Here is a 57,671-nt window from a genome sequence, read left to right on the forward strand (position 1 = left end):
TGTGATCTTTCCATCTCCCAAAAGCTTTCCTGCATTTTTTTCCGCTACCTTAAGGGCTTCCCTGGAAATATCCACGGCAGTCACACGGTCTAATACGCCAAGCTTTGCCAGGCTGATGGCAATGCAGCCGCTTCCCGTACACATATCCAGTACTTCCGGTTTCTTTCCCTTATAATCTTTTAAGACCAGTTCCACCAGAGTTTCCGTATCCTGTCTTGGAATCAGCACATGTTCATTTACCAAAAACTCAAGGCCCATGAACTCCCGGCTTCCTGTAATCTGATGGAGAGGGATCCTTTTTGAACGTTTCTCTATCATGGACCGGTATTCTGAAACGGCCTCCAGAGAAAAGTCCTCATCCGGAAGCCTCCTGTTCCTGTCCATAAGAAAATGTACCATATCTGTATGAAACGCCTCAAAAAGTAAGTATCTGGAATCAAGAGCGGCCTCTTCCACACCTGCCTTTGACAGCTCCAACTCCCCTTCTTCCAATAAAAGCTGTAGCGTCAGATTCATGCTTTCTTCTCCGGAAAATTCTTGTTAAGAAATGCCCTCCAGTCAAACACAGCTTCAACAGAAGCAATGCCCACCTGGATCATATCATCGTCCGGCTCCTTGGTGGTCAGCCCCTGCATCCACATGCCCGGACGGCTTAATAAATCCACCAGCTTTGAATCACTGCGCCCTGCCAGGCGCAAAAATTCATAGGATACTCCGGCGATCACCGGAATCAGTACAATCCTGCTGAGAACCCGAAGGGGCAGAGTTTCCACTCTCACCACTATGAAGAACAGAATGCTGATGATCATAACGATCAGCAGAAAGCTGGTTCCGCAGCGTTTATGTTCCTTGGAACTGCTTCTGACATTATCCACAGTAAGCGGGAGGCCGTGCTCCAGGCAGTTGATGCACTTATGTTCTGCTCCATGATACATAAAAGTCCGCCGGATATCCTCCATGCGCGAAACCAGACCAATGTAGGCAATAAAGATTCCGATCCGGATCACCCCTTCCAGAATGGCCATAACTGTCTGGGATTTAATATAATTTTTAAATATGTTGGCGAGAAACATGGGTAATACCATGAAAATCAGAATGGCCATGACCACGGAAAATACCATGATCATGCTCATCAATGCCTTTTCCATCTTTTCTCCAAATAGCCGTTCCAGCAGTTTTTCAAATCCGGAAGGCTCCATGTTCTCCTCATCGTCCTCAAAAAAGCTGGCCGAAAAGGTCAAAGCCCTCATACCTAACACCATGGAATCAACAAAGCTGAATATTCCTCTGATAAAAGGCAGAGAAAAAAGCTTCACCTTTTCTCCCATGCTAACATAAGTATCTTTTTTCACTTCAATGGTTCCGTCCGGCTTGCGGACTGCTGTGGCATACTCATCCCCGTTTTTCATCATAACGCCTTCAATCACGGCCTGTCCGCCGATTCCTGAATACTTCATACGCCAAACCACCTCTCTGTTTAAAATGGAAGCTTTACACTTGTTCAAATCCCAAAAAAGGCTGAGCTAAAGTGTTTCCACCAAACTCAACCTTCTCTTTGCCCCTGATATAATAAGGAAGTTCCATGCGTCCAATGAGCACATAGAACGGCTGATTTCCTGAATTCATGAAGGAAGTCCGATTCACCTGGCGGCTCATCGAACGAATAATTTACAAATTCAGGCTGCACAACCCTTGCCTTCAATAAGTAAATTATGCTTCAGCCTTAACGCCATATTTACGATTGAATTTATCAATACGTCCACGAGCGGAAGCAGCTTTCTGCTGACCGGTGTAGAATGAATGGCATTTAGAACAAACCTCTACGTGGATATCTTCCTTTGTAGAACCAGTTACGAATTCATTACCACAGTTGCAAACAACTTTTGCCTGATAGTAATTTGGATGGATTCCCTCTTTCATGATTTTCACCTCACATACTTTGATTTCTATTAAATCGCAGTCCGTAAACCGACTTTGTCTAATAAACAGCTTACATAGTATAACATAGAAATTTTTTTAATGCAAGTATTTATTTCTATAAAAAACCCGTATTCTCTAGAAAAAGCGCATTTTTTTGGAGGTTTCCACGAATTCCCTGTTGTTTCTTGTCCTTGAGAATAAGTCCAGTATTTTCTCCACCGCATCTTCCGGTTTCAGGGTATTGGTAGCCTTCCGGACGATGTCAACCGCTTCTGCTTCTTCCCTGATAAGCAGCAGGTCATCCCTTCTGGTACCGGATTTAAGAATGTCAATGGCAGGGAAAATTCTCTTCTCAGACAGCTTCCGGTCAAGAACCAGTTCCATGTTGCCGGTACCCTTAAATTCCTCATAAATAACGTCATCCATACGGCTGCCCGTATCCACAAGAGCGGTGGCAAGAACGGTTAAGCTGCCTCCCTCTCTCATATTTCTGGCGGCACCAAAGAAACGCTTGGGCATATGAAGGGCGGCCGGATCTAAACCGCCGGATAAGGTACGGCCGCTGGGAGCCACCGTTAAGTTATAGGCTCTTGCCAGACGGGTAATGCTGTCTAACAGGATCACCACATCCCGGCCATGCTCAACAAGGCGCTTGGCCCTTTCGATCACCATTTCCGATACTCTCTTATGGCGGTCCGGCAGCTCATCAAAGGTGGAGTAGAGCACTTCCACATTATTACCGGTAATGGATTCCTTAATATCTGTAACCTCCTCAGGACGCTCATCGATCAATAGAATCATGAGATGGATCTCCGGGTGGTTTACGGTTATGGCCTTTGCCACCTCCTTAAGCAGGGTGGTTTTTCCTGCCTTTGGCGGAGAAACGATCATACCTCTCTGCCCCTTACCAATGGGAGCTAAAAGATCCAGGACACGCATGGCAGTGTTATTTTTCCCTCCATGTGTCTCCATATGAAGTCTTTCATCCGGGAATATTGGAATCATATTTTCAAAGTTAGGACGGCGTTCCGCCGCACTGGTGGGGTAGCCGTTGATGTTCTTTACATATAGGAGGGCGGCAAACTTTTCCGCAGCCGTCTTCACTCTGCGGCTTCCGTGAATGATGTCTCCTGTTTTCATGTTAAACCGGCGGATCTGGGAAGGAGCTACATAGACGTCATTTTCACCTGGAAGATAGTTTTCACAGCGGATAAAGCCAAAGCCATCAGGCATGACCTCCAGAATTCCATGAGCCTCAATACCGCTGTCTAACTCCTGCAGTTCAGGACTTGGCTGAAAATCACCTCTAGGCTCCTCCGTAATTGATTCCGGCCTTGCCTCATTTCTGGCAGAAGACTCTGGGCTGCTTCCCTGTGAAGGACGGTAGCCTGAGGACCTTTGCTGTCCTTCCGGACGATAGGAACGGACAACGGTCTTCCTTTGGTTTCCGCCCGTTGACTGCATCTGCTGATCCATATTCATCTGTCCCTGCTGGCTTACCGTATCCGGCTGAGGCTGGGCCTGAGGGGCCGGCTGGGGCGTAACAGGCTTAGAAACCTCTTTTTTTACTGCCTCCGCCTTTTCTGCTGAAACATTCTCCGGCGAAGCAGGAACCTCCTCTCCCTTTTCGCAAAGTAAATCTATAATTTCAGCTTTTCGCATGGAGCTGCATCCCTTGATTCCCTGGGCTTTGGCAAGCTCTTTTAATTCCGCTAACGGCAATGTTTGTAATTTTTCACGCATATTATTCTCCTTCATGATTCCTTATAACAGTTGTTTCGTAATCTTGGGAATGCTTCACGATAGAATATCGCAACAGATGGCCGGAAATGTTATTCCGGCCCAAATCATGTTAAATCAGGTCGTACGATACGCCTATTATATACCTTAATATTAAAAAAGAAAAGTTATTTTTTCAGTTCTCTCAAGTGCTCTTTGATTTTAAGCTCATAGCCATTTTCCGTGGGTTGGTAGAATGTCATGCCTTCCATCCCATCCGGCAGATACTGCTGTTTCACATAATTTCCCGGATAATCATGGGCATAAAGATAGCCCTGCCCATGGCCCAGCTTCGCCGCTCCCTTATAATGGGAATCCTGTAAATGAACCGGTACAGGCATGGTTTTCTGGTTCCGCACCGTATCCAGTGCCTCAAATACCGCCATACAGGCAGCATTGCTCTTAGGTGCCGAAGCCACATAGGTGACTGCTTCCGACAGAATGATCTGGGCTTCCGGAAGCCCGATCCTCTCTGCTGCCTGGGCTGCGGCCACTGCCACAACAAGAGCCTGGGGATCCGCATTTCCAACATCCTCTGCAGCACAGATCATGATCCTTCTGGCAATGAACTTCATATCCTCTCCAGCATATAACATCCTTGCCAGATAGTAAACAGCCGCATCCGGATCCGATCCCCGCATGCTCTTTATAAAAGCCGATATGGTATCGTAATGATTATCCCCTGTCTTATCATAGCGCACCACCCGCTTTTGGATGCATTCTTCAGCCACCTGGAGACTGATATGGATTTTTCCATCTGACGGATCCCGGTCCGTGGTCATGATTCCCAGCTCTACCGCATTTAAAGCGGCCCTGGCATCTCCATTGGAAACATCCGCCAGAAATTCTTCCGCATCGTCGTCAATCACTGCGTTATAGGAGCCCATTCCCTTCTCTCTGTCATATACCGCCCGGTGGATCAGTTTCCTGATATCCTCCTTTTCCAGGGACTTTAACTCAAATACCCTGGACCTGGAAAGAAGTGCGCCATTTACCTCAAAATAAGGATTTTCTGTGGTGGCTCCAATGAGAGTCAGGGTCCCATCCTCCACAAATGGAAGAAGATAATCCTGCTGCCCTTTGTTAAAACGATGAATCTCATCCACGAACAAAATGGTCTTTTTGCCATACATTCCCAGGGAATCCTTAGCTTCCTTTACGATCTCTTCCATATCCTTTTTTCCGGCTACCGTGGCGTTGATCTGCTTAAAATCCCCGCTGGTGGTATTGGCAATCACCCTTGCCAGGGTGGTTTTTCCGGTTCCCGGAGGGCCGTAGAAAATCACAGACCCCAGCTTGTCAGCCTTAATGGCCCGGTAGAGCAGTTTATCCCTGCCAATGATATGCTGCTGCCCCACTACCTCGTCAAGTGTTGACGGCCGAAGCCTTGATGCAAGGGGGGACTCATTTTTCATGGTATTTTCCCTCATATAATCAAACAAATCCATTCTTATTCTCCCGTATCCTGAAATCCCCTTAAGAAGGATTTCTTGCAGCTTATCCTGTAAGAAGCCTTCCGGCTGTAACAAGAGTATAGCCTTGCTTTGATAAAGTGTCAATGATATCCCGTCTTCTCCTGCTCTCTTAAGGGAACGTTTTATAATTCTTCCGGATATTTCATATTCCAGTCATTCCGTATTCTTGTCATCATGTTCATGACATCTGCCGTATATTCCAGCCGCATTACGTCAGGTTCTCCGGAAACTGCTTTCTCCATATCCAGAATTTCATACAAAAGGGCATCATCGGTGTTTCCTGCTTCAATCACCTCCCGGCGGTTATCCTCCGTATAAGTGATCACCGCCTTATCAGCTCTGGGATATTCATAAACTTCTATATAGCCTTTGTCAAAAGCCACTGTCCCCCGCTTGGGCTGCTTTGCGTGCAGGGACAGGGAAATGGCAGCCATTTCCTGCTGATTGTTCATTAGCAGGATTCCCGCCTGTTCATCCACACCGCTGGGGGCAAGCTTTACCTGTGACAGGATCTGGTCCGGTGCCTCTGTCATAAACCATCTTGCAAAGGAAAGGGCGTATACCCCGATATCCAGCAGTGACCCGCCAGCAAGACTTGGACTAAAAAACCTGTTTTCCATATTATAATCTTTATAGCTTCCAAAATTCATCTGAATAAAGCGCAAAGGCCCCAGTTGACCGCCATGCACAATTTCCTGCAATTTCTTATATAACGGCATATGATAAATGGTCATTGCCTCAGCAAGCACCAGGTTGTTTTTCTCCGCAAGACTGACTGCCTCAGTAAGCTCATCAGAATTTAGCGTAATTGACTTTTCGCACAGCACGTGCTTCCCATTCTTTAATGCCTCTTTTAAATAAGTAATATGGGTATTATGGGGTGTGGAAATATAAATAATATCCACATCGTCATCATGAAACATATCAAAGACATTATGGTAAACTTTCTCTACCCCGTATGTTTCTGCAAATTTAACCGCATTTTCATAAGTTCTGTTTCCAACCCCATACAAAGTTTTCCCCTGCTTCTTCATGTTTTCTGCCAGCTGCCTGGCAATTTCTCCACAGCCTAATGTTGCCCACCGATACTCTTTCATACTTATGCCTCCTCAATGATCATGATATCATCATGATCCCGTTATTGCTGCATTACAATTTCTTCTATATAATGCTTATTATGGACAGTACCTGTTCCTTTGTCAAGTATTGCAGCCAGAGTCTTATGATCCGGAACACTATATTAGTATTTTATATACAAAAATCCCTATTTGCTTCGGAATGAAAACCGTCTGACAAATAGGGACTTATAGGACACTTAACATTGTATTACTTTCATAGCCATACTTTTTATAATGTATCTGCCTTTACTTTCAATATAATTTTCTTCACCGCCTCAGGATCCCCCATTTGGCAGCCTGGCCGGTGGACGTCTTCAGGGAAAAATATGGCATAACAGCCGTCTGTCATGGGAAGCATAAGCTCGTTTACATCTTCCCGCTCTTTGTAAAAAAGCAAATCATTTTCTTCAAGCTGATCCTCAAGCACTTCTCCATTCCTGTCGTCGGGATAAAATCCTATTAATTCATGGCCGTGCACCATATACTGAACATCAATATATTTTCTGTGCACTTCCGGCTTCTTTTCCTCTTTGGGTCCGGTAGTAATTTCATTAATCTGCAGAATTAAATTGTCCCCATCCAAAGGATACTTTCCGTGATGCATGTCCGTTACATCCGTTTCTTTTAAGATCGCCATAGCTTTACGGATCTTTTCCGTATAAGCATTTTCAGTCTTTATTGAATCAATATGTCCGTAAATCATAAATGTTCCCCTTTCTTCGCAATCGATTGCGAAACTCCTAATTAGGATATCAGGTTTTTTCCCGGGAATCAATCATATTAATTGCTAAATTCTTTTATATCCTTTTGTGGGTTTTTAACATAAGTATTCTAACGGCTCATGAAATAAGTTTTTCTTTCGTAATGGATTGCTTAAAGGCGGGAATTTGTACCGCAGGTAAAGCCTGAGGCTTGCTGTACCTCTGTAAAGAGATCGCTGTTTTTTAATCTGCTTGAGGATTTCTATGAGTTTTTCAGGTGCTCTCTCTTTGAATAATATCAGTAGATAATTTCATCTCAGGTAGCATGGTCTTCCCTTCAAACGCTTCCAGCAAAATCCGGGAGGCGTTCTGGCAGACTTCTACCAGTTTGTTGTCTAAGGTCGTCAGTTTTGGTGTGCAGAGTTTTCCGTACAGGGAGTTGTCCACTCCTATTACTGCGATCTGGTCCGGGACAGTAATACCTGTTTCATAACACATCTGCAATCCTCCCACAGCTAATAAATCTATGGAATATATAATCCCGTTTACCTCCGGATACTTCATAATGATTTCTTTTGTTACCTGTCTTCCTCTTTCAATGGTATGTTCCGGAGCCGTATCATCGTCTGTTGTATAATAAATAAACTCTTTACCGCCTACAAGACCATGTTTCCTAAGGCCCTTCTTAAATCCCTGCATTTTGCCATTATTCGAAGGAGTTATGGAGTCCACGGCAAAAACCAGATTGCGGCGGCCTTTATTCACAAGCAGATCCACACATTCCTCCACTCCCCGCTCTTCATCCACCAGGATCCCCCATACATTGGGCAGGTTTAAGGAACCATTTACCAGCACAATGGGGACATCTGACAAATGCTCCTTTATGCTTTTCTCTACCTCAAGTGTTCCAAACATGGATCCGATCAGGATAGCTCCATCTACTCTTCTCTGTTCCAGGATTTTAATATATTCTGCTTTTCTTACCGGAGTCATTCCAGTGCTGAGAGTAATGCAGGTATATCCCTTTTTGGTCATCTCCTGCTCTATGATATAGGCAGATTCCGTATGATGAGAGATGCGGATGTCCTCAATCAGAATTCCCACAATTTTTGAGGATTGGGTCACAAGACCACGGGCTGCTTCATTGGGAGAATAATTATACTCTTTTAGAAGTTCTCTTATCCGTTCTTTTGTCGTCTCACCGACTCCCGGTCTGTCATTGATTACACGGGAAACCGTGCTGGCAGAAACTCCTGCTTTTTTTGCAATATCATAAATTGTCATGGACTCACCTCTTTTTAGTGGAATAGGTTTGTATTTATACTAGCATTACAATTGGTAATATTCAATAATAGATTCTTATGAAATGCTGGATCTGTGTTGCCTGAACTTTGGTTGTCATTATAAGGTAGTAAGACAGTACTGAAACAGTCTGGCCTTTTTGGGGGAGTCTTATTTTCATTGTCTGTGTTTTTCTGCATTCCGTTTCTTGTTTGTTCCTTTTTTTATTATGATCAGTAAGATTAGCATGATAAGTAAGATTGTAAGGATTGCTAAAGTAACGGAATTTGTCAGCAGCCATTTTAAGAAATTCCAGAATCCAATTTTGCCCTGCCGTTTATAGATAGCAGTTGCCTGCTTTCGGTAAATGGGCTGGCCTGTTTGATTTTCTGCATCTGCTTCAATATAGGTTCCGTGGAAAACATTGGCATCTATGGGCGGGAAGGTGACCTCCCCTCCATAAGTTCCCCTGATATCTTTCACCAGTTTCCGGCCGTAAGCAGTTGCTCTCCGGATCACCTCCCCCTCTTTTCCCACAGGACCCCCAGCCCACTCGATCCTGGTAATTTTGTAGTATTGGGGCGGCAAATTTAAATAATCCAGAAACTGATTCCCATGGTCTATTAATGGAGAATGATTAGATATTTCCGTCTGGCCCAGCATGTATGAATCCGCATCATATCCGGTCACTGTAATGGGAAATGTAAAATTATAGTCCCAGTAAGTACTTTCCTCCTTATAATCAACCGCAGGAAGTTTTACCTTTAATTCCTGCTTTAAATCTTCATTTATTACCTTGACCTCCCCATCTTCCGGAAGAGAGTCTATGTATTCCACTCCTTTGTATAATATGGAAGCTTCTGAATATTTCGTGGCTTCTTCCGTGATTACTTTTGTGATCTCACTGGTTTTCAATATATATTTTTTTCCGTTTTTCTCTATTGCTTCTTCTGGCGCATATTCCTCAATACTTCCGACAAAGGGGGCGGAATCATATGTTACAGTATCACACGGGGCAATTTCTTCTACTTTATCTATTTGAACAGATTTCAACCGGTAGATATTTCCGTCTTTTTCATAGACATCTTTAAACTGTGATCTTCCGTCTTCCTCTTTTATGGCTGTCCTATACTCCTTTTTTATTTCGATGAACGTTTCTTCCGCATGTACAATCCCAGCGCACCCCAAAATGAGGGGTGCGGCAAGAAACATAGCAATAAAACCTTTCTTATGCTTATTTTTCATTCTTCTTATCTCTTTTTCTCCTTACATAAATGATGCCGGACACAATAACGGACATCCCTATAACTAAAAGCAATCCTCCGCGCAGGCCTATATCGCCTGTTTTAGGCAGTCTGCTCAGCCAGCCCCAGTATCCTTTTCCCCTATGATTAATGCTTCCAAAGCTGTTTAGGCTTGATTGATATGTTGCTGTGATGAAGCCCTTTTTCCTGACCTGTTCCGGACTGTTATACATCACAAATTCTCCTGTTGCTGCGCCGGCATCCGTTACATGAATAGTCAGGTAAGTATCAGTCTTTCTATATCCTTCCGGAGCTTTTATTTCATGTACGGTATATTTGCCGACGTGCAGCGGCTGGAATGATAATCGGCCGCTTTCATCTGTTATTCCGGTAAATACCGGCATTCCAGCTTCATTTCTGATCTCCAGGTCTGCTCCGGCTAATCTTTTCCCGGTTACAGCATCTGCTTTTTGGATCAGCACTTCCGGCGATGGGTGATTTACAACCGATATTGTACTGTTTTCCGATATCTCACCGTTTTTAATGGTAAAGGAATAGATATGATCTGTTGCAAGATAGCCGGGAGCTGCTTTTGTTTCCTTGTAGGTATAGGTTCCGTTTGCCGGGATATCAAATTTTGCATATCCATTCTCGGCTGTATCTACGGTCAGGTATAAACTTCCGTCAGGCCGGTAAATGGAAAATTCCACTCCCTTAATGCCTTGGCCTGTTGCTGCCTCCACCTTATAGAGATACATTTTATCTGAACCGGGACTTTGCTTCTTTGAATCTGTCATAGTAACTTCCAATAGCTCTGCCGCTTCTGGCATTGTAAATGCTACATCGGCCGAAAGGTAATATCCTGATGGTGCTTTCACTTCATGAAGATAATAAGTTTTTCCTGCTGTCAATCTTCCGGTGATATCTATAGCCCTATCTGTTGTTTCAAAGTCTGGGATGACTACATTTTTCTGCTGGTCCAACACCTGTAAAATAGCTCCTTTTAAGAATTGGCCGTATGGATCTACTTTTTTAAGACGAACCGCAGTGACTTCATTTTTCATCTCAATCATGTCAATTGTTCCGTTTTGGCTGACAGTAAATGGAACTTCCTTCGCATAAGCATACCCATCTGCGGGGAGGATTTCGTGGAGCCAATAGCGCTCTCCTGCTTTTAATTTTGCAATAAGTTCATGGGGTTGTTCACCGGATACCCACTCTTCCAGAATGTTTCCCTCCTTATCTTTTATGCTCATATGATTTCCTGGAAGCTCCTCATTGCCAGTTATAGCCTTTTTTGACAGAATCACATGGGTCGGATTGTCTATCATAATTACTGTATCCCTATCACCATTTAAGCTGACAGTAAAGGGAATATCTTCTGCATAGGCATATCCATCTGCTGGGCTGACTTCATGAAGCCAATAATTTTTCCCGGCTTCCAGCTGGCCTTTTAATTCTTCAAACTGCTGGCCAGTAGTAAAGATAAGGTCATCACCGGGATTTAATCCATTGCCAGCCCTAAGTGCCTTGGTTGGAGTCTTATCCTCATTTAAAATTTGAAGGGTGCTTCCTGGTAATTGGCTGACGGCGTTTGATGGGTTTTCTGTTAAAAGAGAGCCGTTGACTTTTTTAATCAGAATCTCTGTTTTCTTATCTTCCATAATTACTGTGATTGATGTTGGTTCTTTCGGAACGGTGAAGGTTACCTTTTCGCTGTAGGCATATCCGGCCGGCGGCTCTTCCTCTATCAGCTCATAGGTGGTTCCCGCTGTCAGGAATCCTTTTATAAGGACTGGTTTTCCTTCTGTCGTAAAGGAAGTAATGATGATACCAGTTTCCTTTTCCCGGATAGAGAAACGTCCTCCGGTTAGGAGTTCTCCGGTTTCAACATCTATCTTTTTAATTTCCACCTCTGTCTTTTTATCCTGCATGACAATGGTTGCCGGTATACCGCTTTCCTCCGCAGTAAAGAGGATCTCCTTTTCGTAAGCGTAACCTTCTGGGGAAAGTTCTTCCTTAATAGTGTACTTTTTACCTTGGGTAAGAAGTTCTGCCGGAATGACAGTCTTCTCTCCTTTCTCTTTTGTAAATTCATAAATCACTTTTCCGGTTTCTTCATCTGCAAGGCTGTACTGGCCTCCGTCAAGTTCCTCTCCGGCTTCAATATCCACCTTGGAGAAATATAAATGTACCGGACGGTCCTCCATGTCTACGTTATCAACCATTCCGGAAGCATTTAGCTGGAAGCGGTAAATTCCGCTGGTAAGGCTGCTTCCGTCACTGTACGTTGTAGTTTCAGTAAGTTGATAGTTTCCGCCTGCCGTTAGGATCTCCCGGATCGTTTTATTGTTGCGGTTGTTTTTAAATACTGCACTCTGTATGGTCTTTGAGATCTCTCCTGTTATGGTTCCTCCTTCTGTTTGCCCGGTAGGGCTTAATATTCTGTCATAACCATCTTTTGGCTCCTGTGCGATTTCATATCTGGTTCCGTAGGGCAGCCCGGCAAAGGTAAGGTACCCGTCGCCGGTTATGGTGATAGTTCCTTCTCCTTTGATCCGTCCTTCCGCCGAACCACTGTATGCCTGGTATCCGGTTAGGGTTTTACCCGCAGAGTCCATAAGTCTTACATGGAAAGTAAACTCGTCTGCCTGATCCTTACCAGTTCCAGTCAGTTTATTTATGATGGCAATGGAACCATCCGGGACAATAGGATTTGTAAGGGTAGTGCGCTTCGTAACTGCATCTGCCCATGTTTCAAAATACACATTTGCCTGCGTTCCCGTTTCACCGCTGACCACGGCCACCAGGTCTACCGTACCGCTCTCATGAGCGGCGATATCACTAAGGTTCCAGGTGACAATTCCATTTTGCTCGGCGCCGTAATCTGTTGATCTTAAATAATCAAGCCCATCATTAACAACCGCTTTGATGCGGATATCTGCCGGCTGGTTGTAAGGATTAGTATAGGTAACCGTGTATTTTATGACGTTTCCGTTTTTCACTGCACTGTGATCCGATCCTATGCTGCTTGTTACTTGCGCTATAGGAATTTCCCTGGTTATTGGATTCTTAATGGTGTAATCGTAGTTATCCTCATTAACGGCCCAGCCAGCAAGGACATTTCCTTCTGCATCGGCCAGTTCCTGCCTGGTTTTCAGGTATGTCCTGGAGGGAATGGTGTAGGATCCGTTTTTGTCAAAATATATCCGTTTCGTTTCCTTAAAGGACTTTTCTGTCCTGCCATCGGAATATCTGGTGTATTCGGTAATTTCATATAAATGGCCGTTTATGATACCGTCTTCCACTGTTATAATCTGGCCGCTTCCTGTCCCAATAAAGGGAGGAAGCTCGGTTTCTGCGTCTAAATCTTTTAATACTGTATATACCTTTACAGGAACCCTTCCGGTAACAGTCAGGACTTCTATGGAACCGTTGTCACAGGCCAGCTTTAAGACACTAAAATCATTTGATACATTTTTAATTCCCGTTCCCGCCTTATTTATGGCAAAGATCACCGGCTTTGAAATAGTATATCCGGTTGGAGCTTCCAGCTCTTCCATGATGTAGACCCGGTTCGCTGACAGCTTCTTTGTCAGGGTATAGCCGTCCGGACCGGATACGAAAGTCTCAATGGTATCTCCAACCTTTTGGTATTCTCCATCAATGACCACCGCCTCATACACAGCTATCTCAGCACCTTCCACCGCCATCCCGTTTTCAAAGTTTGTCTTTTTAAATTGTATTTTTGTTGGTTGGTTCTCAATTTCACAGGTGTAAAGTATTTCTTTTCCGATCCCTTTCTCGTCAAACTGGAACTTCTTCATTCCTTCGAAGATCTGGTAAAAATCCGGTGGGGAAATTTCTTCAATGGCATAAGTGAAAGGTTTTATAGTTCCGTCTGTCTGCACCATGCCTACTGGAAGTCCGGTTATTTCTGCCTTTCCGTCTGTGCCAGTTGTCATGTACCAGACAGTTCCGGTATCCTTGTTCGTTACCTTAAACCGAGCGTTTTCCAGTCCCTCTCCAGTATCGGAAGCTTTCTTTTGGATTTCCAGCTTTCCTACGGTTGGAGTATTGATCACCCGGTAAACAGGTATTTTTTCTGCTCCTACGGTGATTTTTACCGGCGCGGCTTTCTGCATATAGGCCGGAGGAATAAGCTCGGCTACATAATAAGTTCCATAAGGGGTTTTATCAATGCGGTGAGGCTTTAAATCCCCTACAGAAAATCCTTCCGGGATATCCCCGTTAAATCTATCATTTTCCGTATACCTTCCATCCGATCCGGATAGCCAGGTTTCTATATGATGAGCTTCATCTTCCACAAAGTTCCCGGCTTCATCGGCCCGGTAAAGGGCCAGTTCTGCGCCCTTTGCGGCATACTCATTTGTTCCGTCCGTTACCACTTTAAGGACATTGATGTACTTTTCCTCGTTTTCCAGACTGAATCTCTGCACACTTCCGGTTTCTTCAAGGACGATTGCTTTGGGATCGGCTGTTTCAAAACCCTCCGGTGTCTTTTCTTCCACCAGGACGTAATTTCCTACCTTCTTCCCGTCTTTCTCTGCATTAAAAGGAAGATAATCAATCCGGTGCATTCCCTCTAAGGTGTCATAACTTTTTACCCCGTTTTCCTCTTTGTAGTTGAACTGATATTCAAAATTCAGGGGGAGTTTCCCGTCATGATCAAGGGAACCGCTTTTTACGTTCCGGTAAATGGTGATCCGAATTGTTTTTCCGGCATCGGTGATCCATGTCTGGATGGCTCCTTCTGCTTTTCCGGTCTGAAGGCTTTCGCTGCGCTCCGCCGTCCGCTCCCCTTCTTTCGTGTACCAGGTGAGGGAAGTGAGGCCTTCTCCTTTCTCCCGATAGGCTGCCTCAAAGTCCGTAATAAAGCTGGACTGATTTTCTGACAGATCAAGAAGGGCCTTTATGCGGTCCATAAAGCCAGTACTTTTTTCAAACTTTTCGGTATACTCAGTCAAATCCTCGGTCAGCCATTCTGTTATCTTCTTCTCCTTATCAAAGACCGGCTTTCCGTCAGCGATTATAATAGTTCCATTGCCGTCTGACTTTGCTTCAAAAAGGGCCAAGGTAGCTGCATGGCTGTTTGGAAGCTGCATCTTTTTCCCTGTACTGCCTACATAATATTTGTAAACTTCCAGCTTGGTATGATCGTTCTTTAAGTTTATGGTCTGTACTTCTCCGGTGGCTTTCACTGTAAGTTCCATGGAACTGCGGGCATAGCCGCCGGCTGCTTCTACTTCCTCCAAGATATAATCTCCGGCAGGGATTCCCTCAAAGTATTTCGGGGTTCCATCTGTGATCCAGTCAGCTACGATCCGCACCGGCGTATTGTCAGCGGTATTTTCTACCGTCCATTCTGCCGGCTTATTTTCGACCTTTACAAAATAGTAGCCTTTCGGATAGGTTACGCTGTCCGTGGTATAGACCCGCTTTGCTTTGTAAAGTTCCAAATGCGCCCCGGTAACCTGACCGTAACTGTAGGCCCCCTTCGGCTCCGTGATCGTAATATCTTGCTGAGAGCCTGACCCTTGGTCATAATCGCTGAGTACATCAATCCGGTACTGATCCGGTGCATCGGTCTTTACAATCTCCACCTTGATCTTTTCATCTTCCAGACCGGCCTTTTGGACTTCTCTGGTTTCCGTAACGGTAACGCCTTCCGGAAAACCTTTGGTGTAGCCGTCTGGAACCTTTACCTCTTCCAGGATGTAGGTTCCAGGGATCACCCGCTTTAACATATCAGCCTGGCCTACGGTCATCTCTACCTTAAATGGATTGTTGGGATACTTCTCTCCGGTAATCCAGGTGTTTTCCATGATCCAGGCTTCGCCCTGGCGGTGATATAGCTTCTTATCGTCTGTGGTATCCTCTTCCTTCCCAATGTCTTCTATGCCGGTCTTATTATTTATCTTATAAGTAGCATTGTTGTAGGATGGAAGAAGGTCATCATATCTGTAGCGCACATAATCCCCGTCAATGTCATAGACAGGATCGCCTTTTTTATAGGTTTTATCTGATCTCTGGTAATACTCCGGTAGACCATGGCCATTCAGGACCGGGTTCAAGCTTTTATTAAAATCATTACCGTTATAAGTCCCTGTGACATATTCCTGATCCGTATCGGCATTGATGGAAGCAATTCTCCAGGTTTTGATTTTTTCTCTGGCAATGACTGCTCCGGTTTTGGTTTTGGATACCTTTACCGGCCATACAAGAAGCTTTTGACCTTCCTTGGCAGGGTCTGCCCCGCTATTTCGGGCATAGGCCATTCCGGTAGTGGGATTTGCATATGCATCCCGGTTTCCATTGCTGTCAAGGTGATAAAGGATGGTTCCAGGGCTTAAAGTGAAGCATTTGTCCGCTGCGGAATATTTCACCGTTGTTAGATCCCCTCCGGTCAGCTCAAAGACAGGCTGCCCAGCCTTCAGCACGTAGATGGATTCCTGGTTTTTTATCTTTACCCGGTTTCCGTTCCGGTCATAGCCGTAAAGCTTCCCATTTGCCCCGGTTTCCGTTACTTTCAAATCTCCAAGGGAATAGAAAAGAATATCCGTATCCCCTCGTTCTACAGTCCCATAAGTCCAGGTTCCTTCCCCTGGCTCTCCGTTTAAGCTTCCTTCTTCATCCTCTTCCCGGATAAATTCAATAGTGGTTCCAGCGTGTCCTTTTAATACCTGAATGGATTGAACGTTGTTATTCCGGTCCCTTACGACCTCCACACCATCATATCCATAATCTCCGCTGTCCCCGTTTTCCTTGACCTCTATGGCATCATATAGGGCCATCTGTGCCCCTGCAACATAGCGGTTGTTATCATCGGCGGTATCTAAGGGCCTGGATATCAGGCCGTAACCGGCAAACATGCCATCTACATAAACTGGCTCAACATCTTCTCCGGCGGCCTTTCTGGATTCTAAGTACTCCAGAGTACCTTTGTACCAGGCATAGCCTGAATAGGTTCCGTTCTTGTAGCCAAACTCCAGGTTTTCTGTTCCGTACTTCTGTTTTAATTCCAGTTCTGTTCCTTCTAACCTGGTATTAGTCTTGTAAGTGACTGTCTGAGTAGAATCCTTGATTTTGGATACTTCCAGGCGGACCGGAGTATTCCCTACGTAAATTCTTGCAGTGTTAGTGATACCCGGCGTCCCTTCTCCTGTCTTATCCTCATAAATAGCCGCTGCTACTCGGTTATCTCGGTTTTCATCCAGGTAATAAGTGGTGCGGTCGGAATAAATTTCTATGGCTACCGGCTTTGTTCTTACATAACCGGCTGGGGGCTTCACCTCACAAAGAACATAGGTCCCGGCTCCAAGGGGCTGGGGTGTCGTAAGATAGCCGACATTCTGATCCTGATATGATACGCCTGCCGGATCATCCTCCTGGGCCTGAAGGCCGTCCCGGATGGTTGTAAAGGCTTCAAACTGCCCTGTCCTTCTTCCTTCCTGATCGGTTAAGATCACCTGTTCCGATTCCTTACAAATAGGTGTCCCCGCCGGAACAGTTCCCTTCCAGGCGTTTCCTTCCAGGGCAATATCCCTGGCTCCCATAGCTTCTAAAAATTCCTTTGAACCTTCGATCCGGGTATCTGTATCAAAAAACTTCACCAGGCCATCCGTATTCTCCCCATCCTCCCTGGACGCTGCATAGAGAGTAAACAAAGCTCCATCGTGGAGGAGGTTTTCCCCTGTTTCTGAATCCAGCTTTTCAATTCTCAACCGGCTGGTATAAAAGGTGTTTTGGTACTTCCGGTACGCATAGCCTTTATAGCTTGCTGTTCCGTCCCCATTTTGTATGGTATCCGTTGTTTCATCGGCTGGCTCTGTGACCGCCCATGGCACCAGCATAGACGCAAACTTTCCATCATAGGCCGTCTGCATCCCCTCCATGGCCGTCACATGATCCCGGTATACCTCTCCAGCTCCGGACGGGAAGGAAACATTATCATAAATCTGCTTATCTTCGGAAATTGAACCGTAACGGTAGACTTTCTCTACTCCATTTGTTTCATAGGTGGAACCATTGGCCGTTCTTTTTCCAGTATTTACATCATCGGCAAAGTAATGGCTACTTGGATTTCCACCGGCTTCCACTGGATCAACCAGGGTGTTGTAATAGTCCTTTACCGGGTCGTTCTCTCCCTGGGTAATGGCGAAATGCCTATGGCCGGTAGGATCACCGGCAGCTGCACCTGATAGTTTGTCAAGGTCTAAGCCATAGGGATAAATTTCATAATCACCTAACAGGCTGTGCGCCCGGATCACATACTTTCTTAAGTCCTCCCCATTCTCTCCCGGCCATTCTTCATTAAACCGGATCTGATACTTAGCGGAAAGGGCTTGGACGGTATCGGATGCCTTGTACTGATAATAAATGCTTAAGGCTTCCGGGGTCTTATCGGCTCCGTCCTTACCTCCTTCATAAACTGCCGGAAGCTCAATTTCCTTTGGAGCATCAGTCTTGTAATGCTTGTTGTAAAGATCTCCTAAATCCTTACTAAAGGGCTGTTGCTCCACGGCAATATAGGTTCCGTAAGGAAGATATTCTGATACTCCGTAAGTGTAACCGGCCTCCGGAGCTTCCTGATCGGCGCTTAATGTAGTCCTATCTTGGTCCTTACCACCGTCTGTCTCACTGTCCCAAGCAATGGAATAGATCTGATCAAAGTCATAGGAAAAGAACGGTTTCAAATAGTTCTCTGCTTTCTTAATGGCTTCTGAAAGAGCCTTATCATATATCTCATCCTGATATTTTTCATTTCCTGAACCGCTTTGCTTCTCCCCGGCCTGGTTATTACTAACCAGTTTTGCCACTTCCGTATCCAGATACCAGGTAATTGCAAATTGGCGGACGTTATCGGAACGGAGGGCATTTTCAGCGGCAGTATTCGATGTATTAATACTGTTTCTCATGTCTAAATTGTTATGGATTGCCGGATACTGCTTTTCTGCTCCGCCAGTTCCAAACAGGAGCTGCTTAATAAAAGCAAAGGGCTTAAAGGATGAGCTGCCGTTCTCTGTACGATCCCATTTATCGTCATTAGCCACTTTGATGGCTTCAAAGAACTTTTCATAATTGTAACGGTTCACCTCCCGGTCATTTCCGGACTCATCCTTGACCTTCTGAATGGTTTTCTCCAGAATAGCAGTATAGCCTGGGTTCTGATCTGTATTGATGTAATCGTTTGTATAACTGTAAAGCTTGGTATTTGCGATCGCTGCCCTATTGGAATCACTGGTAAGCGAATCGGTCCGGTAGTCTACCTTAGTGAAAAGTTTCTGGACCTTTTCCGGGAAAGAGTTTCGGTACGCAAGAATATCCACGATGTTTCCATTACGGTCCTGCCAGGTCACCGTTCCATCTTCAGCCCGGTATAACCGTTCCAAATTGGATTTTAGGTAGACTTTGAAACGGAAGTTTTTTAGATACCTGGCATTCTCTTTTATTCCTCCCCCATGTCCCGTGTAACGGTCCTCATGACCGATCCCTGCATAAGTGTTATCATCATAAGTCCCATCTTCTTTCACAGAAATGTCTTTCGTGATTTTGATTTTCTGCATAATGGGCCGTTCCACTACAGAAACTTTTGTGTTCCTGGTGCCCCCATCAGTATAGATCTGGTTCCGATCATACCGCAGGGTCACCGTTTCAATATAAGTACCGGCTCCGGACATGTTTGGGGAAACGGAGATATTTCCGTAATACCCAGCGTATTCCTCCGGAGTGATATAGGTTCCTTCCACAAAGTCATCCTGATATTTGATCTTATAGTCGATGGATTCCGTTCCTTCACTGCCAGCCACTTCAATGAGATAGCCTACTCCGTCATAAGTAGCGGCCACCGGCGTGTCCACATCCTTCAGTTCATAACCTGGGGCCACATGTACTTCCTCTTCTACCAGAACTTTTTTAATGCTTCCATCATTGTTCCGGAGCGGTTCTCCCTGGCTGTACACCCAATAGGTACGTTCCGGACTGTCTAAAACGGTAAGGGCAGATAAATCCTCCGGATAAACAGCATTATTCTTTGACAACTCCCCTGCTTTCACCTTTGCATAAGTCACAAAACCATTCCCATTTTCCTTAAAATCCTCGAACTGATCCGGGGTATAAGCTGTGTAGAGATATCCGGAGGCATTTGTTCCTTTGATTTCATAGTCAATGGAATTTCTGATATATAAGATTTTTTCCACTTCATCATAAATACTGGCTGATACAGAGCTTCCCACCCGGTAGGAATAGCGGATCATGGCCTTTCCATCGGTAATTTCCTGTATCCTTAAGCAGTTAAAAACAGAAAGCCCGGCTGCCTCCATACCTTCGTAAAGACTGGCTGCCTGTTCCTCAAAGGTATCTCCTGTTACTGGAATCATGATCCAGGGAGCGCCCTCATCCGGTTCCTTAAAGGAAGCTCTTTTAAGTGCTGCATTGGCATCCTCCATTAGGTCCTCGGTGTTTTTCTTATCCTGAAAGGTTGGAATTGTATAGCGCAGGGCATTATCAGGCCGGACCGCCGTATAGTCATACTCCGCATCTGATACCTTACCTACCACAGCGGTTTCCCCGTTTGGAAGGGTAATCGTATCGCCAACCTTTGCCATTACCGGAGATCCATTTATGATCACTCTGGCCCCTTCCTCTTGCGCCAGAGCCGTTTCCTCTTTTGTTACATATTCCGTGTGGGTTCCGTTTGAATCTTCCACCACTTCACTTCTAGTTATATAAAAGGAGGCTCCATTCGGGATATTCTGTGCATAGATCTGGTACCCATTTGTGGTTTCGCTGCTTTTTACTGTAAACGTGTTGATCTTTTTTACCCGGTCAATTCCGATTCTTCCGGCGGATACAGTCCCTTCTGCTGACGGATTACCTCCGGCTTCAAAAGCCTCCCGATTGCTGATGGCAGCATCCTTTCCGTACACAGACAGCTCATAGCCCTCGGACCGGGTAAGCTCCTTGATGTAATATTGGGTTCCATCTGCATTGACGATCAAAGGCCGCCCAATCCAACAATTTCCGTTAAGATCCTCATTGTTTTCTATGGGGTAGGAATAGCTGCTTTCCCCGGTACCGTCCTTTCCCTGGTTAGAGGAAAGCTTCTCATAACCGGCTGCGGTCTCATTACGGCTGTCCATCAAGGTAATACTGCTTCCCCGTTCGGTATGGCCGACAAATCGTTCTGCATCAGCTTCCTTCCCAATAGCTTTTCCCATAGCGGTATAAAGGTTTGCCGGTGCCTGATCCGCCCAGCCACCAGGCGTTCTTTCGATTGCCCCAGTCTGATAATTGTATGTATAGCCGGGAGCCTGGGTGATGGCCAGAAAGCTTGCATCCCCGTTCCGGTCTGTTGTTGCTATGGATACCAGGTTATCCTTCTGAAAGAGAACACCAGAATGTCCATCCGGATGGGGGATATCCGTTGCTGCAAACAAACCGTAAACAGCTCCCTCTAAGGTTCCATCGCCCTGACTATCTCCGTAAGCGCCGTAAGAATCGGATTCCCCGGCTTTTAAATTCATATCCTTTTTGTTAAAATGAATTTCTCCTTCGGCTCGATGGTCATAAGCGATAAAGGTCCAGTCCTTAGTAGACGAATCCAGCGGGTCCAACCGGCTTGTTTCTGTAGACTCCGGAAGACCCTTTAAGGAGCTTCCGCTTCCCGAATTTTCGTCATCTGCTCCTAATCGGAAGAAGGATATGGTCTTGTTTGCCACGGAACGCAAGCTAGAAACCACCGTTTCTAGAAGACCAGTGAGAGTAACGCCGCCATTCATCTTTTCCGCTTCGGAATCCGTAGCGGTTTGTTTTTTCTTAGAGACAATTTCCGATGCCGCTTTATCTTCTACCTGGGATTCCGGTTGCGTTTCCTCAATAGTTTCCTCTTCTGATACCGATACTATCTCATCCATAGATTCTTCTATCGTTTCGGATACTGTCTCCTTTTCAGATTTCGGCTCCGTTTCTTTATCTACTTCCGATGACTCATCTGTTTCTTCTACTGTTTTCGATTCTGTTTTCTCTTCGGCCTCCTGCAGTGTTTCCTCTGACTTTTCCTGTTCAGGCTCTGCTTCCTTCTCTGTTTCTTCTGTTATATCCTGCGCCGGTTCTTCTACTGTTTCCTTCTCTTGATGTTCCGCAGCAACCGTCTCATTTTCCGGCTGCACTTCGGTCATCTCTTTTTGAGATATATTTACTCTGTTTGATGTTCCAAAGCTGGCAAACATCACTTTTTCAAACACTTCCGGATTCAGCGGTTTTATAGAGGCATCTGTTTTCAGACTTTCCCGTTTCATATCCGGTCCATTAATGGAATTACCACCCGTGTGACCAAATCCACCGGATTGATAATCCTTGTATTCGCTGGAGCTGACAGTCCTCCATTCCATAGGAATATCATCCGGATGGCTTCCGTGAAGGGAATAGCCGGGAGCTGGGGTAGTCTCCTTTGCGGAATACTCATAAGTCAATGAAATAAAATCCTTGTAAAATCGATCTCGGTCCGCTTCCAGGGCTTCCCTCTGCGTTTTTCCAGTTAGATCAATGGCATGAAAGAAACCACCTTCCTCTACAAGCCTCTCGCACTCCTCCACCCCAGTAAGCCACTTCGCCCATGCACTATCATGGAGTTGCTGGTTGTATTCTTCTACAGCTTCGATCTCACTCTCATTGGTCTGTTCATTGGTTTCCTCGTCATATTCCGGCTCCGGGACCTCTTCATACTCTACAACCGGGGCTGGATGGCCGCTGCAATAGCCTTTTTCATAGGTATAATTCTTAGTATCCTGATGTGCAATCCTGCTATGAATATTTCCCTGGGAATTGATATAATGAAGTTCTCCATTTTCATCAGTGATATGGTCATCGGCATTACACGGATCGTTTTCTGGATAATCCCACCGGAGGAATTGAGATCCGGAAGAATTGGCCTGGTTGTATAGGTTAGTTTCGGAATCGTTGAGTCCCGTGCCTCCGCTGTAGTTCTTGGATATCCGATCCTCATCATTCCCGATATCCTCATCCCAGGAAACTCCGGTCAAGGAACCAGTGTTGGAGTCATAATCGCCTAGACTGTCTAAATCCAGATCTGTACTGTTCAGCTGGGAAGCGTCAAAGCCCTCCAGGATATCCCAATGGGAACCAGCCAAGGGCTTTCCTGTTTCGGAATCAAATTTCAGAAGGCCCACGTTATAATTTGTTCCAAAATTTTCTGTATGTTTATAGCGCTTTACCTCAGCCTGCCCGCCTGAGCCAATGCGAACATGTATTTCCAAGTCTTTATCAAGCTTGGCAGAAAAAAAGGTTTGCGTAAGCTGGAAAGTGTACTTTTTTTCATTAGCTGGATCTTGTGTATAAAATTTAAACGTAGCAAGCTGAGCCGAACCAAGGTCTTTTGCAAGAACTGCACCTATTTGGTTTGGATTAGCCCAATATAGAGTAGCAATTCCCTGTCCATTTGTTGGAACTTCGCCAGACTGGGAAGAGAACACAAGTCCCGCATCCGATGGTCCGATATATAGCCAATCACCAAAGATATCCTTTGCGGATAGATTCTGATAATACCCTTTAACCTCTTCATTCGGATATGGAACCGTCACTGTATAAGTATCAGTACTATGATCTAGCTTTGCATAATAAACGGTTTGACCGGAATCCACGTTAAAACCTTTCATAATGTTGGCTGCATCCCATATACATCCAAAAGTCCACTCCGCCCAGTTTTTACATCCTCTGGCTGCATACTCCGGTACTACCTGGGAATTAGTCAACTGATTATAAACTGTACGATCCCCGACTGCATTAGGATTCATTTGCTTCAGCGCAGTTAAATAATCATCACCTTTACGGAATATCTGTAAATCTGTTTCCCAGTCGCCAGTAAAAGCACTCTTATCTGCCGCCAACCAGTTAATGGAAGCAGCAACTATATACTTAGCCGTTCCTGAGTTTGGGTCGTTGCAAGCTTCCACGCTATAATTTGAACCTAAATAGGTGGCATAGATGTTCATAAGGAAATTAAACTCACGTCTCGTAATTTTTTTTCCATTATTTGTTCCAGGGACTAATTCAGAGGCTCCTTTTCCCGTTGGAAATTCCTCTGGCATATCATCAATGGTCCAATATTTTTCTAAAAATGCCTGACTGCCAAGGTAAATCTGTGCACCGTTTTGATGACCTGCCACACAATACAAAAATGTTTTATCAAAGTCTTTGTATGAACCATCGCTGTACTGTTTATTTTCAACCAAATATTGTTTAGCTCCTGCCGGAAATGTTAATCCATCTACCGGAGATCCCAGATAAAAATCTTTGGTTTCGTACATCAGCCCAGTAGGAGTAAGCCCTTTTCCACCTTTATAAGTAAAGGCAGCTGCATCTTCTTTATAAAAGCTGGCATCCCACGTTTTCCAAGCTGCTGGTTCAATAATCTGAGCATAATCAGCAAAAGAAACCATGCTCTCTGGAATATATGGAAGGAAAGCCATTGCTGTTATGATCACAGCCATGATCGCAGCCATCTTTCTTTTTAAATCAAATTTTTGAAACATTTTTTTCATTCCTTTTATCCTCTTATTTATAACAAAAAAAGACTACCGATTATGAATTAACCGATAGTCTTTTAAAGAATTTCTATATCCAATTAATATTTAGAAAAAAGGATTCAGAGGTCCAGGTACTGACTTTGCAACCCTTTCACTAGATTCCCTATCATAAGCCAAAAAACCTATGGCAAAAGAACCATAATCATACCATGTATTATAATCACCATCATAATGTGTCTTTACTTTTCCGTCAATAACAAGTTGACCCAGTTCATTTACCATATATCCATCTGGTGTAATGGTATTAATATATAGATAGCCGTACTCATCAAAACAATAGGCACGAGTTAATTCATCATTGATCCCATTTGGAGCATCATGTAGCCAGACCCATCGGCTACGATAATCACTACCTTTTGTATCTCCATACCAATAATTACTAGCACCGTTTTCATTTAAGGGCTTAGAAGAATCCTGATGCCAAGCACTACGTTCATACGGTTGTGTATTAAAATACTCAATTTTAGCTAGTTCCATGCCATATGCACAAGCATGACCATCTGAATAAATTAACACTCCATTTTCATCGGTTTTAGAGCCACCAGCTAACAACACATTTTTCATAATATTGCCATGTAGATCCTTCACATAATAAGTATACGTATCCTTTTTTATTGCTATCCCGGAATAAAAACTAAAATCCTTATTCTCCCACTCGTTGCTTGAATACCCTGCCGGAAGCTTATCTGGAGTCCAGATAATTTCCGCAAATGCTGGTGTAACCATGGTTATAGTAAGTGCTGCTGATAATATGGCTCCTAATAATTTCTTTTTCATACTTTAATCTCCCTTCTTTAAATCCAATATACTTATTTTAAAATTGCCCTACGTTCAACATCATATCCAAAATTGATGTGCACTCCCAATTTTTGCTACTGTTTCCCCTTTAGAGTAATACACTTAGTAAATATCCATTGGCTTCATGTTTAGACTATCAATCAATTTTATCTTAGCATCTTGATCTGGCAAAAAACCATCTCCTGTATATTCTGGGATTGTTATACCGTCTTCAATAAAGTTAATTCTATATAATTTAATCTTTTCCCTTAATTTATCATCAGCATTATCAAGATCAAAAAAAGGGCTACTAGGTTCTTCATACAAATGGTAATTTCCTTGGATTACTCCACAATGTTCACAATGATTGGCATAATAACTATCACTTATATATTTAGAATATGAATAATAAAATCTAAATTCATTCTTTAAAAATAACTCTAACTGAGTATTATCAATTTTTTCATCCATTGTAAAAAAGTTTAAATACTCATCATGATATTTGTAATCTATCATATTTCCATTATCATCTTGTTTAATAGAAAAGTAATTTCTATATGCCAAGCCAATTACACTAGTATCTTTTTTACATTTATGGCATTTACGAGGTGCTTCTACAATATACATACAATCACATATAAGATCGCATTCCTCATAAACGGCTGGGAACCACTCAAAAAATTTATAATAATCAAACTTATTTATTACATACCACTGTTTCCTAATCTGATCCCATTTAGCTCCTAGTGATTTAACCTGATCCTTTTTTTCATATGGTACATTTAGATATAAAGCCATGCTCGCCCCCCAAATCTCATATTTGACAACTCAGTCAATAAATGTTATTCTTACGAAAGGTGGCCAACTTTACAACGGTTTCCAATATTTTCAAGAAATAACCATTCTTACTTGTCGGTGGGATGGTTATTTTTTATGATATTATACCATATTTTGGTAATTCTTTCAAACCAAATTTAATTCTTAAGTTTATGAGCGGAACTCAGTTCCACTTAAATACGTTGATTTACCAGAAAATCAAATTCGATTTATCTATTAATGTGCAACTGTGATTATATTGCTTCCTGTAACAGTTGAGAAAAGTTAATCTCATGCTCCATTGCAATGGCATTGAGCCAAGCCGGGAGTGTTACAGTACGATTAACGGAACGGTTGACCCGTGCCATACGAATGGAAGGCATATAAACGTCAATCAAAACCACTCTTTCATTTTCATGTACTTCTACTTGCGATAATCGCGTTGGATCTGGTATATCCTCATCCTCTAATCCACATAGAACGCAGCCAAGTAATTCCCTCGCTGATAGAAATGCATCATCATCATCATTTCCACTGGTAGCGCAGTCCAAATCGGGAAAAACAACAGCAATTTCCTTTCTAGGTTCATAAGTAAAAATAGCAGGATAAAAATAGCGTTCTGTCTTTTTCATGATAAAAGACCTCCATCTTATAGCATTATGACCGAAATTCAATTCCGTTCATAATGCTATAAATCTTTTAAGAAAGATTTTGATAATGTGTTCGACATTGTATGATTTCGATATTATCATTTTTAATTCGATATACCAATCGATTCATCTCATCTATCCTACGGCTCCAATACCCTTGTAAATTTCCTTTTAATGGCTCTGGCTTACCAATACCAGAATAGCCATTTCTGTCAATATCCTGAATCAATAAATTAATACGCTTTAAGGTTTTTTTATCTTGACTCTGCCAATAAATATAATCTTCCCATGCCTCATCATCCCACACCTTTATCATTCATCTACCTCTAAAAGACCACGTACCTTTCCTTCACCTCTCTCCATCCGTTCGCTTGCAGCTATCAGGTGTGCTTGATTCTCCACTGAATAAAATGGATCTGCTTGTACAGCAAATGGAATTCCATTTGTTCGAATTACCTGTTTTAAAAAAATATTAACTGCAGTACTTGTATTTAAACCTAGCTCTGCAAATATCTGTTCACTCTGTTTCTTAATTTCATCATCAACACGGATATTCAAATTTGCCATCTTAATTCCCTCCTTTAGATATATCCATTATATCACATTGTCATTACATTGTAAATACAATGCAAGCGTTTATTGATGCAAATAAATATTGACCAGATATAATTATGATAACAATTGCAAATTAAAATATTTGATATGAAATACTTCACATAATAAATAGATAACATTTTATAGTTCAGCTGCATGAACAGAACTCAGTTCTGCTCATGCTTAAGATCCTTTTTCTATCGGTTAAACATATACGGTTTTCAATGTACAAGTTTGTTTAAGTTATTTTATTAGTTAAATGGAAGTCCCTGATCATCTACCGCATCAGGGATATTCATAAAGCCGTCCCCCACTGCACTGGAAGGTTCTGGTCTGGAAGCTGCTTGACCTCCATCACCAGATGAATTTTTACTATCAGCAAATTCTTGATCATCCACAATAACATCAAAGGTGTAAACTTTAATTCCCTCTTTATTTATATAGCTTCCGGTTTGGATTCTTCCTGAAACTAATACTCTCATGCCCTGTCGAAAATATTTATCAGCAAACTCGCCGGCCTTATCAAATGCAGTACAGTTAATAAAATCTGCCGTTGGCTCATTGTTTCCCTGATTTTTACGACCTCTTCGATCTATGGCAAGTGAATATTTTGTTATTGCCATAGGGTGTTCTCCTTGGGAATATCTCATTTCTGGATCACGGGTTAATCTCCCCATTAAAATTACACGATTCATATCTTCCTCCTCTTCTCCTCTGCTAAAAAGCAGAGGAGGTGTTTTTTCAAAGTGTTTTACTGTATCCACTGGCCTTTTTCATTCACTGTATAACCGTCTGGTGTGACGGTATTGGTCAGAAGCTTTCCTCTTGTTCCATCGGAAACCAGGTTAAAGAAATACCATGCTGCGTGCCCTGCATCACCGTATATGTACTGCCATCCGGTTAGCATCTGACCCTGGGTTCCATCTGTTGCAGTTTTTAAGTAATAGGTATTTCCGTCCGGATCTGTCTGCCAGTCCGTCAGCATAAATCCATCCTTGTCAAAGCGGAACCAGGAAGCTTTTTCCTGCTCACCAGTCGCATATGGATTACTGATATATGCCCATTCATCTGTATACGTCCTATTTGAAGCAAAAATCCATTTTCCATTTGCCACCTGTGTCCAGGTTCCTGTTACAGCTCCGGCTGGTGCTGCTGGACCTTGGGTATTCCCTGCGGTTGTTACTCCCACGGAACGGGAACCGCCGCCACCGCCGGAAGAACCTTTTCCACCACCGCCTCCTGAAGAATTCCCAGAAGTCGTCTGATCTAATACTTTGAAATTAAGGGTTACAGTGACCGGATCAGACATTTTTCCATCACTGGTGACTGCACAAACCATTGTTGTTATAGTTCCGGTGTATGGGGATCTTGCCATGGCCTCCTTGATCCAGTTGGCCGTAACCTCTTGTTTCTCATTGAAAACTACAGGAACCACATTTCCTTCCTGATCTACTGTAAGAATACTGGTATCAGAGGAACGCCATAGAACATTCTTTTTATCCTGGCTTCCGGAATAAACAGAAGCATTAAATTTCTTACTTTCAAGTCCTTTCCATAAAAAAACGGGATTGTTTGATTTTCCTGTCTTTGTAAGTACCAGGTCAAATTTCTCACTCTCCCGGTCTGCCTCAATGCATTCTGCCTGGAAGGTTAATATGACTTTACAGGAAGCGGCCTTCTGGCCGTCTTTTGTTACGGCCGTGATCTCCACGTTCTTTTCTGCCCGGTACGGTGCCTTTGAAAGTGCTTCTTTGATCCACGGTGCTGTGTCAACCGGAGTCACGTTTCCTTCCTGATCCACCTTTACTGCTTCCGGATCGGAAGATATCCATAAAACGTTTCGGTCATAGGGCTTATGCGCTGCGGTAACCTCCACCTCCGGAAGAACGGCTGCTAACAGCTTTTTCGATCCAAAGCCGGTCTTTTGGACCGTTTCGGAATGGATATCTCCTGCCTTCTGATACCTAAGACTGTAAGTAAGCGCCGTCTTATCTAGGGTGATTTCTTCTGGAACGATCCGCGTCTGATCGTTAGTCACAAACTTTACTGTCACCTGGCATGTAGCGGAAGCCTGATTTCCAAGCTTGTCCTTTCCATTTACGGTAACAGTCACGTCCCGGCTACCTGTTCCAGATATCTTTGCGTACTTATCGCTCTCCCGGATTCCATTATCCGTTGCCATGATATTTCTGATCCAGGCGGAATCCTTAAGGGCTGAAACTGATGCTTCCCGGTAAGCTTCTTGATCCTGAGATACTAAGACCACAGCCGGGTCCGAACTTGTCCAGGTTACTTCATCTCTGGAGAAAAAGTCCGGGGTAAATGTAGCTGTTAGAGACTGGGGAGCCGTTACCGTCACTGTTTCCTGCGGATTGGTCCGGTCCCCGGTTAAAGTCCTTGTTACCGTATAGGTAAGGAACTGTTTATCAAGTGCCGCCCCTTCCGTTGCCACTAAGGTATTATCCAGAATCTGGAATGTAACATTGATCCGACTGTTTGCCGTACAGGGCTTTCCTTCAAAGGAAGCAGAGGGCCTGGTCTGTGCTGTCAGAACTGCAACACCGCCATTCTGATGACCAGCTCCATAAATCGTGTTAGGGATCTTATACTGATAATTTCCATCCGCCTGGATTCTCTCTGCCTCTTCTATAATGTTTGTAAAAAAGGAGGAGGATAGGTTTACAGAAAGGCTGGCCGATTTGGCGGTATAGCCATCGGTTCCCTCATCATTGTTTTTCGCCAGGCTGATAAGCTGGGGATCATCAATGCTCCATTTCACCCGGTTATCTTCTACATCATTGTTCGCATCAATGATGTCTTTGATATACACTGGCTGAACCTCGGTTCCCTGCTCCAGCACTCCGTTGATAAAACGGGCTATGAGTTTTCCTTCTTTATTCCGAATTTCTGTAGTCTTTACCGGATTCTTTCGGTTTCCAGTCCTCGTCTGTGTTACTGCAAAAGTATAGTTTTCCGGTTCCACCTTGATGGACACGGCTACTTTTTTATAGACCGCTGATACGGATATATCTTCCTGCGGCATGGAAAAGGTATAAGCATGGCTGCTGTCTGAGTAGGTTGTACTCTTCTTTCCCCCTTTACTGTTGATGTAAGTTGGAGTCCCTTCCATCTGAAACTTTTCTGTATCTGTATTCTTGGGGGCCGTTGTCACGCTGACCGTTGTCCCGGCTGCAATGGCTCCCCGATGTTCCTTATCAAGTGGCTTGGAATATTGGGAGCTTCCCCTTACTTCTAAGGTAGCAATATCATAAAAATTCTGGCCATTTGCCACCGTGTCAATCTGGTTTACATTCAACAGATACCCTCTCACTGGACGGCCCTGGGAATTAGGGGCAAAATGGTCCAGAGTGTAGTCCCCGCTTTCCTCATCCATGACTGTCAGAATGCCTTCCTCTAATTCTTCATAATAATACCGGTCTGAGATTGTCTTTTTAGCCCCGCCCTGCACCAGAGTGTAATACAGATCCCCGGTATGCCAGTATCCTACATGGGCAGCATAGGTGTAATCGTTATCGTCACTGATCTCCGATCCGCATACATTGGCGCTGATCTTGCTTTCAGAATCTGCAAACAGATAGGCTACATCCTCTATGTAATTAAAGTTTGTTGCCGCTCCTTGCCTCGTTCCGATGAAGGTCCCCTCTCTTGCCAAGGACCCAAGCTGAGAATTTCCGATGCTCCCTTCAAATCGTGCCACTTTCATTTTTCCGGCTGCATATCTTCCGGTGATACCGCCAATGGCCGTTGAATGATAGCCGCCGATGGTTCCACTTACTTTAGTATTGTAGATATAAGCTGCGTTCTGGTATCCAACGATCCCGCCGATGTAGCCAGTCCCCTGGATTCTGGCCGTGGTTCCATCTCCGGTGGAAACGTCAGAGTCTACGATATAGGAATCCGATGCAATTCCGGCGATCCCACCAACATAAATCACATCTGTCCCGCCAGAGGCATCAATCATCACCTTTTCACAGGTGGCATTTTCAATAACGGTACCGCTGATCTCTCCCGCAATTCCCCCGGCAATGCCGGCGGAACGGATATAGGCGTTTTTCACAGTCACGTTCCGGATCTGGGAATCCTCTGCATAACCGGCCACAACCCCGGTCCGGTCCTTTCCCTTAATTTCACTGCTGTTCGGAATGATAGTTACGTCATGGATCCTTGCATCTGTGACTGCCCCGAAAAGCCCGACATTGTTATAGCCAACAAATGAGGTAAGCTTTAAGTTCTTGATGGTATAGCCTTTTCCATCAAAATCACCGCTGAAAGGATAAGGGACCGCACTGGAGTTTTCTGAGGAATCCCGGTAAAAACCGATGGGTATCCAGTCCACTCCCTGTAAATCAATATTTCCTCCAAGTGCGTAATAGCATCCAGAATAGTCACCAGCATACTTTGTTCCTTCAGCTTCCGGGACCATCATTCCCATGGCGGTCAATTCTGATAATCCCATGAGCTGTTCCCTGTTCTTGATCAGATATGGTTTTTCCTTCGTACCTTCTCCCTGGCTTCCATTTAAAAATTCAAAGCTGGTCTTTCCTGCCCAGGCATCCCAGATATCTCCCAGGGAGCTGGAAGCTGCAGCCGTTACCGCCATTTCCGCTGGTAAGCTTATCGGAAGCTCTTTTGGTGTTTCTTTCGCCTCGGAAGGAGTGGCTTCACTTAAATCCTCTTCCTCCCTTTCTTCTGTTTCTAAACCGGCTTCCGGTTTCCCGACGGTTTCTTTCTTTTCCTCTTCCTCCACGTCCTCATTACCTCCTGTATCACGGTCTGCTTCGGAAGGGGTAGTTGTCTGAATTGTTTTTTCTACTGTTTGCCCGTTCTCCGCATACACCGCCCAGGGCGGAACTGTTGTTATTGCCATGACGGCACACATAACGTATGCCAGCCCTCTTACAAGTCCTTTTCTCATTCTTCCTCCTTAGTTAATTAATCCAAATACCATCTTCATTTACTGGATATCCATCTGAAATCCTTTCATCCTGGTACATGAAACTAAATGACCACCCGGCTTTGTAAATAACCCCATCACGTTTACTTCCATAACAGGCTTGGGATTCATTCTGCCCGGTAAAGCCGTACTATCTCCTGTCAACCTTTTGTCAGCCCAAAAGCATCTTTGCAGAGACTGGATCAAAGAAATGCCTCTTACCTCCATTAGCACATAATTCCAGCCAATTCATGCAGCCAAAACTTATCCCCTGCTATTTTCCCAGCCAGTCCTCTACCCTTTTATTCCCCAACTCCTTCCGTTTGGAATTTACCGCAGGAACATGGTCAAAAAACAAACCGGATAATGTCAATATGGTAACTCCAAATAAAATAATAACGACTCCTATAAATCTTTCCTATCCCTGCAGGACTGCCATGGCTGGCCTGATACCAAGGTCCGTCTCCGTTACACTTACTGGCTGAATATTTCCATCTACCAGACTGACCCCATAGATCCCATCTCCATAAAAGAAGTCATTCAATCCATCATCCTGCGGGGTTCGAAGATAATATCCTTTAGAATAAGCAGAAACCTGCGATTCCGGATTATTTGTTTCGCTTCCATAAAACCTCCAGAGAACATTCCGGTACTTAAGCGCCTCATCCACTGACAAAATGAATACTTTATCCTGCAAAAGCTGAAACACCTCCTTCCCAGCCTTAAGGCTGCTGTCATCCAGCTGCTCATAGCCTCCCTTCCATGTAGACCCTATGTATGACCTGGTAATCCCGATATAGGTTTCATGGACAAAATCATCTGAAGCATGGCTCAGAAGCCATTCTCGGATATTGGAGTGCTTATAATTGTTATTAAACCCAAAACTCAGTTTCTTCGCCGCTCCCTCCAGATCTGACCGGATCACACTGTCACAAAGAAACAGCGCCGTCCGCTGACTGTTGCCCATAGCATCCTCATAATCTTCATCGATGCAACGGAATAGATAAATCTTGTCTCCAATGGTCCGGGCCTGCACATCACCGATACGGTAATGTGCGGTTTCTGACGTTTTGCCAGCGGATTCATAACAGATATCACAAATTTCATCATGATCTGCATCCACATGTCCGGTTGCAGGCAGCATCACAATTTCTTCCTTTCCGCATTTCCGGCATTGGACTGTTTCGTGGCCGTTTGACGTACATGTGGCATTGATTCTATCCCCAACCTGGTAATCATGGCTACATGTACTTTCATCACAAATTTTTTCAAAGCCTACTCTTATAACTTTGTATTCCTCATAAGCTATGGTAAACTCATCCATGACCAGCTCAGATAAGTTCTTAATGTTTTGGAATGTCTGACTTACGATTACGGTACTTGGCACATGCCGCTTTGCAATAAGATAGATTTCCTTCCGCTCCGTACCATCCGCCATTGACACTAGATTAAGAAGTCTTTCATTACTTTTCTCTACGCTCATTGTAATGAGCTGCTGGTATGATGGCTTCTGGCCGCTAAGTTTAAAATCCGCCGCCGCTGAAACCTCCAGCCATTTTTCCAGCTTGTCTTTGGCTTCCTGATCCGGATCCTCGTCTTCAGGAAGGCGATCTCCTTTCTCAAATTCAATGTAGTATTTTTGAATTCCATTGCCGTTTACAATGATACTCCACGGACTTGGAACAAGAGAATGATAATAATGCTGATCCGTCCCTAATATGGTTTCCGGAAAGTCAATGGTAAGCGACCGGCCCTCTTCTGTACGTCCCTGCTGGTTTTTCAAAATCTCGTTGTTGTGATTTCCCTTTTCAACAAAATAAAGATTCCATTCAACCTTTTGGGCCTCTGAAGGGGAAGCCACGCTTTCACTCTCGTAATAGACGTTCAGGACCATATGATTACTGATCAGCCTAAAGCTTTCCTTCTGCCCTTCGCACAACTTATAGCCATCAATAATCGGCTGTATGATATCAATCTTTTCTCCTTCCGTCCCCACACCAGCCACGGCCTGTAATACGTATTTATTTTTGATATCCAGGTACTGCACCGTGTATCTGTACTGCATTTCTGGCTCCTCGGTTCCCTCCGAGGTTTCCTCTGGTACCGGAATCTCCGGATCAGTTTCTGATTCGCCCCCTCCTGGTACCGGATCCTCTGAACTACTGTCTGGCTTTGTGTCCATATCTGGCTTCGGACCACTTCCCTGACTCCCTGATCCACCGCCACCGGAGCCTCCATTGGAAATTTCACCTGTCGATGTTGTCTTTTTAGTATTGGTTGTCTGTATCCCTTTTCCAGGCACATACTGTACCGTGCCGTTTTCATCGATCCAAGCCCCGGAGGAATCTATGGAAAATCCATCCGGAGTTTTTTCACTTATGTACATAGCCCCTTCGGGATGATTAATTACAGATTGCTCAGACAGGTAATAGCAGCGTCCATCTATCCATTGCCAGCCGGTGAGCATCTTCCCCTTTGTCCCGTCAGAAACAGGGTTTAAAAAATACCATTTTCCATCGATCAGCCGCCAGCCAGTAGCCATATAACTGCTATGACCAAAGTAATACCAAGCCCCCTCAATCAGTTTCCAGGCATTCTTTTCGTAAATTTGATTTTCCTCATAGATCCAATGGGTATCCTTTTGTATCCATGCACCATAACTTGGAATTGAAATACTCGTTGCCATTAATACTGCACTCAATAAAGCAAAACATTTTTTTCTGTTTAGTATAATCTTTCATCACTCCTTACTATTTGTTTTTTTCTCCTGCTTAGCCTGCTTTTTCTTTGGTAAATCTCCCAGTTACTCACTAAACAGCTTACAACCACTGCAATCTTTCTGTACTAAATAGAACAGGCCGGTGTCAGCAGCGCTTACGGTCTGTTGCATAAGAAGGAATATATGGCTTCTGTATTGTTTAATCCTTTAAATTCTTCCTGCAAAAAGCGGTTTTATGGAGAAAAGTTTAATGGTTTTCTTGTTATAAATTTATTGACAAAGTTATGGAAATAAAATGAAGAAGTAAATAAAAATCCAAAGAAGGAACATCTAATTGCCGGAATGGCTGATAAACTTGAAACGCTGAAATTTACGTTTTTTAGAGAGAGAACTTCGATATTATTAGATCCGCATAATTAATAATTACTAATATTTTCAAAATACCTGGTCAATTAATGGGAATACCAAATCCAGCCGCCTATCGCTAAATTAAGTTTAAAGAAAAAGTGGATTTTCTCAAAGCATTATTTAAAAATGTAGCCCATTTTACCGAATATTGCCATGCAGACTAGTTAGATGCAAACCACAAAATACACTTATAAAGGAATAAAACGAAAAAAGAATGTAAGTTATGAGATAGAGCTCAGAAATGTAAAATAGAAGATAACGTATGCTTAGAAGTCATAATATTTACCTCAATCAATACGTTCCATAAGACTTGTTGGAAATTCTAAGATGAAAAAATACATCACTCCTTTCAGACAAATATTTCACATGAAATAAAAGTTAAAAGAATTGATTTCCAAAGATTTTCCAGCCACAGAACAGTAAACATTTATCGATACCTATACACTTAACATAATCATTAATAAAAATATTAGGTTCATGGGACAGTATAAAAGTACTGCATAAAATGGTTCTAAGATATTACACTCATAATAGAAGGAATAATGAAATACACGGATTAAGCCTCCAATCATCTCTATGAAAGCAAATGTGAATAAACAAAACTTGTTAAATACAATTACTAAAAATGGGAACTTTCGAAACGAACTTAGAATTGGGGAAGTTATTTCCTGATTCAACAGGTTATTATATGATACCTGAAACAGATTTGAATAATATAAATTTTGATGGGATTATGTTCAAAAAAACTAATGGCAATGCGGACATTTAATATACTACCACTAAAATAAATCAATCAAAATTATAAAACAGAAAATTTATTTATTAAGGATGAATCATAGAATCATTGCACACCTCCAATAAAACCTAATACTATACACGGCTTATCAATGCTATAAACGGGAATATTTGTCGATATCGACTTGAAAAATCAAATGATTGCTGTAATACTGCTTTTAATAAATCCATCAGAAATTTACATAAATTAAGAATAGAAATCAACCAGGTCTTTTCTCCTGCAGTAAATAAAGGTTTTAATGAACCAGGCAAATGGACTAAACCTCCTGATTCTCCAATCAATCCAAACCTCTTCTGCTTTGCAAATCCGCATTTCCCAATTAGACACCTCTTTAAAGAAAAAACTCCCTGCAATGCAAGGAGCCTTCTAACCGTACATTTATCACATCAAACGGTAAAAGGTATCACCCAAACTGCTTTTTGTCATCAGGAAACGAAATACCAAGCAAACCGTTTCCTGACTGCTATTATAGTATACAACAAACTTATCAGAAAATCAACATGCTCCTATTTAATATATACAAGCTATAATTTAAAACAATATGTACTTCTCCTATAACATCACGCAGTTATCCCAAATGATTCATAACAAAGGAAAGCTTTATCCCCTCATCACGATTACCTGACAGTTCTCTATGCTAATTCCTTGCTGAATAAATCCATATAACCCCCTATAATAATTACCGCCCAGCCACAACTCTCAACATTAAAAGCCTCAATTATCCCTTCTTAAGGACATATCATACCCCCCTTAATATTCCCCAAACTCACCCATAATATCTGGTTCCTGTCAATCCACCAACAGCTCATCGACCGTAACAAAGGTATATCCCTGCTTTGTCAAAGTATCAATTACCTCCAGGGCTGCTTCCACCGAAGTCGGGTACACATCATGAAGAAGGATGATATCTCCAGGTTCCACGCGCTTTACAATATAGCGCACTATTTTTTTGGTATTCTTTGTCTTCCAATCAAGAGGATCCAAGTTCCAAAGAACTACCGTCATATCGGTCGTACACTCCAGTTCATCATTCCAGGAACCATAAGGCGGCCGTAAATACTCAGGCCTTGTACCGGTAATCTCCTCAATCTGCCGGTTATTCTGTTCAATCTGCTGGCAGACAGTCCTCACCGCCTCCTTGCTCATTTGTACATGAGTATATCCATGATTCCCGATTAAATGTCCATCCTCTTTCATCTGTTTCAAAATGGCCTCTTTCCCCTCCACATTTTCTCCAAGAATAAAAAAGGTGGCATGGACTCCTCTTTTGCGAAGACCATCAAGAAGCTTTGGCGTATAAACAGAATGAGGGCCATCATCAAAAGTCAACGCAATCTCCTTATCTCCGGAAAATTGTCTCCTGACCTCATCCTTTGCCTCAGCGTCCGCGCCTGCGGGAAGAAACAGAGTATCCTTTGCCTCTGTATATGATTGGTGCATGGCTTTTGTAAAAATAATATCCAATATAAAAACAACTATGAAACAGGCCGCTTTCCATTTCATTTTCATAATCCCATAAGCCCAGCTTTCTGCCATTATTAATTAATCTATGGAGTATTTCAGAAAAATAAAACTAAAACATTTCTGTCTTTTTCTATCTTTTCCCTTAAATGATCCTATCACCAAGATATATCTGCTAAACAAAAGGGGATTTTATACACAATTTTACTACATTAAATCAACAGTTATCAACAAATCTGACCCCATATAAATACCCTGCCCTCCATGCAGTCTCATTTCAGATTAAATGATGGGCACTTTATCCCTCCGGCTGACGTTAATTCCTTCATTCATACTGTCTGCATTCTTCTCCCCAGCCCCGCCTTATTCCCGTGTATCCGATAAGTTCATCCTCCTATGCAAGGCTCCCTTACTTCCAATAAAATCTTATCCCCTCAATCAACAAAAAAGGCTGTTCCCATCCTAAAATGAGAACAGCCCTTAAAGCTTACATATAAATCAAAGCTTTTCTTAAGCCATGCAAACGTTAACTGCCTGCAGGCCGCGGTTTCCTTCTGTTGTTTCATAAGTTACTTTCTGGCCTTCTTCCAGAGTCTTGTAACCATCAGCAACGATGCCGGAGAAATGTACGAAAACTTCCTCGCCTGTTGCGTCATTTACGATGAAACCATATCCCTTAGCACCATTAAACCATTTTACTGTACCGTTGTTCATAACGTGTACCTCCTATAAAATAAAAAATATTTGATATATCGCCTGAAACAAAAAATCACATATTTTTGTAAATCATCATCCGAAAATAATGACTTACAAAAATATGTGAAATCATAACTCCATTCGATAATACACGTACATTCTAACCTGAATTTACAAAATTGTCAAGACTATTCTGTTATTTTAGACTAGAAAAGACAGGGTCCTGTCCCTTCTTTAAAAGGTACAAACCCTGTCCAAAATAGCCACAAAATAAAATTACTTTAAAGTAACTTTTGCGCCTTCAGCCTCTAAGGAAGTCTTGATCTGCTCAGCCTCTTCCTTGGAAGCGCCAGCCTTTAATACCTTAGGAGCGCCGTCAACTACGTCTTTAGCTTCCTTTAAGCCTAAGCCAGTAGCTTCACGAACAACTTTGATAACTTTAACCTTGTTAGGACCAACTTCGGTTAATTCAACGTCGAATTCAGTCTTCTCTTCTTCTGCTGCTGCAGGGCCTGCTGCTGCAACTACTACGCCTGCTGCTGCAGATACACCAAATTCTTCCTCACATGCCTTTACTAATTCGTTTAATTCTAATACAGATAATTCTTTGATCGCTTCGATAAATTCAGCTGTTGTTAACTTTGCCATTATAATATACCTCCGTATTTAATATGTTTTTTAAGGAAGTTCGATTCGCTTAATCGCTTACCGAACGGCTAATTTTCTAAATTCAGGTGCGCTGCGCTTACCTTCATTAAGAATCTTATGCTTCTGCTGCTTCTCCGCCCTGAGCATCTGCAATCTGCTTGAGAACGCGAGCAATGTTTGTGATAGGAGACTGGATGCTTCCAAGCAATTTTCCAAGAAGGATGTCTCTGGAAGGAATGCTGGAGATCTTCGCCATACCCTTTGCATCATAATAAGTGCCTTCTACAACGCCGCCTTTGACTTCCAAAGCCGGAGCAGTCTTAGCAAACTCAGCCAGGATTCTTGCCGGAGCTGTTGCATCTGTCTTGGATACAGCGATTGCTGTAGGTCCTTCCAGATTCGGCTCCAGAGCTTCAAATGCTGTGCCCTGAGCAGCGAAACGAATCATAGTATTCTTATATACTTTGTAGGAAATACCAGCCTCTCTTAATTTCTTACGAAGCTCTGTATCCTGAGCAACTGAGATACCACGATAATCTACAACTACCGCTGACTCAGCGCCATCAAGTAATTCCTTGATCTCGCTTACAACTGGCTGCTTTAATTCAACTTTTGCCATTATGGTTTACCTCCTGTTTAGTCTGAGCCTCCCGGTTGCCCGCAAGGCCCGCTCGTATAAACCGCAAAGAAAAACCTCTCCGCCGGATGGACAGAGAGGTCTACAATTCATTTATACAAAATGATTCTTGTACATTCCTCGGCAGGCGTTAACACCTTATGCCTTACGGCACCTGCTGTCTTCGGCAGTCAATACTTGCATAGTATAACATTATTTATAATTAATGTCAACCACAAAACAAAATTAGTTCATTAACTTTGCTACGTTCAGTTTTACGCCAGGTCCCATGGTGGAAGCCAGTGTAACACTCTTTAAGTAGGCACCCTTAACTGTACTTGGTCTTGCTTTGACGATTGCATCAACAAGCGTCTGGAAGTTGTCCGCTAACTGATCTTCTGTGAAAGAAGCTTTTCCAACTGGCACGTGGATAATATTTGTTTTATCAAGTCTGTACTCAACCTTACCAGCTTTGATATCGTTGATTGCCTTTGTTACATCCATGGTAACAGTACCAGCTTTTGGGTTCGGCATTAAGCCCTTTGGTCCCAGGACACGTCCCAGACGGCCAACAACACCCATCATATCTGGAGTAGCAACAACTACATCAAAATCCAACCAGCCTTCGTTCTGGATCTTCGGAATCAGTTCCTCAGCTCCAACGTAATCTGCGCCTGCGGCCTGTGCTTCATCAGCCTTCGGACCCTTAGCGAAAACTAAAATACGAACAGTTTTACCTGTACCGTGTGGAAGTACAACTGCACCACGGATCTGCTGGTCTGCGTGACGTCCGTCACAACCGGTTCTGATATGAGCTTCTATGGTTTCATCAAATTTAGCACTTGCATTCTGCTTAACTAAAGAGATTGCTGCTGGTGCATCGTAGAGAACAGAACGATCTACTGTTTTAGCTGCCTCTGCGTATCTTTTTCCTCTTTTCATTCTAAATAACCTCCTAGTGGTATTGTCGGGGATTTTCCCTCCCACGTTCTTAAAACTTCGTTAACTGCGATATTATTAAGAAAACTCGATTTGCCTGACGGCGCTTCGAACGGCTATCTTTCTAAACTCAAGCTGCACTTGTGCCTGCTTTCATCAAGAAAAATATTCCAAGAAAATTAAGCCTCTTCTACCGTGATACCCATACTTCTTGCGGTACCGGCTATCATACTCATAGCTGATTCAACAGATGCAGCATTTAAGTCTGGCATCTTCAGTTCAGCGATCTTCTGTAATTCAGCCTTGGTAATTGTAGCTACCTTTGTCTTATTAGGAACTGCAGATCCGGATTTGATCTTGCAGGCTTTCTTTAATAATACAGCAGCCGGTGGAGTCTTGGTTATGAAGCTGAAGCTTCTGTCAGCATAAACAGTGATAACAACCGGAATGATTAAATCTCCCTGATCAGCTGTTCTAGCGTTGAATTCCTTTGTAAACTGTACGATGTTTACACCATGCTGTCCAAGTGCTGGACCTACAGGAGGAGCTGGTGTAGCCTTTCCCGCTGGAATCTGCAATTTGATATATCCTGTTACTTTCTTTGCCATAATAAGGCACCTCCTAATAAATGTGGTATTGTCGGGGATTTCCCTCCCACGAGCCTATACACCGGTATAAGCCGCTTTTACTTGTTACATCTTTTTCACTTCGCTGAAGTTTAATTCTACCGGAGTCTCCCGGCCGAACATTTCAACGCTCATGGTGATGGTTTTCTTACTTTCGTTGATGGACTTGATAGCACCAACCGTATCCTTCCATGCACCGGAAGTTACCACAACGGTATCTCCCTCTTCAAAGCCAATGATGACCTCTTCGTTCTTGAATCCAAGTTTCTCCATCTCTTCTTCTGTCAGAGGAACCGGTTTTGATCCAGGACCTACAAAGCCTGTCACTCCACGGGTATTACGCACCACATACCATGTGTCATCATTCATGACCATGTGAATCAGTACGTAGCCGGGAAACATCTTTTTATCGGCCTTCTTCTCAACGCCATTCTTAAGTTCAATGACGGATTCAAGCGGAACCGATACTTCCAGAATCTGATCCTGTAAGTTTCTGTTTTCGATTGTTTTCTCAATGTCAACCTTTACTTTATTCTCATATCCTGAATAGGTATGAACTACATACCAATGTGCTTCTGACATAAACTCACCTTAACCCTTACGAATTATAAGATAAAACTGAGACCAAACTTGATGATCAGATCAAGAATTCCGATAATCAGTCCTAAAGCAATCGCTGAAGACATGACAGCGATCGTCTGTTTCGTTACGGTTTCTTTGTCAGCCCAAACGATTTTTGCAAACTCAGATTTCAGACCCTTAAAAAAGCTCTTCTTCTGAGCACTCTCGTTGTTCACTGTATCTCCCATGATTTGCCTCCTAATGAAGTAAGCGGATATGCAAGCATATCCAGTTGCTTCACAAACTCAAGGTTGGAAGACGTCTTTCTTTCAACCTTCACGTCTTTTACAAACTGATTACTTTGTTTCCTTGTGCATTGTATGGCTCTTACAGAATCTGCAATACTTTTTGGTTTCCATTCTGTCCGGATGAGTCTTCTTATCCTTGGTCATGTTGTAATTACGCTGTTTGCATTCTGTACATGCCAGTGTGATTTTTGTGCGCACGACTTCCACCTCCACTTAAATTTTCATTGTTGTGTATTAAGTCCCTTTTTCTGCCGCAAGAAATTTTGAGCATAAAAAAAAGACCTAAGCTCTTCCATTCGCCCAATTACTATAACACACAGGCCAGGATTCGTCAATCTTTTTTTCTGAAAAGCAATGATATTTACGGTATTTCGCCATTATATCATGTAAGCAAATAAATTGCAAGCCCGGTTAGAAGATTTAAAGATTTTTAAATCTGTTCCGGCCGGACCTGCTGCTATAATAATATGTTTTCTATACTTTTTTGCTATGGCCTTACAGGGGGCCGTCGGGATGCCTTTAAAAGAGTCGGCCATGGTCCATATCCACTGCAGAATATTTTTCTGACGCATTTTCGTCAAAACCGACTCCAATTCCAGGCTTGCCATTTAAACAGGAATATCCTTCTCTGATCACGGGACAGCCTGGGAATACCTTCTGCTGATGATTAACCGGGAAAAACGACCTCCAGATACCGTTTTAAGGCATCCTGCCAGGAAGGCAGGGGAAGAAAACCGTTTTCCTCAAGTTTATCCTTGTTCATACGGCTGTTGGCAGGCCGTTTTGCTTTTGCCGGATACTGGTCTGAACCGACAGGCTCCACTTTTACATCCATGCCCGCCTGTTTAAAGATTTCACAGGCAAACTCATACCAGGTGCACAGGCCTTGGTTGGTGGCATGGTAACGCCCGTATTTCTCCGTTTCTATCATGTCCACCAAAAGGCGGGCCAGATCATAAGTATAGGTAGGAGAACCGGTCTGGTCAGCGACTACCGTTAATTTATCATGAGTCTTTCCCAGATTCAGCATGGTCTTTATAAAGTTCTTTCCATTTACGCCAAATACCCAGGCAATCCTTACGATAAAATATTTAGAGAGATTTTCTTCCACTGCCAGTTCTCCCTCATATTTGGTCTGGCCGTAAACATTTAGCGGCTCCCTCTTATCATCAGGCTCCCAGGGACGGGTTCCCTGGCCGTTAAACACATAATCCGTACTGATGTACATCATCTTGATATCCAGCTCCCGGCATACCCTGGCAATGTACTCCGTTCCCTTTGCGTTAACGTTCCGGCACACTTCCTCATTTTCTTCCGCCGCATCCACAGCCGTATAGGCAGCACAGTGGATGACGGCATCAGGAGCGGCTGCCTTAATGACCCGGTTTACGCTGTCCTTATCTGTGATGTCCATCTCATCGATGTCCACTCCGACTGCCTCATGTCCCCGCTTTTTTAATTCATTTACTACATCAAATCCAAGCTGGCCTTTTACGCCAGTAACAAACACTTTCATATATACCTCTTTTCTACAGGGAAGTCCGATTCGCCTGACAGCTGGTGGAACGGCTGATTTTCCAGGCTCAGCCGGCACTGCACATGGCTGAGCCTGGAAAATTATGCCCACGAAATCCTGCCGGGGAATTTATAAACGCTCCCCGTACATGTTATCAAAATAATTCTGGTATTCCCCATTGATGATATGCTTCCACCAGTCCTCATTGTCCAGATACCACTGGATAGTCTGACGGATTCCGGTATCAAAGTTATATTTGGGCTTCCAGCCAAGTTCGGTCTCCAGCTTCTTCGGGTCAATGGCATAACGTCTGTCATGACCAGGGCGGTCGGTAACGAACTTGATCAGGCTCTCCGGTTTATCAAGGGCTTTCAGGATGGTCTTAACCACTTCTAAGTTAGTGCGCTCGTTGTGTCCGCCTACATTGTAGACCTCGCCCACTTTTCCCTTGTGAATGATCAGATCAATCGCCTCGCAGTGATCGGAAACATGGAGCCAGTCTCTCACATTTTCCCCTGTTCCATATACCGGAAGCTCTTCATCTGCCAGGGCACGGCTGATGATAAGCGGAATCAGCTTTTCCGGGAAATGATAGGGCCCATAGTTATTGGAACATCTGGAAATGGTCACCGGAAGTCCAAAGGTTCTCTGGTATGCCAGGACAAAAAGGTCTGCACTGGCTTTTGAAGAGGAATAAGGGCTTGAAGTATGAAGCGGAGTTTCCTCTGTGAAGAATAGGTCAGGGCGGTCCAAAGGCAGGTCGCCGTATACTTCATCAGTGGAAACCTGATGATAGCGCTTGATCCCGTAAGTGCGGCAGGCATCAAGAAGGGTCGTGGTTCCCATTACATTGGTTCTTACAAATGCCTCCGGGTCTGTAATGGAACGGTCCACATGGCTCTCTGCCGCAAAGTTTACCACCACATCTGGTTTTTCCTTCTCAAAAAGGTCAAAGACAAAGCTTCTGTCCGCAATATCCCCTTTTACAAATTTATAATTAGGCTTATCCTCAACAGACTTTAATGTCTCCAGGTTTCCTGCATAGGTCAAAAGGTCCAGATTGATGATCTGGTAATCCGGATACTTATTTACCATATGATGTACAAAATTTCCGCCGATAAAACCGGCTCCTCCGGTAACGATAATCTTCATTTATATACTCCTCCTCTTTAATTGGCATAAAATATGACTTATCAGAAACTACAAAGCAGATTCTGATAAAAGGGATGCTTTTTGCCCCGTCCATCCGACTACCAGAAGTGCTTTTCCTTCCGATAATATTCTTCTTAACCGTGTAATCTGTCAATGTATTTTCCGGCAAGGACATCCATCAGATATTGTCCGTACTGGTTCTTCTTCAAAGGCTCAATGTTTTCCATCAACTGATCCTTTGTGATCCAGTGGTTCAAATAAGCGATTTCCTCCAGACAAGCGATCTTCCTGTGCTGGTGTGTCTCCATGGTGCGGACAAAATCAGTGGCATCTGCCAGGGATTCATGGGTCCCCGTATCAAGCCAGGTAAAGCCCTGGCCCAAAAGCTCCACATCAAGCTTTCCTTCTTCTAAGTAAATGCGGTTTAAATCCGTGATCTCCAGCTCGCCCCTGGCCGATGGTTCTAAATTCTTCGCATATTCCACAACCTTATTATCATAGAAATAAAGTCCGGTCACACAATAATTGCTCTTTGGCTTTTCCGGTTTTTCTTCAATGGATACTGCTTTTCCGTCAGAATCAAATTCCACGATACCAAAGCGTTCCGGATCATCCACATAATAGCCGAATACCGTAGCACCGTCCTTTTTATTAGCCGCATTCAACAGGCGTTTGTTAAGTCCGTGGCCTGCAAAAATATTATCTCCAAGAATCATTGCTACGCTGTCATCACCGATAAATTCCTCTCCAATGATAAATGCCTGTGCAAGGCCATCAGGGGAAGGCTGGACCGCATAGGATAAGCGGATTCCAAACTGATTACCGTCTCCTAAAAGCGCCTCAAACCGGGGTGTGTCATCTGGGGTAGAGATGATCAGTATATCCCGGATTCCTGCGTTCATTAAAACGGACAGCGGATAATAAATCATCGGCTTGTCATAAATAGGCAGTAACTGTTTGGAAGTTACCATGGTCAGCGGGTAAAGTCTGGTGCCGGAGCCTCCGGCAAGTATAATTCCCTTCATTTGTTTCTCCTCCGTATCAATTCGTGATACCATCATACAGGGTGACGCTAGGTCACTGTCAAGTCCTTTTCCATTAATTTTTCTTTACTTTCTGCAGATAAATGCCCCGGCCTGCTTTGTAATATGGATAAAACCCTTCTTTTCCATTTTCTTCTCAAGGAATTCCCGGAATTCCTCGTAACGGTCACTTAAATATTCCTGCTGGTTGCCATGACAGGAAAGAATGTATTCCATAAGCGCACCTGCATCTCTGACTTCCAGGCTATCCCTATAGTCTTTCCTTTCCAAGTCATGAAAATGGCTTTTTAAAATTTCCTCCCCATTTTCAAGTCCGAACACATCGTATAAATTCACTTCAGAAAGAGCGATTCTTGAGTCAAATTCCTTTACCAATTGGCTGATCTCTTTCATATGATCCGAGCCGTAGGTGCTGCAGTAAAAAATGCCATCCGGTTTAAGAATTCGTTCCACCTGATCCAGTACCCCATCCAGATTCGTCAAATAAAACAGAAGATGATTAGCCGCTACAATATGGAAGCTTTCCTCAGGCTTTGGTATCTGTCGGCAGTCAAACACTTCAAAGGTAAAGGAACCGGGAACATTTTTTAGGTTTTCTTCCACATCCCGGATCATCCCTTCCGAAATATCGGACAGGCAGATTCTTGCATCCGACGGTATCCTGTCCAGGTTTGCACTCCAAAGTTCTCCGTTTCCACAGCCCAGCTCCAGAATGCATTTTCCATCCAAAGGTTCCATAAGGCCGTATAACCACTGGAACCAGCCTGTAGGATTCTTTGTATATTTTTTATGAAGCCCGATTCGGATGCTTAAATTGGCTGCATCCTTATACTGTTCCACAAGGGACCGTTCCATATTGGTAATATGGATTAAGTGAAGAATTTTATTCCAGTCCACAGACTGGTTTTCTGTTACCATCTTTGACGTTTCCGTAAGGGTCTGCTCCACCAGTTTTAAATGTTCGATTCTCTTCCGGATAAGATTTAATTGAAGCCGAAGAGATCCCTCAACGTAATCGTTGTCATTGTCATTGATGGTGATCGAACGGATCTCATCTAAAGAAAAGCCCAGGTATTTTAAGGAAAGAATTTTCTGAAGCTTTGCAAAATCGGAATCCGTATATAGCCGGTATCCTCCCTCGCTCATACCGGATGGCTTTAACAGCCCCTGTTTATCGTAATACCGGACGGTACGGATAGAAACATTGGCCTTTTTTGCAAACTGGCCTGAAGTATAGTATTGATTCACCGGCCTTGCCACCTCCTTTTTTCCTGAATTATCATATAGGTATTATATAGGGTGACGTATGGTCATGGTCAAGTGAATTTTTAAAGATGATACAAAAACGCATAAAACATCACTAAAACATACAAAATCCCCTGGTGGATCCGGAAATTACTGGAAGCCAGCCAGGGGATATCTTTTTATTTGTCATAAATTAAATACCGAGTTATCACTTTTTATACCAGCAGTTCTTTAACTGCTGAGCAGAGTCTAAACCATCAACTGAAAATTCTCAATATTCAGCAGCTTCCCAAACTTTAAGCCCACTTCCCTTATGGTTCCGCAGTGAATAAAGCCCAGTCGCTCATGGAGACGGATGCTCGCCTCATTTTCCCCGGTTATGACAGAAATAACCGTATGGATGTCATCCCTTTCTCTTGCAATCTCAAGAATGGCAGAAGCCAGCTTCCCGGCTATTCCCCTGCGGCGGTAATCCTTATCAATATATATAGAAAGTTCTACTGTGGCTGCATAAGCCTCTTTGGGACGGTAAGAGGAAAGACTTGCATAACCGACTGTTTTCCCATCTTCTTCTGCCACGATCAAAGGATGGTTCCCTACATTATGTTCCCGAAACCAGACCAACCGTGCCTCCATGGTCTTAGGATTTAAATCAAATGTGGCCAGTCCATGTTCTACTTCATAATTGTAAATGTCTAAAAGCTCAGGCATATCTTTTTCCTCTGCGGTTCTGATTATCATATACTTTCCTCCTGGGACTGATTGATTTTATCACATGTTATCATACATCAATCTATTGTCCTCGTCCAATACAAATTGCAAGAAAATAAACCCTTTTTATTCCTGCTTTTTTCAGTGCCCGCGTACAGGCTTCTATGGTGCTTCCCGTGGTATAAATATCATCCACTAAAATCACTCCTTCCACCCCTTTCACCAGCTTTCCCGCCGAAAATGCCTCCTCTAAATTCTTAAGTCTTTCCGCCGGGTCAAGCCCCTTTTGGGGCATGGTCTTTTTATTTCTCACCAGCATTGATGGGCAAACGGCGATTCCAAGGTATTCTCCGATCCTGCGGGCCAAAAGCTCTGCCTGATTAAATCCCCTTTCCTTTCTCCGGGAAGGATGAACCGGAACAGGAACAAGGACGTCAGCCTCCATACGCCGGATCAGCTTCCCATACCGGGCGCAGATTGCTTCCCCATAAAAATCCAGGTATTCCCGCTTATTCTTATACTTGATTTTCGCCATGGAGCTTCCGGCGTTTTCATCATAATTCATAAGAGCCCTGCCATGCTCAAAAGTGCGCTTATGTCTGACGCAGTCAAAGCAATATTCTGCATCAGTACTTATGACCTCCTTTCCGCATTTTTTACAGACAGGGTCCTTGACAAATGATAATTTTTTCACACATTCCCGGCAGATCAGCCTGCCCTTTGGCATAACGATATCGTCACAGACCGGGCACCGTCTGGGAAATAACAGATCAATAAAAAAAGATGGGTACATATAAAAAGATTCTCCTTAAAAAGAATAGAATGAAAGATTGAATAAAAAAAAAGAATGAAAAGAATTTACGCATGTGACGGGCCGAACAAACATGCATACATGTTCACCCGGCGGCCACTGCGATAATGAGAAAACACACAGCGCATATTTCACTCATTTAAGATAACTTGCCGATTTCACAAATCCGGTCCTTTAAGCCCGAATATCTCCGCTGCTCCATTTCATTGTCCACCATTCCCCCGAAGATTTCCGGCATTCCTACCAGGCAGACACAGGATTTTGCGCGGGTCACAGCGGTATAAATCAGATTCCTGGTCATCAGCATCCTGGGACCGGAAAAAACAGGGATGACCACTGCCGGGTATTCGCTTCCCTGGGATTTGTGAATAGTAATGGCGTAGGCAAGCTCCAGCTCCTCCAGCTGTTTAAAACTGTAGTCCACCATGCGGCCTTCATCAAATTCCACGGTCACCAGCTCAGCAAAGGTGTTAATTTCCCGGATAATTCCCATATCCCCATTGTAAACACCTGTACCCTTGTCCATGGGAATCCCGTACTTGTTGCGGACCTCCCACTCAATATTATAATTATTCTTGATCTGCATGACCTTATCACCCACCCGGTAAGTGACTCCGGCCGCTTCCTTCTCAGCCTTTCCTTCCCCGGGAGGATTTAAATATTCCTGTAAAATGCCATTCAGCCGTTCCACGCCAATTACCCCTTTTCTCATTGGGGTCATGATCTGAATATCATAAGTCTTTGCATGGACATAGCCGGGCAGCTTATCCTGAACCAGTGTGATCATGGCATTGATGATGGCATTGGGGTCTTCTCTTTTTATGAAGAGAAAATCATTGCTCTTTTTCCCCAGGGGAACCTGTTCTCCCCTGTTGATCTTATGGGCATTGACCACAATATCGCTTTGTGTCGCCTGACGGAAAATCTTGGTCAGCATAACCACGTTAAAGCTTCCGGAATCAATCATGTCCCGAAGCACGTTACCAGGGCCAACGCTGGGGAGCTGATTTACATCCCCCACAAGGATAAGTCTTGTCCCCGGATTAATTGCCTTTAACAGGGACTGCATCAAATGGATATCCACCATGGAGGTCTCATCAATGATTACCGCATCAGCATCCAGGGGATTTTCTTCATTTCTCTCAAAATGCATTCCAAGAGAACGGTCATCTCCCGGAACTCCGGTCAGTTCAAGCAGGCGGTGAATGGTCCTCGCCACATATCCGGTGGCTTCTGTCATCCGCTTTGCCGCCCTGCCGGTGGGAGCCGCAAGAAGAATCTCCATCTCCTGGCTTTCAAAGAACTGTATGATGGTGTTGATGGTGGTCGTCTTACCGGTACCCGGACCACCGGTGATGATGAGAAGCCCGCTGTTGACCGCTTCCACCACCGCCTGGACCTGCTTTTCATCCAGCTCAATCTGCTCTTCCTTTTGAAGCTTAAGAAGCTGAGTCCTGATCTCCTCCTCTGGCATCTGCCCCCTGATATTTAAGTCGTGAAGCATCTTTGCCACATTCAGTTCCATGTAATAATACTGGGAAGCGTAAACAATCCGTTTTCCTTCCGACTCCCGGATAACAAGGCGTTTATCCAGCTGCATATCCATCAAATGCTTTTCTATAAAGGCTGGGTCTATTTTAAGAAGTTCCGAAGCCTGGGACAAAAGCTCTACCTCCGGCAGATAGGTGTGACCGTTTGATGTAGCCTGCAGCAGGGTATACAGCACCCCGCATTTAATGCGGAAATCCGAATCCGTGAAAATTCCTGCTTTTCTGGCAATTTCATCTGCCATTTTAAATCCTACGCCAGGAATATCATCTGCCAGCTGGTAGGGGTTCTCCTTTAACACGCTGTAAAGCCTGGGGCCGTACTCCTGATAGATCTTCACCGCCAGATTCATGGAAATTCCATACTCCTGAAGGAACATCATGGCCTGGCGCATCTCCTTTTTCTCCTCAACCTGCCGGGAAATGGACATGGCCATCTTTTCGCTGACTCCCTTTACCTCGGAAAGCCGTTCCGGCTCCTCCTCCATGATGCGGAAGGTATCGGCTTTAAAACGCCGGACAATCCTGGCAGCCAGAGCTGCCCCGATTCCCTTGATGGCTCCTGATCCCAGATACCGCTCCATGGCCGCAGTATCCTCCGGGGCTTTGATCTCATAGCTCTCTACGGTCATCTGCTCCCCATAAACCGGATGCTCGGTCATGGAACCCACAGCTTCGATCATTTCTCCCTCGTTTATGTAGTGGAAGCTCCCCACAAGGGTATATTCCTCTCCTGCCTCCACGAGACTTAAGACCGTATAGCCGTTGTCCTCGTTCCTGTATTTAATTTTCTCTACAAATCCGCAGACTGTTGCCATGGTTCCTCCTGTACAAATACAAGCGGACTGCCGTAAAACCAGCCCCGCCGGAATCTCACGATGCCGTCAGGGCCGTTCCAAAGCAGTCCTGTCAACCATAGGAAGGACTGATATCTCTATCAGCCCTGACTTTTGGTTAAAATTCTGTTTTATTATCTCCGCCATGCATGAATTCAATAAATTTCCCTGTACCAATTGCAACTGCAGTCAGCGGGTCCTCTGCGATCATCGTGGTGATTCCTGTCTTCTCTTCAATTAAAGCATCCAAACCGCTTAAGAGAGAGCCGCCTCCGGTAAGCACGATCCCCCGGTCAAAAATATCGGCTGCAAGTTCCGGTGGAGTACGCTCCAGCACGTTGTGAACCGCATCTACGATCTGCATGGCCGGCTCCTTTAAAGCATCCAGAGTCTCGTCCGAAGTGACCACAATGGTTTTTGGCAGACCGGTAACAAGGTTACGGCCCCGAACCTCCATGGTCAAGACCTCCGGCCTTCTGTATGCCGCACCAATGTTGATCTTGATTTCCTCAGCCGTTCTCTCACCGATCAAAAGATTGTGTTTCTTGCGCATATAGCGGACAAGGGCTTCATCAAAATCATCTCCGGCAACCTTTATGGAGGTGCTTACCACCGTACCTCCAAGGGAAATAACTGCAATATCGGATGTTCCTCCGCCTATATCAACGATCATGTTACCGCAGGCCTTTGCAATGTCGATTCCGGCGCCGATCGCTGCTGCAACCGGTTCTTCAATAATTGCAACTTCTCTGGCTCCTGCCTGATAGGTGGCATCCTCTACTGCTTTTTTCTCCACCTCAGTGGCTCCGCTTGGGATGCACACACTGATCCTTGGCTTTCTCAGGGTCCTTTTTCCAACCGCCTTGTTAATAAAGTATTTAAGCATTTTTTCCGTTACGGTATAATCAGATATAACTCCCTGGCGAAGAGGCCTTACTGCAACAATGTTGCCCGGCGTTCTTCCGATCATCAGTCTGGCTTCCTCTCCAATGGCTTTAATTTTATTCGTATCACGGTCAATGGCTACAACGGAAGGTTCCTTTAATACAACTCCCTTTCCCTTAATATAGACCAGTATGCTTGCTGTACCTAAATCGATTCCAATATCATTGGACATCATCATCTTGCTTCCTCCTGTTCGCTGTATCCTGTTCCCAGGGTCTCTTTATCTTCAAAATTATGTCTAATTCGTAAATGAAGTCACAGTATCTATTTTATTATATACAATAACCCTAGGATTTTAAAGGTTTTTTTTAATTTTTATTATGTTTATTTTTTTTTAATATATGGTACACATTTTAGTCACATTTTTTACGTATACTAATAATACGTTATCTGAAAGGATAACGGGCCTTTTGTTTCAAGTAACTTACTTGAAATCACAAAGCTTTTTCATACTCATACCGGACGGCGCGAGCCGTCCGGCCCCCCTAAAAGAACATTTTCCAACTTTATTATACCATAAAAGCAATGAGCCGGGCGCCCCTTTAGCGGCATTTGGCAAATGCAGTACGATAATAGTCGCTTGCGTCTATTATACCTACTATTCCTAATTACAATACTTTGAATTGAGGTCCGGTTCCCAAAGGAAACCAGACCCCAATTTTTTTATTTCTTTATCATGATAATCTAAGCGCCCATTCCCTGCAGTCTATTACTCTGGTTGCGATTCCTTCATAAAACTCCGGTTCATGGCAGATTAAAAGAATACTTCCCTTATACTCCTTTAAGGCTCTCTTTAACTCTTCTTTTGCCTCTACATCCAGATGGTTGGTAGGCTCGTCCAAAAGAAGAACATTGGTTTCCCGGTTGATCAGCTTGCATAGTCTGACCTTTGCCTGCTCCCCGCCGCTAAGCACCCGGACCTGGCTCTCAATGTGATCGGTGGTCAGGCCGCATTTGGCAAGGGCCGACCGGACCTGGTACTGGGTATAGGAGGGGAATTCCTTCCAAATCTCCTCGATGCAGGTGGTAGTATTTCCCGGAGCCATCTCCTGTTCAAAATACCCGATGGAAAGATAATCTCCAAGCTCCACATTCCCCTGTAAGGACGGTACAAGCCCCAGGATGCTCTTTAACAAAGTGGTTTTTCCGATGCCGTTTGCACCTGATAAAACCACCTTCTCTCCCCGTTCCATGGAAAGATTCAATGGTCTTGACAAAGGCTCCTCATAGCCGATGACCATATTTGTGGTTTCAAAAATATATTTTCCGGCTGTACGGGCTTCCATAAAATGAAACTCCGGCTTTGGCTTATCCTTTGAAAGCTCAATGACCTCCATTTTATCCAGCTTTTTTTGTCTGGACATGGCCATGTTCCTGGTGGACACCCGCGCCTTGTTGCGGGCCACAAAATCCTCCAGTTCGGCGATCTCCTGCTGCTGGCGCTTATAAGCCGCCTCCAGCTGCGCCCGTTTCACCGCATATACTTCCTGGAATTTTTCATAGTCACCTACATAGCGGTCCAAGTTCTGGTTTTCCATATGGTAAATGATATTGACCACGCTGTTTAAAAACGGAATATCATGGGAAATCAGGATAAATGCATTTTCATATTCCTGAAGGTAACGCTTCAGCCATTCAATATGCTGTACATCCAGATAGTTTGTCGGCTCATCAAGAAGCAGGATATCCGGCTTCTCCAATAAAAGCTTTCCTAACAGGATTTTGGTTCTCTGGCCTCCGCTTAATTCCGTTACATCCTTATCAAGGCCCATGTCGCTTAATCCTAAGGCCCTGGCCACTTCCTCCACCTTTGAATCAATGATGTAAAAATCATGGGCCATGAGAAGGTCCTGAATGGTTCCAAGCTCCTCCATCATAGAGGCCATGGTTTCCTCATCAGCCTCCCCCATTTTATCGCAGATTTCATTCATCTGCTCTTCCATCTGAAACAGGAATGCAAAAGCACTTTTTAACACATCCCGGATGGTCATCCCTTTTTCCAGCACCGTATGCTGGTCCAGATAGCCGACCCGGACCCGTTTGGCCCACTCCACCTTTCCTTCGTCCGGCTGTAATTTTCCGGTTATTATATTCATAAATGAGGATTTTCCTTCCCCATTGGCTCCGATCATGCCGATGTGTTCTCCCTTTAACAGGCGGAAGGATACATCCTGGAAAATGGCACGGTCTCCAAATCCATGTGTCAGATGTTCTACGTTTAATATGCTCATGAAAAAACTCCTTTATCTACGCGGTTAAATATCGCTTTTATTTGCGGCACCATATTGTTTGACACCAATTTTATACTATCTCTTTTGTGAAACATCATAATTCTACATGAATGACGCTATTAAGGCAAGCAAAAAAATCACATTAATTATGGGGCTTTTCATTATGCCTGTCTTTCTGGTTTTTTCATTTTTTCTATCTTCGTAACTTCTGTTACATGAGTATTTAAATTCATCGTCATACTTAAAAGGGAAAAGCACATCGATAGCTTATCGATAAACTTCCGGAATTAAAGAGTAAATGGGATAAAGCATTTTAGGCACGGAGATACTATGTTGAGACAATAGGTAATATCACTGATGAAACCGTTTAAAAATATATAAAAGAGCAAGCAGAAGAGTCAAGAAAAAAAGATTCTAATAGTACCGCTTTATAGCGGACCAGTAAAAGTGCTTGCAATGCGCCCTTTGGGCGAGCAGCAATATAACTCCTGGGAGGACTAATAGCAAACCACCAGTTGAACTGAAGGTCCATGTCCAGGGGTTGAATCGGATTTTATGCAAGGAGGCGTAAAACAAAATGTGTACAGCAATTACATTACAATTTGGCGGGACGGAAAATCTTTTTGGCAGAACAATGGATTTTTCTTACGGCATTGAGCCGAAACTTTATGTGGTACCGAAAAATTATGCTTGGCAGAATGCCTTGACTGGGTGTAAATTCCATAACACCTACAGCTTTATCGGCATTGGACAGGAAAAGGAGGATATGCTTGCCTTTTTTGACGGCGTCAACGAACAGGGATTTGCCGCCGCCGCATTATACTTTGCCGGCTTCGCCAAATACAGCGAACAAGCAGATTCAAAACGGGATGCTGTTTCTTCTTTGGACTTTCTTCATTACATCTTAGGCAAATGCGGCTCGTTAAAGGATCTGAAGCGAGCATTGGACAATGTATCCATCATCGGCGTTCCCGACCCTGTGACCCAAACCATTGCCCCCCTCCATTGGATTGCCACGGACCGAACGGGAGAAAGCGTTGTTATAGAACAAACAGAAGACGGACTTCGGCTATTAAAAAACCCTATAGGCGTTCTGGCGAACAGCCCTGATTTTCAGTGGCATATGACCAATTTAAGGAATTATATGGCTGCATCCCCTATACAAACTAAAGAAACATCCTGGGGAAATGTCAAATTAAAACCTTTCGGCCAGGGAGGGGGAACTTTGCCGCTGCCGGGCGGCTATACCTCACCGGAACGTTTTGTGAAAACGGCTTATCAAAAAACCCATATTCAACCGCCAAAAAACCAAATAGAGGGAATCAATGCCTGTTTTCATATTATGGAAGGCGTCTCTGTTCCCAAGGGCGCAATCATAACCGACCGCAATACTTGCGATTATACAAAATATACAGCCTTTATCAACACAAATACCTGCCAATATTTTTTCAAAACATATGACAATCTCCAAATTGGAACGGCAACCCTATGGGATAATGACCGGTTGCTCAGACAGCCCCATTGTATCGGGGAATTAAAACGGCCTGTTGTCTTCCAGGAAATGAAATGAAACAAATAAAGCCCCCTGCTGACAAAGGACACAGGTCAAAAAAAGATATAACAGCCAAAGAAGAGCCCAGGTAAATACTGTATTTCAGTAAATGGTGACCCATGATAAAAACTTCTTTATTAATGCTTATAGATGTCCAAATACAAAACATCATAATTCTTAATGACAGATACAATTAAGACAAGCAATGGTTGCAAAAAACGACAAAAACGTTTATGATAAATCCAACAAAAAATTTCCAGGGAAGGATTATGTTTATGTACTTGTATACATGGTATCAATGGCTGCTGTTTTTCTTTATATATTGCTTTATCGGCTGGATCATCGAATCCACCTATGTTTCCGTAAGAAGTTTTCATTTTGTGAACCGCGGTTTTCTCAGACTTCCCCTTCTTCCTCTCTACGGAAGCGGGGCCATTATTATGCTGTGGCTGTCCCTGCCTGTCCAGGGCAACTTATTCCTGGTGTTTCTCTTTGGTATGGCAGGCGCTTCCGCTCTGGAATACGCCACCGGTTATGTTATGGAACGTCTGTTTAAGATGAAATACTGGGATTACAGCAACAATCCTTTTAATTTAAACGGATATGTCTGTCTTCCCAACTCCATCGCCTGGGGATTTCTTACCCTGCTGCTGACAGAAGTTATTCACCTCCCCTTAGAATGGCTGGTCCTTCGCTTAAACGGAACGGTGTGCATCCTCCTTGTAACTGTGGTGGGAATCCTTTTTGTCACCGATGCCATACACTCCACCAAGGAAGCCCTAGACCTTGGCCGAATCCTGGAATCCATGACAAAACTAAAGTCAGAGCTGGAGGAGGTGCAGGTGCAGATGGCCCTGTTAAAGGCCGAAACCGCCCAAAAGGTATCCGACATAAAAACCGAGACCTTTCAGAAGGCTGCCAGCTTAAAAGACGGGACCATGGTAAAAATCTCTTCTCTGAAAGCCGAAACTGCCAGTGCCTTAAAAGAATCTGCTTTAGTGGAACGTCTTCAGTCTCTGACGGAAACCAAAGAGAAGCTGACCGGGCGTTTGACCTCTTACCGAAAGGGTATCCTCCGCCGGAACCCTACCGCTTCTTCCCGGCTGTTCGGTGACGCCTTACGGGAATTAAAAGAATATTCCAAAAAACACAAAAAATCATAGCACCAAATACAAAGACGGAGCCTGGTCAAAAACCAAGCCCCGTCTTTCTTCTATCTAAAATCCCTACATCATCTTATCTACCATAGCCATAACAGCCTCTCCCAGCCTTGCAGACCGCTCATCCGCATCAGCCATGGAACCGCCCTTAACGCCATAGTAAAATTTAATTTTCGGTTCCGTTCCGGAAGGCCTTACACACAGCCATGCGTCCTCAGTTAAGTCATAATAAAGCACATCAGACTGGGGAAGGCCGGTAGGTTTGGTTTCTCCGGTGCTCATATCCTTCACGGTGTCAAGCTTATAATCCCTTGCAGAAAGGACCTTATACCCCCCAACTGCCGCTGGAGTTTCCTTTCGCATGGTCTCCATGATGGCCCGGATCTTTTCCTGGCCCTCAATGCCCTTTAAGCCGATGGCTTTTACCGCATCTTTATAATAGCCGTATTTCTCATACATGGCAATCATGGCATCCCACAGGGTCATGCCCTTTGTCTTATAATAGGCTGCTGCCTCACACAAAGCAACCGTTGCGGAAATGGCATCCTTATCACGGGCATAGGTTCCGATCAGACAGCCATAGCTTTCTTCCAGGCCAAACATATAGGTTCCGTATCCGGTGGCCTCTTCCTTTAAAATCTGCTGGCCGATGTATTTAAAACCGGTCAAAACCTCAATAAGCTCACAGCCGTAAGCCTTGGCCACCGCATCCACCAGATTGGTGGTAACAATGGATTTGACTACCTGTCCATCTGCGGGAATCGCTCCTCTTTCCTTCTTCTGGCTCAATACATACTCGCACAGAAGAGAACCTGACATATTGCCTGTCAAGGGGATGTATCCGCCGGATTTCTCATCCTTTACATACACCCCAAGACGGTCAGCATCCGGGTCTGTTGCCAGAACCAGATCCGCATCCTTTTCCTTTGCAAGGGCAAGACCCAGTTCAAAGGCTTCCTCTGCTTCCGGATTGGGATAGCTGACCGTGGGGAATTCCCCATCCGGCAGTTCCTGTTCAGGAACCACATATACATGGGTAAATCCGATTTCCTTTAATGCTCTTCTTGCAGGAAGATTGCCTGTACCATGGAGAGGGGAATAGACAATTTTAATATCATCCTGCATCTGGTCAATGGCATCCTGGTTTACTACCTGGGCCTTTACGTGAGCTATATATTTATCATCCAGCGCAGCTCCGATAATTTCAT

40 protein-coding genes and 1 other annotated feature (2 of these 41 cut by a window edge) are annotated in these 57,671 nt (G+C 43.9%); of the genes, 2 read left to right on the top strand and 38 right to left on the bottom strand.

All coding sequences use genetic code 11. The features are described from left to right. From prmC to ABFV83_RS15090, 37 genes are all read right to left on the bottom strand, one after another. Positions 1–516 carry the 5' portion of a peptide chain release factor N(5)-glutamine methyltransferase gene (gene prmC, locus ABFV83_RS14910; protein WP_349944890.1) on the bottom strand. It extends 351 nt beyond the left edge of the window, so 516 of the gene's 867 nt are visible here — the first part of the coding sequence; its start codon is at positions 514–516; its stop codon lies off the left edge, out of view. Beyond that, positions 513–1,457, bottom strand: coding sequence for a DUF1385 domain-containing protein (locus ABFV83_RS14915; RefSeq protein WP_349944892.1), 945 nt, complete (start codon positions 1,455–1,457; stop codon positions 513–515). The genes prmC and ABFV83_RS14915 overlap by 4 nt, the downstream gene beginning before the upstream one ends. Before the next feature lie 34 nt (positions 1,458–1,491). Continuing rightward, positions 1,492–1,626: a hypothetical protein gene (locus ABFV83_RS14920; protein WP_349944893.1), complete on the bottom strand. Its 135-nt coding sequence runs from the start codon at positions 1,624–1,626 to the stop codon at positions 1,492–1,494. Positions 1,627–1,710: 84 nt separating this feature from the next. Continuing rightward, complete coding sequence (gene rpmE, locus ABFV83_RS14925) at positions 1,711–1,920, bottom strand: 50S ribosomal protein L31 (RefSeq protein WP_013271164.1); 210 nt, start codon at positions 1,918–1,920, stop codon at positions 1,711–1,713. 135 nt (positions 1,921–2,055) lie between these two features. Continuing rightward, positions 2,056–3,663 carry a transcription termination factor Rho gene (rho, locus tag ABFV83_RS14930; RefSeq protein ID WP_349944895.1) on the bottom strand — a complete coding sequence of 536 codons (1,608 nt, stop codon included), beginning with the start codon at positions 3,661–3,663 and terminating at the stop codon, positions 2,056–2,058. A 164-nt stretch (positions 3,664–3,827) separates the two neighbouring features. After that, positions 3,828–5,147 carry a replication-associated recombination protein A gene (locus ABFV83_RS14935; protein ID WP_349944896.1) on the bottom strand — a complete coding sequence of 440 codons (1,320 nt, stop codon included), beginning with the start codon at positions 5,145–5,147 and terminating at the stop codon, positions 3,828–3,830. 149 nt (positions 5,148–5,296) lie between these two features. Continuing rightward, positions 5,297–6,271 carry a Gfo/Idh/MocA family oxidoreductase gene (locus ABFV83_RS14940; RefSeq protein WP_349944898.1) on the bottom strand — a complete coding sequence of 325 codons (975 nt, stop codon included), beginning with the start codon at positions 6,269–6,271 and terminating at the stop codon, positions 5,297–5,299. Positions 6,272–6,521: 250 nt separating this feature from the next. After that, complete coding sequence (locus ABFV83_RS14945) at positions 6,522–6,995, bottom strand: YhcH/YjgK/YiaL family protein (RefSeq protein ID WP_349944900.1); 474 nt, start codon at positions 6,993–6,995, stop codon at positions 6,522–6,524. 271 nt (positions 6,996–7,266) lie between these two features. Then, entirely contained in the window at positions 7,267–8,277 is a 1,011-nt protein-coding gene (locus ABFV83_RS14950) for a LacI family DNA-binding transcriptional regulator (RefSeq protein WP_349944901.1), read from the bottom strand. A 174-nt stretch (positions 8,278–8,451) separates the two neighbouring features. Beyond that, the gene (locus ABFV83_RS14955) at positions 8,452–9,519 is read right to left on the bottom strand and encodes a hypothetical protein (protein WP_349944903.1); all 1,068 of its coding nucleotides are present in this window, start codon (positions 9,517–9,519) and stop codon (positions 8,452–8,454) included. Next, on the bottom strand, positions 9,509–24,100 hold the full coding sequence (locus tag ABFV83_RS14960; RefSeq protein WP_349944904.1) for a SpaA isopeptide-forming pilin-related protein: 14,592 nt from the start codon (positions 24,098–24,100) through the stop codon (positions 9,509–9,511). The genes ABFV83_RS14955 and ABFV83_RS14960 overlap by 11 nt, the downstream gene beginning before the upstream one ends. 90 nt (positions 24,101–24,190) lie before the next feature. Next, entirely contained in the window at positions 24,191–24,922 is a 732-nt protein-coding gene (locus ABFV83_RS14965) for a hypothetical protein (protein WP_349944906.1), read from the bottom strand. Between the two features lie 123 nt (positions 24,923–25,045). Further along, positions 25,046–25,720 (bottom strand): DUF5710 domain-containing protein, encoded by a 675-nt coding sequence (locus ABFV83_RS14970; protein WP_349944908.1) that lies wholly within the window; start codon positions 25,718–25,720, stop codon positions 25,046–25,048. Between the two features lie 272 nt (positions 25,721–25,992). Beyond that, positions 25,993–26,370: a type II toxin-antitoxin system HicB family antitoxin gene (locus ABFV83_RS14975; protein WP_349944909.1), complete on the bottom strand. Its 378-nt coding sequence runs from the start codon at positions 26,368–26,370 to the stop codon at positions 25,993–25,995. Positions 26,371–26,437: 67 nt separating this feature from the next. Further along, positions 26,438–26,704: a Txe/YoeB family addiction module toxin gene (locus ABFV83_RS14980; RefSeq protein ID WP_349944911.1), complete on the bottom strand. Its 267-nt coding sequence runs from the start codon at positions 26,702–26,704 to the stop codon at positions 26,438–26,440. Beyond that, complete coding sequence (locus ABFV83_RS14985; protein ID WP_349944913.1) at positions 26,701–26,955, bottom strand: type II toxin-antitoxin system RelB/DinJ family antitoxin; 255 nt, start codon at positions 26,953–26,955, stop codon at positions 26,701–26,703. The genes ABFV83_RS14980 and ABFV83_RS14985 overlap by 4 nt, the downstream gene beginning before the upstream one ends. 278 nt (positions 26,956–27,233) lie before the next feature. Then, positions 27,234–27,677 carry a single-stranded DNA-binding protein gene (locus ABFV83_RS14990; RefSeq protein WP_349944915.1) on the bottom strand — a complete coding sequence of 148 codons (444 nt, stop codon included), beginning with the start codon at positions 27,675–27,677 and terminating at the stop codon, positions 27,234–27,236. Positions 27,678–27,733: 56 nt separating this feature from the next. Further along, a complete protein-coding gene (locus ABFV83_RS14995) occupies positions 27,734–31,918 on the bottom strand; it encodes a hypothetical protein (RefSeq protein WP_349944917.1) in 4,185 nt (1,394 codons plus the stop codon). A gap of 436 nt (positions 31,919–32,354) precedes the next feature. Further along, a complete protein-coding gene (locus ABFV83_RS15000) occupies positions 32,355–34,622 on the bottom strand; it encodes a DUF6273 domain-containing protein (RefSeq protein WP_349944918.1) in 2,268 nt (755 codons plus the stop codon). A 2,026-nt stretch (positions 34,623–36,648) separates the two neighbouring features. Continuing rightward, complete coding sequence (locus tag ABFV83_RS15005; protein WP_349944920.1) at positions 36,649–37,368, bottom strand: polysaccharide deacetylase family protein; 720 nt, start codon at positions 37,366–37,368, stop codon at positions 36,649–36,651. A gap of 462 nt (positions 37,369–37,830) precedes the next feature. Further along, positions 37,831–38,034, bottom strand: a complete 204-nt coding sequence (locus ABFV83_RS15010; protein WP_013271149.1) for a cold shock domain-containing protein — start codon at positions 38,032–38,034, stop codon at positions 37,831–37,833. A 258-nt stretch (positions 38,035–38,292) separates the two neighbouring features. Next, positions 38,293–38,664: a 50S ribosomal protein L7/L12 gene (gene rplL, locus ABFV83_RS15015; RefSeq protein WP_054740322.1), complete on the bottom strand. Its 372-nt coding sequence runs from the start codon at positions 38,662–38,664 to the stop codon at positions 38,293–38,295. Positions 38,665–38,779: 115 nt separating this feature from the next. Next, positions 38,780–39,283 (bottom strand): 50S ribosomal protein L10, encoded by a 504-nt coding sequence (gene rplJ, locus ABFV83_RS15020; RefSeq protein WP_349944922.1) that lies wholly within the window; start codon positions 39,281–39,283, stop codon positions 38,780–38,782. Positions 39,284–39,342: 59 nt separating this feature from the next. Continuing rightward, positions 39,343–39,486, bottom strand: a sequence feature (ribosomal protein L10 leader region). A gap of 40 nt (positions 39,487–39,526) precedes the next feature. Then, positions 39,527–40,222: a 50S ribosomal protein L1 gene (rplA, locus tag ABFV83_RS15025; protein ID WP_054740326.1), complete on the bottom strand. Its 696-nt coding sequence runs from the start codon at positions 40,220–40,222 to the stop codon at positions 39,527–39,529. A gap of 176 nt (positions 40,223–40,398) precedes the next feature. Beyond that, entirely contained in the window at positions 40,399–40,827 is a 429-nt protein-coding gene (gene rplK / locus ABFV83_RS15030; protein WP_054740328.1) for a 50S ribosomal protein L11, read from the bottom strand. An 84-nt stretch (positions 40,828–40,911) separates the two neighbouring features. Further along, positions 40,912–41,427, bottom strand: coding sequence for a transcription termination/antitermination protein NusG (gene nusG / locus ABFV83_RS15035; protein WP_054740331.1), 516 nt, complete (start codon positions 41,425–41,427; stop codon positions 40,912–40,914). A gap of 23 nt (positions 41,428–41,450) precedes the next feature. Beyond that, complete coding sequence (gene secE, locus ABFV83_RS15040) at positions 41,451–41,654, bottom strand: preprotein translocase subunit SecE (protein WP_349944924.1); 204 nt, start codon at positions 41,652–41,654, stop codon at positions 41,451–41,453. A 108-nt stretch (positions 41,655–41,762) separates the two neighbouring features. Further along, complete coding sequence (gene rpmG / locus ABFV83_RS15045; RefSeq protein WP_013271142.1) at positions 41,763–41,912, bottom strand: 50S ribosomal protein L33; 150 nt, start codon at positions 41,910–41,912, stop codon at positions 41,763–41,765. A gap of 469 nt (positions 41,913–42,381) precedes the next feature. Next, on the bottom strand, positions 42,382–43,230 hold the full coding sequence (gene rfbD, locus ABFV83_RS15050) for a dTDP-4-dehydrorhamnose reductase (RefSeq protein WP_349944926.1): 849 nt from the start codon (positions 43,228–43,230) through the stop codon (positions 42,382–42,384). 129 nt (positions 43,231–43,359) lie between these two features. After that, positions 43,360–44,382 (bottom strand): dTDP-glucose 4,6-dehydratase, encoded by a 1,023-nt coding sequence (rfbB, locus tag ABFV83_RS15055; RefSeq protein WP_349944927.1) that lies wholly within the window; start codon positions 44,380–44,382, stop codon positions 43,360–43,362. Positions 44,383–44,516: 134 nt separating this feature from the next. Beyond that, positions 44,517–45,407, bottom strand: a complete 891-nt coding sequence (rfbA, locus tag ABFV83_RS15060; RefSeq protein ID WP_349944929.1) for a glucose-1-phosphate thymidylyltransferase RfbA — start codon at positions 45,405–45,407, stop codon at positions 44,517–44,519. An 84-nt stretch (positions 45,408–45,491) separates the two neighbouring features. Beyond that, positions 45,492–46,673: a MerR family transcriptional regulator gene (locus ABFV83_RS15065; protein ID WP_349944931.1), complete on the bottom strand. Its 1,182-nt coding sequence runs from the start codon at positions 46,671–46,673 to the stop codon at positions 45,492–45,494. A 246-nt stretch (positions 46,674–46,919) separates the two neighbouring features. Further along, entirely contained in the window at positions 46,920–47,411 is a 492-nt protein-coding gene (locus ABFV83_RS15070) for an N-acetyltransferase family protein (RefSeq protein WP_349944933.1), read from the bottom strand. Positions 47,412–47,463: 52 nt separating this feature from the next. Next, on the bottom strand, positions 47,464–48,174 hold the full coding sequence (locus ABFV83_RS15075; RefSeq protein WP_349944935.1) for a ComF family protein: 711 nt from the start codon (positions 48,172–48,174) through the stop codon (positions 47,464–47,466). Between the two features lie 157 nt (positions 48,175–48,331). After that, the gene (locus tag ABFV83_RS15080; RefSeq protein ID WP_349944937.1) at positions 48,332–50,557 is read right to left on the bottom strand and encodes an ATP-dependent RecD-like DNA helicase; all 2,226 of its coding nucleotides are present in this window, start codon (positions 50,555–50,557) and stop codon (positions 48,332–48,334) included. A 136-nt stretch (positions 50,558–50,693) separates the two neighbouring features. Beyond that, the gene (locus tag ABFV83_RS15085) at positions 50,694–51,698 is read right to left on the bottom strand and encodes a rod shape-determining protein (protein ID WP_025231139.1); all 1,005 of its coding nucleotides are present in this window, start codon (positions 51,696–51,698) and stop codon (positions 50,694–50,696) included. 496 nt (positions 51,699–52,194) lie between these two features. Continuing rightward, positions 52,195–53,751, bottom strand: coding sequence for an ABC-F family ATP-binding cassette domain-containing protein (locus ABFV83_RS15090; RefSeq protein WP_349944939.1), 1,557 nt, complete (start codon positions 53,749–53,751; stop codon positions 52,195–52,197). A 577-nt stretch (positions 53,752–54,328) separates the two neighbouring features. On the opposite strand from ABFV83_RS15090, the gene ABFV83_RS15095 reads away from it, so the two are divergent. Together ABFV83_RS15095 and ABFV83_RS15100 are read left to right on the top strand one after the other, a co-directional pair. After that, positions 54,329–55,321 carry a choloylglycine hydrolase family protein gene (locus tag ABFV83_RS15095; RefSeq protein ID WP_349944940.1) on the top strand — a complete coding sequence of 331 codons (993 nt, stop codon included), beginning with the start codon at positions 54,329–54,331 and terminating at the stop codon, positions 55,319–55,321. A 257-nt stretch (positions 55,322–55,578) separates the two neighbouring features. After that, positions 55,579–56,466 carry a putative ABC transporter permease gene (locus ABFV83_RS15100; RefSeq protein ID WP_349944942.1) on the top strand — a complete coding sequence of 296 codons (888 nt, stop codon included), beginning with the start codon at positions 55,579–55,581 and terminating at the stop codon, positions 56,464–56,466. Positions 56,467–56,529: 63 nt separating this feature from the next. Here ABFV83_RS15100 and ABFV83_RS15105 read toward each other — a convergent pair whose 3' ends face one another. After that, on the bottom strand, positions 56,530–57,671 hold the 3' portion of the coding sequence (locus ABFV83_RS15105; protein WP_349944944.1) for a phospho-sugar mutase. The gene runs 595 nt beyond the window's last position; the window shows 1,142 of its 1,737 coding nt (coding positions 596–1,737); the start codon falls outside the window, past its right edge; the stop codon is at positions 56,530–56,532.

This window comes from Lacrimispora sp. BS-2, from assembly GCF_040207125.1.
In the GTDB taxonomy this organism is placed as follows: Bacteria; Bacillota; Clostridia; order Lachnospirales; family Lachnospiraceae; genus Lacrimispora.

Excerpts from the sequence above, each read along its gene's own strand:
- ABFV83_RS14915 (WP_349944892.1), bottom strand. The coding sequence starts at position 1,457 with ATGAAGTATTCAGGAATCGGCGGACAGGCCGTGATTGAAGGCGTTATG.
- ABFV83_RS14920 (WP_349944893.1), bottom strand. The coding sequence starts at position 1,626 with ATGAATTCAGGAAATCAGCCGTTCTATGTGCTCATTGGACGCATGGAA.
- rpmE (WP_013271164.1), bottom strand. The coding sequence starts at position 1,920 with ATGAAAGAGGGAATCCATCCAAATTACTATCAGGCAAAAGTTGTTTGC.
- rho (WP_349944895.1), bottom strand. The coding sequence starts at position 3,663 with ATGCGTGAAAAATTACAAACATTGCCGTTAGCGGAATTAAAAGAGCTT.
- ABFV83_RS14935 (WP_349944896.1), bottom strand. The coding sequence starts at position 5,147 with ATGGATTTGTTTGATTATATGAGGGAAAATACCATGAAAAATGAGTCC.
- ABFV83_RS14940 (WP_349944898.1), bottom strand. The coding sequence starts at position 6,271 with ATGAAAGAGTATCGGTGGGCAACATTAGGCTGTGGAGAAATTGCCAGG.
- ABFV83_RS14945 (WP_349944900.1), bottom strand. The coding sequence starts at position 6,995 with ATGATTTACGGACATATTGATTCAATAAAGACTGAAAATGCTTATACG.
- ABFV83_RS14950 (WP_349944901.1), bottom strand. The coding sequence starts at position 8,277 with ATGACAATTTATGATATTGCAAAAAAAGCAGGAGTTTCTGCCAGCACG.
- ABFV83_RS14955 (WP_349944903.1), bottom strand. The coding sequence starts at position 9,519 with ATGAAAAATAAGCATAAGAAAGGTTTTATTGCTATGTTTCTTGCCGCA.
- ABFV83_RS14960 (WP_349944904.1), bottom strand. The coding sequence starts at position 24,100 with ATGAAAAAAATGTTTCAAAAATTTGATTTAAAAAGAAAGATGGCTGCG.
- ABFV83_RS14965 (WP_349944906.1), bottom strand. The coding sequence starts at position 24,922 with ATGAAAAAGAAATTATTAGGAGCCATATTATCAGCAGCACTTACTATA.
- ABFV83_RS14970 (WP_349944908.1), bottom strand. The coding sequence starts at position 25,720 with ATGGCTTTATATCTAAATGTACCATATGAAAAAAAGGATCAGGTTAAA.
- ABFV83_RS14975 (WP_349944909.1), bottom strand. The coding sequence starts at position 26,370 with ATGAAAAAGACAGAACGCTATTTTTATCCTGCTATTTTTACTTATGAA.
- ABFV83_RS14980 (WP_349944911.1), bottom strand. The coding sequence starts at position 26,704 with ATGATAAAGGTGTGGGATGATGAGGCATGGGAAGATTATATTTATTGG.
- ABFV83_RS14985 (WP_349944913.1), bottom strand. The coding sequence starts at position 26,955 with ATGGCAAATTTGAATATCCGTGTTGATGATGAAATTAAGAAACAGAGT.
- ABFV83_RS14990 (WP_349944915.1), bottom strand. The coding sequence starts at position 27,677 with ATGAATCGTGTAATTTTAATGGGGAGATTAACCCGTGATCCAGAAATG.
- ABFV83_RS14995 (WP_349944917.1), bottom strand. The coding sequence starts at position 31,918 with ATGAGAAAAGGACTTGTAAGAGGGCTGGCATACGTTATGTGTGCCGTC.
- ABFV83_RS15000 (WP_349944918.1), bottom strand. The coding sequence starts at position 34,622 with ATGGCAACGAGTATTTCAATTCCAAGTTATGGTGCATGGATACAAAAG.
- ABFV83_RS15005 (WP_349944920.1), bottom strand. The coding sequence starts at position 37,368 with ATGAAAATGAAATGGAAAGCGGCCTGTTTCATAGTTGTTTTTATATTG.
- ABFV83_RS15010 (WP_013271149.1), bottom strand. The coding sequence starts at position 38,034 with ATGAACAACGGTACAGTAAAATGGTTTAATGGTGCTAAGGGATATGGT.
- rplL (WP_054740322.1), bottom strand. The coding sequence starts at position 38,664 with ATGGCAAAGTTAACAACAGCTGAATTTATCGAAGCGATCAAAGAATTA.
- rplJ (WP_349944922.1), bottom strand. The coding sequence starts at position 39,283 with ATGGCAAAAGTTGAATTAAAGCAGCCAGTTGTAAGCGAGATCAAGGAA.
- rplA (WP_054740326.1), bottom strand. The coding sequence starts at position 40,222 with ATGAAAAGAGGAAAAAGATACGCAGAGGCAGCTAAAACAGTAGATCGT.
- rplK (WP_054740328.1), bottom strand. The coding sequence starts at position 40,827 with ATGGCAAAGAAAGTAACAGGATATATCAAATTGCAGATTCCAGCGGGA.
- nusG (WP_054740331.1), bottom strand. The coding sequence starts at position 41,427 with ATGTCAGAAGCACATTGGTATGTAGTTCATACCTATTCAGGATATGAG.
- secE (WP_349944924.1), bottom strand. The coding sequence starts at position 41,654 with ATGGGAGATACAGTGAACAACGAGAGTGCTCAGAAGAAGAGCTTTTTT.
- rfbD (WP_349944926.1), bottom strand. The coding sequence starts at position 43,230 with ATGAAAGTGTTTGTTACTGGCGTAAAAGGCCAGCTTGGATTTGATGTA.
- rfbB (WP_349944927.1), bottom strand. The coding sequence starts at position 44,382 with ATGAAGATTATCGTTACCGGAGGAGCCGGTTTTATCGGCGGAAATTTT.
- rfbA (WP_349944929.1), bottom strand. The coding sequence starts at position 45,407 with ATGAAGGGAATTATACTTGCCGGAGGCTCCGGCACCAGACTTTACCCG.
- ABFV83_RS15070 (WP_349944933.1), bottom strand. The coding sequence starts at position 47,411 with ATGATAATCAGAACCGCAGAGGAAAAAGATATGCCTGAGCTTTTAGAC.
- ABFV83_RS15075 (WP_349944935.1), bottom strand. The coding sequence starts at position 48,174 with ATGTACCCATCTTTTTTTATTGATCTGTTATTTCCCAGACGGTGCCCG.
- ABFV83_RS15080 (WP_349944937.1), bottom strand. The coding sequence starts at position 50,557 with ATGGCAACAGTCTGCGGATTTGTAGAGAAAATTAAATACAGGAACGAG.
- ABFV83_RS15085 (WP_025231139.1), bottom strand. The coding sequence starts at position 51,698 with ATGATGATGTCCAATGATATTGGAATCGATTTAGGTACAGCAAGCATA.
- ABFV83_RS15090 (WP_349944939.1), bottom strand. The coding sequence starts at position 53,751 with ATGAGCATATTAAACGTAGAACATCTGACACATGGATTTGGAGACCGT.
- ABFV83_RS15095 (WP_349944940.1), top strand. The coding sequence starts at position 54,329 with ATGTGTACAGCAATTACATTACAATTTGGCGGGACGGAAAATCTTTTT.
- ABFV83_RS15100 (WP_349944942.1), top strand. The coding sequence starts at position 55,579 with ATGTACTTGTATACATGGTATCAATGGCTGCTGTTTTTCTTTATATAT.